This window comes from Bradyrhizobium sp. 14AA (assembly GCF_054185205.1).
Genome location: NZ_JAVAYM010000001.1, coordinates 172,858 through 230,528, shown reverse-complemented (window position 1 = coordinate 230,528; position 57,671 = coordinate 172,858). Strand labels below are relative to the sequence as shown.

The window sequence follows — 57,671 nt, the reverse complement described above, 5'->3', positions numbered from 1 at the left end:
GAAACTCGTAGGCACGCTGCGACACACTCAGGCGCGCCAGGGAATTCTGGGCCTGCTTGATCAACCGGCCGTCGAGTTCGACCAGCGGCGGCTGCCCGGTATCGAGGTCGAACATAGCCACGAGATTCTCATCGAGTAGCCGCCGTCCTTCCGCGTTGGTCGCACCGGGATAGAGGTCGTCCGCCCAGTCGCGCTGCATCCAGGAGCGGATCAGCTCGCGGTCCGGCGACTGCAGGCCGCCGAGCATCAAATAGACCTTCAACGCCTCGTAGACAAAGGCAGGCTCGTTGATGCGCGCATTGAGTTGCTCCTCAAGGCGATACAGCAGGCGCGGTCGGAACATGCGCTCGAGCGCCGTATGATAGGCCGCCTTCGAGGGCGACAGCAGCCGGGCGTGCTGACTGAGCCCGTAGCGGGCCGACAGGGCCACCGGCTCGTTGCGCGATCCATAGCCAGCCGGGACATTGCGCAGCCGGTAGAGCAGCGGCAGCACCTTGTCGAGATCATGATCAGCAATCAGTGTTTGCTTGATGAGCGGTGCTCCGGCGGCCGCATATTCGCTATCCGCCTGCAGGCTTCGCTCGATCAAATCCGAGTTGCGTTTGTAGCTCGTCAGCCACGCTGCGATCAGGCCGATCGAGACCAGGCCGATCAATGACAGCGCTGCGGTTTTCAGGATCAGTGCGCGGCGCACCGCCGCACGGTCGGTCGAGACCCAGTCGGCCTCGCCGATGACGACCTTGGAAATCAGATCGGCGAGGAAGTAGCTCTTGCCCGTGCCCGAATAAGATCCGGAACCGACCTCCTCCGCGCCGAACGTACGCGCCAGCGACCCGATCAATTGGTCGATCGGCGTGCCTTGCTGTGTACCCGAAGTGAAGTAGAACCCGCGCAGGTTCGCATTCACGTGATAGCGCGTTGGCTCGAATATCTGGTTGAGGAAATCGTGGATCTTGGGCTTTAGCCGCGCCATCTGCGCCGGGAAGCCGAACAGTTGCACGCGGTGCTGCGGCGTCGGCTCGTCCTGCAGACGGTCGAGCGTCTCCTCGCTCAGCCGCTCCAGCAGACGGTCGAACTCGACCGGGATCTGGCCCACCAGATTCTGGGTCTTGTCGGCGGTCTGGAACGTGGCGCCCCAGACCTGACGGCGTCCGGCCTCGCCGAGATAGGCGAAATATTCGGTGAAGCCGGCAACGAGATCGGCCTTGGTAAAGAGCGCGTAGACCGGGAAGCTGACCTTGAGCCTCTGATGCAGCTCGAGCAGGCGCATCCTGATGGCGTCGGCGTGAAGTGCGAGTTCCTGCTTCGGCAGCATCAGCACGTCTTCAATACTGATGGCGACGAGGACGCCGTTGATCGGCTGACGCGATCGGCTTTTCTTCAGGATGTCCAGGAACGCCAGCCAGCTGTCCTTGTCGGCCTTGCTATTGGAATCCTGGGTGGTGTAACGGCCAGCGGTATCGATCAGCACCGCTTCCTCGGTAAACCACCAGTCGCAGTAGCGGGTACCGCCGACCCCGGCGATTGCCGCCGGCGTCGCCCCGCGCGCGAGCGGAAACTTCAGCCCGGAATTGACCAGCGCAGTGGTCTTGCCGGCCCCGGGGGGACCGATGATGACGTACCAAGGCAAATCGTAGAGATAGCCCGACTTGTTGCCGCTGGCGGTCTTCAGCGTCGCGAGCGCATCCTTCATGCGCTCCTTGAGCACCGGCTCGTCGCTGACGGGCTGATCCGCACCCGCGATGCCGTCGGCAATCTCCTTGGCATTCTTGCGCCGCTTGAACAGATTGAGGCCAACGACGCCTGCCACGGCCGTGGTGAGCAGCAGAATAGCGATCTGGCGAACGATATGGTTCTCCAGCGGCCGCCAGTCACCGAACGCGATGAAGGGACCGGCGAAATAGATCACCGCCCCGAGCGAGCTGAGCCCAACTCCGTAGAGAACGATGCGGAGAATGTCCTTGGCAAGCATCTAACCGTACCTGTCGCAAACCATCTGAGCTGGCGGCGTCCGCCTATTCGCTGCGTTCGATAAAGATCTCAACGCGCCGATTCTTGGCGCGTCCCTCAGGTGTCGTATTGGTGGCGATTGCCGCATCGGCTCCCTTGCCTTCGACATCGAGGCGCGAGCCATCCGTCAGGCCAGGCTTCAGTGCGGCGGCAACCGCCTTGGCGCGCTCGACCGACAACTCGAAGTTCGAAGGGAAGCGCACCGTGCGGATCGGCGAGCTGTCGGTATGGCCGACGACCCGGATTCGTCCCGGCTCCTTGTCGAGGGTTGCGGCGACGCGGGCCGCAACCGGCTTGAAGCCGTCGAGGAGTGTGGCCTGGCCCGACGCGAACAATGCGAGGTCACAGACCCTGATCACAATGAAGCTCGCGGTCTGATCCGCCGTCATGGCACAGGCCGTATTCTCCTTCGCGAGCGCGTTGCGGATACGCTGCAACTGGGTGATGCGGTCCGGTGGCGGCGGTGGTGGCGGCGGTGGCGGTGGCGCAACCACCCGGCGCTTGAGCTCGATCGGGTCGCCCGGATGGAGCGCGAGAGCCACCTCGGCGGCATTCTCTGCCCGGCCGGCGAGGAACGTCCGCAGGACGAAATAGGACCCGGTCAGCAGCGCGGCAACGACGGCCGCGACCAGCCAGACGGGAACACGCAGGCGCTGCCGGCGGCCAGCCAGCGCCTGCCCGCGCCAGTTGGGCGACAGGTCGCTCATTGTCTTGGGCCGGACCCGGCGCAGCAATTCATAGAGGTTGCGCTGGATCACCTGCAGGTTCGCAAGTCCGCCCGCTGAGGTACGGTGAAGACCCTGGAATCCGAGCGCAAGGCAGGCGTGTTGAAGCTCGAGCACCGGATAGTTAACCAGCGGATCAACCTTCAGATGGTCAAGGATCTCGAAAAAACGGACGCCGCCGACCCGCTCGCCGAAGAAACGGCTGAGCATCGAGTATTGGGTCCAGACGTGGCGCTCCTCGGTCGGGATGTGCTGCACGATATCGTCGGCGGTGGCGCACAGGATATATTTCGCGGTGTTGGCCTGGTGCTCGGAAATGCCCGCTGAACGGATATCCTTCTCGAAGAATTTGATGGCGTCGGCGACCTGGTCCATCAGGCTCGCGAACGACGCACGCATGAGCGCCACCCGCAAGCGGCCGAGCAACTGCAGCAACGGGCCCGCAGCGCGCATCACCGGATTGGCATTTGGCGCAACAAGATCGTCGACACGCAACGGCGGCCCCGGCAGCATCGGTTGCTGCGCCTGGGCTTGCGCAGGTGTCGAGATCCATTCCTCAGTCGGATGGCTGACCGGCGCCGCAGCGTAGCTCGAGCCCTGCGGGACGGGGGAAAAGGATGACGGCGACGCTGGCGCGGGCGCGCCGGGAGAAGGCACCGGCGATGGCGAATAGCCGGGTCGTGGCGCAGGTCCCTCGCCCGGAGGAGGCTGAGAGGTCGGCGCCGGCGGCAACTTCCCGCCGGGGTTGGGACGGATGATCGTCCGTTCGCCCCGACCGAAAGGATTGACCGGCTTGTCCCTGTCGCTCATGGCCTGTCTTCCAGGATAGCCCAAAGGTACAGCTCAAGCTCCGGCCAGTCGCCGGAAAAATGCATCCCGATCGAGGCCGCCGAGCTGAACTCGGGCCATAGCGGCGACTTGCGGTCGAGATAGAAATAGACGTGATCCGTGATGGCCCGGATGTGCGGCGGCGGGGTCGGCAAGTGCACCAGTGTCAACCCCGGCAGGTTTGCATGCACGATCTCGTTCATCTTGGTGTTCGGCCCGACCTTGAACAGGTGCGGGAAATCGTTCTGGATCTCCACGAGCGGCCGCCGCGCGGCAACCTCCAGCACCAACGTCGCATTTCGGAACAGCGCCCGATCGCGGATCGGCGATACGAACGCGTTCTGCGCGCGCTCGATGATCTCCAGGCGGATCGCCCGTCGGCCCAGCCGCGCGCTCAAGAAATCCTGGATGTCGCTCACCAAGGGCGTGAAGATGTTTTCGAGATCGTCGTGATCGTACGCCGGGTAGTTGCGCGCGCGCCTTTCCGCCGTGGCAAATGTCGCAAGTTCACCCGCGAATCTCAGCAACTCCTCGTACAGCCGCTCGGGATGCACGCTGCCGGACCGCTGGAAATGGGTCAGCACTGGAATCGTACGATTCAGCACTTGCAGCACCAGATAGTCGACGCTCTGCAAGCCGCCACCGGACGACGGATCGACTGCATAACGCGCCAGTTCATCGAGCTTGGTCTCGACCCAGCCGATGATGCGATTGAGCCAGCCGTCGATGATCGGATGTGCGGCGCAGACCAGCATCGGCGGCACGAACTTGTCGTCGAACAGGATGTTCCTGTCGCGCACCTCCAGAATGCGCGCGATACCGAGGCCCATGTATCCGGGCTTGCTGGTCTTGCGCAATTCGAACGACAGCCTGGGATAAGCGATGTCGATCTCTTCCTCGATGCGCAGCGCCGAGGTCGAATCGATGAAGGTTTCCGAAGTACGAACATAACGACTGGCACTGTCGGTGCGGTCCTCATCGACCTCGCGCGTGTTTGGCGCCGCGACCGGCATCATCAGCCAGACGATCTGGCCTGCGGCCGAATCCGGCACTTCGATCGCTTCCGGAATCGGACTGTCCGCAGGAATATCGAACGGCGTTCCGTCCGGCATGACGCCGGATGCATTGCGCACCGCGAATTTGCTCTGTTCGGCAAGATCCTTGTCGATCTGGAGCTGGGCAAACCCCCAGGGGTATGGCGTTGTGTAGCGAACCCGTTTTTCCAGCAAATGTTCGATGTAGCGATCGCTCTGCTGCAGATGATGCGGTCGCAGAAACAGACCTTCTGACCAGAAAACCTTGCTGTACCAAGACATTCTTGCATCCACTTAACAATTTGTCGGCGACCGTGTGATCGCCGATAGTTCATTTTGACTCGGCCTTGTCGGCGCGGTCGTAGTAGTCCGAGAAATGCAACATAAAGGTATCGATGGGCGCGCTGTTGTCGCGGCCGAGATGCGCCTTCCAGCGCGTCAGGAATTCGTCCCAGAGTTTGCTCTTGTTGGTGCCGAGCCAGGAGCTTGCGCCGCGCTGAAGCTCGAGCTCGCGCGCCATCAGCGTCGGATCGATACCGGCGATCAGCTCATGGACAGCATGCTGCATCGCCATGTACGTCTTCAACTGATGTGATTTGAGGTCACTGAAACCCTGCGTGAAGGCGCGTTGCGCGTCGAGGTAACTTCGCGTCGGCGGTCCGAACAAGATGCGCATCGCCTCTTGCGAGGTCGGCGAGAATTTCAGCGGATTGTTCTCGATGGCCTGGACGGTGGTCTGGCTGGTGCTGCGGGTCAGCTGCTTGGCCTGTGTTCGCGCCTGCAGCAGCGCCATCAGATTATCCACGGTCATGCGCAAGATGATGCCAAGCTGTTCAGCAAGTTCGGCATCGGTCTTGTTGGCAAAGAAATGGTCCGGCAATCCGGCCGCGCGTGCCACCAGCCGCGCGAAGTCGGTGCCGCCCACTGGCTTGGCGGTGACGGGCCCTTCGCCTGTCGCCTGCACCGGGCGCGGCGGCTCAACGGGCGGCGGAGGTGGCCGGGCAGCCGCTGGTTCATCATCGGTCCACTCCGATGGGCGGCGCGGGGTCGGGATCGCGGGCGGTCGCTCGACATGCGATTTCGGCGCAGCGACTGGACCGGCTGCCCAGCTCATGTCGTCCCGTACCGACGGCTGGTACGGAGGCATCGGCGATGAACGTCGAACTGGATCCGCACCCGGCGCCGGAACGCTCGCCGCCCAATCCAGAAACTCCGGATTGACGGGCCGCGCAACCTCGCGTGGCTTCCTCAATTGTTGCGGATCGATCGGCGGCGGCACGTCACGATCAGCCGCCCAGAGTTCCCCATCGTCCGCGTGCTGTTGGACGAGGGGTGCGTGCGGCTGCACCTCATGGTTTGGGGTGGCGCGCCCACCAGCCTCATCCTCCAGCGAAACCGCGATGATGTAATGACCGATGGTGAGACGGTCGCCGTCGCGCAGGCGGTGCGGCCCCCGCATGCGCTGGTCGGCGCCATTGAGAAAGGTGCCGTTGGTCGAGACGTCGTGCAGCCAGTAGCCGCCGTCGCGAAAGTGAACCTCGCAATGCTTGCCCGAAATCATCCGCGCCGGATCCGGCAGCGTCCAGTCGAGATGACGGTCCCGGCCAATATCGACCGAACGCCTGCCGGTGACCGAAAATGATACAGGGCCGCCGTCGGGAAGGTTCGGTTCGTTCTCGATATTAAAGCGAAGCACCATCACATCGTCTCGTTAGCGTGAAGGGCGCGGTTCGCCGCGTGCCAACTGAATACCATCCTCCAGGCATGCCGTCATTATCCGGTCGCGGGAGTCACGGGGAAGCCGGCACAGGCCGATCAGCAGGGCTGCACGCACCGCCCGCGCGGTTTGATCGGGCTTGGCTTCGACCGGGGCAAATTCCGCGGGAACCACACTTCCGCCGGACCAGCCGGCCGCCAGCGCCAGCCATGTCGCCGGCTGCTCGGGATCGTTGGCATTGCCGACGGCCAGCGCCTTGTTCCGGGATTGCTCGTCCGGTTGCCGGACCCAAGTCTCCACGAAGTTCAGCGACCTGCTATCGTTGGCGTCGAAATGATCGAACATCCGTCGCAACGAGCGACATCCCCAGGCGACGGCCACGCGCCTGGGCAGCAGATAGGCGCAGAAAGATACGGCCTGGTGCCAGTTGCGCGCATCCGCGGCCTCCTGAAGGAAATCCAGCGAAGGCTTGTCGGGGTCGGCCTTGCCGACATCACAGCGCGCCAAGGGATAGACTTGAAGCAGATCCTGAACCGTGCCGAACCGAGCCTGGCCCATGACCGTCAACCGACAAGGGTTGGAGTGCCGTGGGCGGCAAGCGGACCACCGGCTGCAAGCGCCATGGCGGCTTGCGCAGTCATGGATATCGTCGGCGCGTTAATGACGATGCCCCCCGGGGTCAGGATGATCTGGCTGGGACCAACCTGCAGGGTGATGTTGGCATTGGCCGTGAGCGTGATGCTGATGCCGGCATCGACAGACTGATCCATGGCCAGCGTGATGTGTTGACCGCCCAGTTCGATATCGAGCTTGTCATTGCCGTTCTTGAGCGTGGTCTTGCGGGTGTCGCCACCGAATGCGGCTTCGCCGATGGTCCGTGTCTCGGTATCGCGAACCGTCACGTCGTGGTCCTTCTCGGCATGCACCGTGATCCTCTCGGATCCCTTCTTGTCCTCGAAGTTCCACTCGTTGAAGCCGCCGCCACCTTTGGTGGAGTCCGACTTCAACCCCGCAATCGTCTTCTTCGACGGCAGATCGTAGGGCAGCTTGTATTCGTCGTTGTACACCGTGCCGATCACCAGGGGCCGGTCCGGATCCCCTTCCAGGAATTCGACGACCACTTCCTGTCCGACGCGCGGAATGATCTGGCCGCCCCAGCGCTTGCCCGACCAAACCTGGGCTACGCGCAGCCGGCACGACCGCTTTTTCTTTCGATCCCAGAAAAAGCGGACATAAATTTCGCCAAGCGATTCGACGTCGATTTCCTCGCTCGAATTGTCGTCCTTGGTCACCACCTTGGCCGTCTGGATGCCGTTGATCCTTGGCTTCGGCGTCATCATCAGCGCTCGAAACGGCCGATCACTCGGCAGGAACTCGTAGCTGCCGAAATAGACGTGTTGCCCGGCGTCGCTGGGACCGCCGGTGCGATAGGATTCGATCGACAACGAATGGGTGGCTCGCGCCACAAGATATTCGACGTTCTGCGAGTCCTTGGAGTGCTTTTCGAGCTTCGTCAGGCCGCCGGGGAACAGGTTGGCGGCGTCGCCATTGCCGCGGCGCCGCCGATCCATCGCCTGCTCGGCCTGGAGTTGGATCTTCGCGTAGCGCTCGCCATCGGATTTTTCCTTGAACTTGCCGGGATAGTCGTAAAACTCCATCTCCGACCGGGTGTATTGCTCGGAGCCCTTGGCATCGCTGATCATCTGCGCGTTGGGCTTCTGATAATTGTAATCGTTGAGCTCGATTTTCCCGGTGCGAAACCGGCGCTCCGCGACCCATTCGTAGATATGCTGTTCACCGCGACGGTCGGCTCCCGTCAGCGGGATGTAGGGAATCGTGGCAAGACCGCTGATCGGGCTGTGCGACGATTTGGAGTCGGCCAGCACCAGCGTGTGCTTGCCGCCCTCATGCTTGAAGAAATAGTAGATGCCGTGCTGCTCCATCAGCCGACAAACAAAATTCAGGTCGGTCTCGCGGTACTGAACGCAATATTCGAGTTTCGGACAGGAGCCCTCTTCGGTCAGCTTGGATTCATAGTCGGTGAAACCGCGTTCATTGAAGACATCCTTGATGATATCGGGCGCCTTCTTGTCCTGAAAGATCCGGCAATCGGTGGTGCGGGACAACAGCCACAGCCAAGGCCTCAGGACGATGCGGTAGCTGAAATAGTCGTTCTTCACCCCGAGCCACTGGGCTTCCGTCAGAATGCCGCTGAACTCGCGCTCCTTTCCATGCAGCTTGATGGTCAGTGTGCACTGCTGGCCGATCGCACGGTCAAAGTCCAGATCGGCATCTTCGCTGAGACACTCGATGCGATATTCGAACAGTTCGCTGAGACCTTCCGAGCCCTCGAATCCGACAAAAACCAAAACGTCCTTGCCGAGAGGCGTCTTGAGTTCGCAGAGGCGGGTATCCTGGGTAAGCTGGCCCATGTGGGCGTTAAACTCCCTGGCTAACCACATGATCGGCTGCAAAGAGCAGATCAGGCGTCGTGCAAGAACCACAGAAAACCTGCCCGCCACTGGCAGTGCCGGCAAGTCCGCACCGGGCTGAGCCTCCTGACACGCCACAGCCGTCCAAAGAACCACCCCGGCCTTCAAGTAGTCGGCTCCAAGAGCTTGCCGGTTCACGCGAAAATGTCATGATCGCCGGGAATGAACCGAGACCGGCGGGCATCTGACCCATAAGGTAATCGGATCATGATCCCCCTTCGTGATCCGCCAGATGTCGCGGGCTCGGCAGAAGGGCCATGGCCGAGCAGAGGATGATCCTCGCATGCTTGATGTCGCCTCCCTGACGCAGCCTATAGCCGCCGACGATCCCTGTGGGCCGGACCTCGATGCCATCGGGGACGTCCAATATCTCAACTTCTTCGCAAGTGCGGAATCCCTGCTGCCGATGTCTTTCTTCGAAGTCGTCAACGCCAACGGAGAGCGCGGACGCTTCGATCCGAAGGCGGTCGATTTTGCCGGCCAGCTTGCGGCCGCGCAGCCCCTTCTGGCGCGCACCCGCGATCTGCGTCTGAACCTGCTGCTGGCCAAGTTTTCCATCCTCAACCGCGATCTCGACGGCTTTCTCAGCTGCCTGAAGGCGACCAACTTGCTGCTGCGCGAGCAGTGGGAAGCCGTGCATCCGAGGGGCGAGGACGGGGACTATGCGCTTCGCGCCGTCACGGTCGAGGCGATCGACGTGTTTCCGACCGTGATCAACCCGCTCCAATTCCTTCCCCTGATCGAGAACCGCAGGCACGGAAGCCTCAACTACCGTGCCTATCAGGTTGCCAAGGGCGAAATTCCAGCCGGTGATGCCGACATCGACGGCCCCGACCTCGCGACCATCGAGCGCATCGTCGGCGAGACGGACCTCGACACTCTGAAGGCCGCCAGCGCGCGATGCTCCGCGGTCGCCGCCGAACTTGCAGGCATCAAGGTGACTTGGCACGAAAAGTTGAACTCGGGGCAACCCATCAGCCTCGACAGGCTCTCCAGCCTGGTTAACGGCATGACCGCTTGGCTTGCCGGCCTTGTCACCGCGCGTGATCCGCACGCGATCGCGGCGCCTACGGAAGATGCCGCTCCCGTCGACGCACAAATGCCGCTGGACACGACTGGCGCGCTGGCCTCGTCGGCGCAGGCCTCCGCAGCGCTTGCCGCGGCGGCCGACTATTTTGCTCGAATGGAACCATCCAACCCCGCGCTGCTGCTGGTGCGTCAGGCGCAGGAGATGGTCGGCAAATCATTCATCGAGGTGATGCGGATGCTGGTGCCGTCCCACGTGGAAAGTGCTGCGATCAACATTGGGCGCGACAAGGTGTTCGATCTGCCGATCGAACGACTGGCGGAACTCGCCACCTCGCCCTCATCCACAACCGAGAGCGACGCTCAAGATATTGTTCTTTCTGTAGAAAATCGGGCGCAGGCTTTGGGCCTGCTGCTGAAGGTCGCGTCGTTTTTTCGAACCGCGGAACCGTCCAGCCCAATCCCGTTTTTGGTCGACCGCGCGCGCGATCTCGCGCAACGAGACTTCCTCAGCCTTTTGAATGACGTCCTGCCCGAGGGCGCGCTGAAGACAATCGACAAGTCGCATTGAACCCGCCTTTCGCTCGACAGGACTAACTGGACATAAGGAAGCTTTGCCGACCGTGAGCTGAGGCGCCTTGTCACCCTGCCTCGCGCAATCGGCTTCCAAAGCGATTTCGTAGAGAGGGAACCATGGCTACGGACAGCGGTCAAAAATTCATTCGGCGAAACCGCGCACCGCGCGTGCACATCACATACGAAGATCCCTACGACGCCGAACGGCTGATCGAACTGCCGTTCGTGATGGGCGTCCTCTCGGACCTTTCCGGCAACAATCCCGGCGTCGAGAAGACGAAGGTCGAGGAACGCAAGTTTCTCGAGTTCGACATGGATAATTTCGACAACCGAATGGCGGCGATCCAGCCCGGCATGACGGCGCGCGTCGCCAATCGCCTCAGCGACGGATCCGACGAAAAGATCTCGGTCAATCTGCGCTTCAACAAGATGGCCGACTTCACGCCGGTGGCCGTCGCCCGCCAGGTGCCGGCTACGGCCAAGCTGCTCGAGGCACGCGAACAACTCGCCAACCTGCTGCGCTACATGGATGGCAAGGTGGCCGCCGAGGATCAGCTGAAAAAACTTCTCGCCGATCCTCAACTGATGGCCGCACTGCGGGAGCGCGCGACGAGCCAGTCTGCCGAACCCGACACCGAGAACTAAGGGAAGGAATGGGGACCATGGCAAAAGAAGCTGCTCAAAAAGGGACCACCACTCAGGTCGGGACAGTCGAGGCCGACGAGTTTTCCGCTCTGCTGAAGCAAAGCTTCAAGCCGCGCACTGAACGTGCAGCGACCGAAGTCGAGAACGCGGTATCCACGCTCGTTCAAGAAGCGCTGAAGGACACGAGCGTCATCAAGTCGGACGTGCTCGACACCATCGAGGAGATGATCGCGCGGATCGACCAGAAGCTGACCGCGCAGATGAACGAGATCATTCACGCTCCCGAGTTCCAGGCGATCGAAAGTGCCTGGCGGGGTCTCCACTACCTTGTCTTCAATTCGGAGACCGACGCCAACCTCAAGATCCGGGTGATGAACGTCTCCAAGAGCGAGCTGTATCGCAATCTGCGGCTTTATCCCGATGCGCGCTGGGACCAGAGTCCGTTGTTCAAGCAGATCTACGAGTACGAATTCGGCCAGTTGGGCGGCGAGCCGTTCGGCTGCCTGATCGGCGACTACTACTTCAGCCACCTTCCCACCGACGTGCAGTTGCTGCGCGATCTCAGCAAGGTCGCGGGCGCCGCACACGCCCCCTTCTTCAGCGGCGCCGAGCCCACGCTGATGGGAATGGATTCGTGGACCGAGCTGTCCAACCCTCGCGACATCGGCAAGGTGTTCGACACACCGGAATATGCCGCATGGAAGGGACTGCGCGATCAGGACGACTCGCGCTATCTCGGCTTGTGCATGCCGCGCGCGCTGGGTCGTCTCCCCTACGGCGCGAAATCGGAGCCCGTGGAAGAGTTCGCCTTCGAGGAGGAGACGGACGGACACACCGGTGACAAATACGGCTGGATCAACGCCGCCTATGCGATGGCGGTCAACATCAACCGAGCCTTCAAGGAGTTCGGCTGGTGCACTCGCATCCGCGGCGTGCAGTCCGGCGGCGAGGTCATCAACCTGCCGACACACACATTCCCGACCGACGACGGTGGCGTCGACCTGAAATGCCCCACCGAGATCGCCATCAGTGATCGCCGTGAGCACGAACTGGCAAAGGCGGGCCTCATACCGCTGATCCATCGCAAGAACACCGACAAGGCCGCCTTCATCGGCGCCCAGTCGCTCTACAAGCCGAAGAAGTACTTCGGCGAAAAGGGCGTGGATGCAACCGCGTCCGACAACCTGTCGTCACGTCTGCCCTACATGTTCGCAGTGTCCCGCTTTGCGCACTATCTGAAGTGCATGGTTCGCGACAAGATCGGATCCATGAAGGAGAAGGATGAGCTGACGGTCTGGCTGCAGACTTGGATCAACGAGTACGTTGATGCCAACCCAGCCCTGTCGTCAGAAGCTCAGAAAGCGCGCAAGCCTCTGGCCGCTGCGAAGGTGGAGGTCATAGCAAACGAGGAGAACCCGGGATATTACAACGCGCGCTTCTTTCTTCGTCCACACTTTCAATTGGAGGCGATGGACGTCGGCCTCAGTCTGGTTTCACGCCTGCCGGGCCCCAGCTCCTGACGCGGCAACATCGCAACCGTAAACATGCAGAAATTTGAGAGGACCATGCTATGGCCGTCGACATTTTCCTGAAGCTCGATCCGATCAAGGGCGAGTCGCTGGACGACAAGCACAAGGACGAAATCGATATTTTGAGCTGGTCGTTTGGCGAGAGCCAGACCGGCACTTTCCACAGCGGCTCGGGCGGCGGCGCCGGCAAGGTCAGCGTCCAGGATCTCCACTTCACGCACTTCGTCGACAAGGCCACGCCCGAACTGTTCAAGGTCTGCGCGAACGGCAAGCATATCGACAGCGCGATCCTGACGGTCCGCAAGGCCGGCGAACACCCGCTGGAATATCTCAAGATCGAGATGAAGCAGGTTCTCGTCACCAGCGTATCGACGGGCGGATCGCACGGCGAAGATCGCCTTACCGAAAACGTGAGTCTGAACTTCGCTAAGGTCAAGATGACCTACAAGACCCAGACGGAGAAAGGCGGCGCCGGAGCTTCGCCGACGTTTGGCTGGGACGTTCCTGCGAACAAGGAATGGGCCTGATTATCGGTCCAACGCCTGGCGCCGGTTGCGAATAACGGAAACCGGCGCCAAACGGTGCGAATCCAATCGCACCTCTCGGCCGGGCCGGTTGCGAGCCCGACCGCCTGCTGAGACGACGTCACGTCGGACGCCAATGGGTGCCCCACGGAATTGCATGCGGCTCGGGCGTCATGGGAACCGAAAATGACCATTACACCAAAGCGGGATCGGCTCTCTCCCCCATTGATGCTGGCTTTTCGCGCGGCCTACGTAGCGCGCGATGCGCGCAAAAAGCTTAATCTGCGCAATGAGTTCGGCGAGCGGGTCATCGCCGGGCGGCGCAGCGCGGGCCGTTTTCCGATCTCGGAAACGTTGCTCAGGCGCGAGGTCTCTCATGACCTTGAAACGCTCCTCAACACCATTGCACTGGAATCCTCCTTGGACCTGAGCGGCCGGGATTACGTCCGAACATCAATCCTGAACTACGGATTCCCCGATATCGCCCACCGCTCGATCGACGAGGTCACGGACGACGAACTCACCGACGCGCTGCGCGCGACGCTGACGGCTTATGAACCAAGGCTCGATCGCAAGACGATCCGGGTCCGCCGCGACGGCTCGGTCGGCCCCGAGCAGCTCAAGCTGCGCTTCGTCGTTCACGCCGAGCTGAAGGCCGAGCCGCTCAACGTCCCCGTGGAATTCGTCGCCGACGTCGACCTCGACAGCGGCGATATCCAGATCAACCGACTTTAGCATGAACCGCGAATTCCTGGATTTCTACAATCGCGAGCTGTCACTGCTCTACGAGCAGGCAGGAGATTTCGCGGAAGAATATCCCGGCATCGCAGAGCGCCTCGGCGGCCTGATTAGGGATCGCTCAGATCCGATGATCACGGGGCTGCTGGAAGGTGCTGCGTTTCTCGCGGCCCGCGTTCAGCTCAAGCTCAAGCACGAATTCCCGGAATTCACCGCAAACCTGCTTGAGCAACTGGTTCCGAACTACCTTGCCCCCACCCCGTCGGCCATGCTGGTTACGGCACGGCCACCCTATGCCGACCCGGCGCTGCGCGACGGAAGGAAGATCGCACGCGGCGCCTATTTCGATGCCAGTTATCGTGAGAGAGAACGAAGTCTCGCCTGCCGATTTCGGCTCTGCCGCGAAATCGTACTCTGGCCGTTCGATGTCGCCGGCGCCGAATACTTCTCGACGGCGGGCGCGCTGCAGGCGCTCGGGATTCCGGTCGGCGGCGACGTCATCGCAGGGCTCAGGCTGTCGTTGACCCATCGTGCTGCGGCCCGGCTCGATGAGGAACTGTCGGACGCAGAGGCCCGAACGAAGCCGGAAACCTGGTTTGCCGGCTGCCGCATGAGCGAACTACCGATCTACCTGTCCGGCGCGGAATCCGACGCCATCGCGCTTTACGAGCAATTGATATCAAATTGCAGGGGCGTCTACTTCCGCCATCTCGACGAATTCGGTGATCCGGTGGTGACTCGGGCGCCCCATGACTGCGTGCAGCAAATCGGCTTCGACGAGAACGAAGCGCTCTTTCCCAACGACAACCGGGTCTTTCGCGGCTCGGAGTTGCTGCGGGAATATTTCATGTTTCCACGCAAGTTCCTCGGCATCAACCTGACGGGACTTCGCAGCGTGATGCCACGGCTGCGCAGCAAGTCGATCGACATCGTCTTCGCCTTCGACGAACACAGTTCACGGCTTGCCGCCGCGGTGCGTCCCGATACCTTCAGGCTCTATACGGCGCCGGCGATCAACCTGTTCGAGAAGACGAGCGATCGCATCCCCGTCAAGTCGAATACCCACGAATATCATGTGGTGCCTGATCGGAGTCGCTATCTCGAATACGAGCCGCAACAGGTACTCGAAGTCTACGCGCATTTTCCGGCAGAGAAGGACAAGCGGCCGGTGCGTCCGTTGTATTCGGCTGCCGTCAACCGGGCTAGCGGCTCGGTCGAGGGCCTTTATTTCACCGTCCGCCGGTTGCCCCGGCGCCGCACCGTGGAAGAGAAGACGTATGGCGCATCCTCCGACTACACCGGGACGGACATGTTCCTGTCACTGGTCGAGCCCGGTGAGCTGAGCGGCGAAGGTTCCGTCGCCGAACTCAGCGTCCGGGCGCTGTGCTCCAACCGGCATCTCACCGAGCACTTGCCGGTCGGTCAGGGCGGTGCCGATTTCCGCCTGCTGGACGATACCTCCCTTGACCTGATGTGTGTTGCGGGTCCCACTCGGCCGCGCGAGCCGGTAGTGGCCCAGTTGCGCAGCCGCAGCGAAATCGCCAACAGCGGAATTATCAGCTGGCGGCTGATCAACATGCTGAGCCTGAACTATCTTGGCCTCGTCGAGCGCGGTGGCGGCAAGAACGCCGGAGCGCTGCGCGAGATGCTGTCCTTGTTCGCCGACCAGTTCGACGACGCCACGGAACGCAAGATCCGCGGCGTGCGCAGCATAGAGAGCCGGCCCGTGGTGCGACGAGTGCGCGAGCGCTCCGGCAGCGGTGCAGCACGCGGCCTGGAGATCACCGTCACGCTCGACGAGAAAGCATTCGAAGGCAGCGGCGTGTTCTTGCTCGGTGCCGTGCTGGAGCGCTTCTTCGCCGACTATTCTGGCTTCAATACCTTCACACAGACGATCGTCTCGACGCCGGAGCGCGGCGAGATCATGCGGTGGCCGCCGCGCATGGGCACGCGGAGATCGCTATGACGCTGATCGAACAGATGAAGGCCGAGCCCTGGCGGTTCGATTTCTTCCATACGCTGCGCCAGCTTGAGCGCGCCAACCCGGATCGACCGCGGATCGGTGACAGTGCCGCGCGCCGCGAGGAGTATGTCGACCTCGGCCAGGCGCCTTATCTGGAGTTTCCCGCCTCCAACCTCTCGGCGGTCGACGACCAAGCTGGCCGGCTCAGGATCCTCGTCAAATTTCTCGGCCTTCTGGGGCCGCAAGGCGCGCTGCCGCTTGCCACCACTGATGAAAGCCTCAGCTGGTGGCTGATGCGGGATGACGCCTTTCCGCGTTTTCTCGACCTGCTCAACGGACGCTTCCTACAACTGTTCTTTCGCGCCTGGGCCGACGCGCGACCGATCGCGCAGCATGACCGGCCAGCGGAGGATCGTTTCATCGCCTATGTCGGCTCCTTCGCTGGCCTCGGCTCCGACGTTTTCGCCGATCGAGACACCGTACCGGACATGGCGAAGCTCAGCTTCGCCGGCCTGGTCGCCCCCAGGGCCAAGTGTGCGTCACGGTTGACGCGGTTCCTGCAGGGACTGTTCGACGTCAAGGTCGAGATCGACGAATTTGTCGGTACCTGGCTCTCGTTCGATCCAAATCACTGTAGCCGGCTCGGCGGGACCCATGCCAGGCTCGGTCGCGACGCCCTATTGGGCTCACGCGTGTTCAGCGTCGAGGACAAGATCAGGGTTCGAGTCTTCGTTAAGAATTTCACCCAGTACGAGCAGTTCCTGCCGACTGAAACGCGCAACTTGTCGGAGCCACTGGCTGATGCCGTGTTCTTCTACATCGGCGACGAGTTGGAATGGGAGGTGGAACTCGCGATTCCAGCGGGAGAGATCGTCCCAGTCAAGCTCGGACAGAGCGGACGACTTGGATGGACTACCTGGGTTTCGCCGAACTGGGCCTCCACGGAAGAATATCGCCGCGATGCCCGCTTTCAACTCGGCGAGCGCTTGAGGGCCCGGCGGAACGCCGAAGCCGATGCCGGAGCAATTTGAACCTATCTACTATGCCGTTCGCCTAACACTATGGGATTCGAAGCAATTTCCGCTTGGTGCCAGACATCGGCGGAGGAATTGAGCAGGAGGGGCTGCCGTGACCGACATCAGCATTGAAGCTGTAACGGGCAAGCTGAACCGGGCCGGCTATGATGCCTTCATACAGGCCCTGCGCCACGCCAAGAGCGCCGGTAATCGCAACGTCGAGCTTGCGCACTGGCTGTTTCATATCCTGCAGCAGGAACGCACGGACCTCAGCCTTTCGGTGGATCACTACAAGCTCGATCGGGCACGCTTGTTGTCGGACCTTGCCGGCGTCATCAATGGATTCCGCAAGAACGAAACCGACATGCCGGGTGTCGCCAATTCGGTCATCGATCTCCTGGATCGGGGCTGGCACTATGCGACGCTCTTCTTCGGCGAAACTCAGATCCGCACCGGCCATCTGCTGGTGGCAGGCCTGAAGTCGAACGATATCCGTCGTATCCTGAACAACCTCTCGCAGGAGTTCGCCAAGGTCAACGTCGACGCACTGGCCGCGGAGCGCCGCGCCATCTGGGCCGGCTCCGATGAGGAGACCATGCGGCCGATGGACGGCTCGGGACTGGTCGGCGCCGGCACGGAGGGCACGGGCCAGACCGGTCCCAAGGGAACGACACCGCTCGACCGGTTCTCCCAGGATCTCACCGCCAAGGCCAAATCGGGCCAGATGGATCCGATCCTCGGCCGGGATGACGAAATCCGACAATTGATCGACGTGCTGATGCGCCGGCGGCAGAACAATCCAATCCTCACCGGCGAGGCCGGCGTCGGCAAGACCGCCGTGGTCGAGGGCTTCGCCCAGCGTATCGCCGCGGGCGATGTACCGCCACCGCTACGCAATGTAAGGCTCTGCGCGCTTGACATCGGCCTGATGCAGGCCGGCGCTTCCATGAAGGGCGAGTTCGAACAGCGCTTGCGCTCGGTGATCGACGAGGTCCAGAGTTCGCCCACTCCCATCATCCTGTTCATCGACGAAGCCCACACGCTGATAGGCGCCGGCGGCGCGGCCGGCACGGGGGACGCGGCCAATCTCCTGAAACCTCCCCTAGCCCGTGGCACGCTGCGTACGATCGCCGCCACCACATGGGCAGAGTATCGCCAGTATATCGAGAAGGATCCCGCTCTCACGCGACGCTTCCAGTCGATCCAGATCGATGAACCTGATGTCGAGACCTGCTGTATCATGCTGCGCGGACTTCTCGGTCCAATGGAAAAGCACCACGGTGTTCGTATTTCAGATGCTGCAATCGTTGCAGCAGTCAACCTGTCGCACCGTTACATTCCATCACGACAGTTGCCGGACAAGGCGGTCAGCCTGCTTGACACCGCCTCGGCACGCGTGGCCATCAGCCAGAGCGCGACGCCAGCCCTGATCGAGGACACCCGCGTTGCGATTACCGCTCGAGAGACTGAAAGGTCGGCCCTCATCAGCGACGGCGATCTGGGGATCGAGGACAGCGAGCGCATTGTCGCGATCGACAGTGACATCGTAGTACTGAAGGAAAAGTTGACCAGCCTGGAAGCTGACTGGGCCTCGGAGCAGGAGCTCGTCAAGGACATCCGCAGCATTCGTGAGATCCTGTCCGAGCCCAAGGAAGGCCAGGATCCGGCTGCGAAGCGCGCGGAACTGCGCGGCAAGTTCGAGACGCTGGAGTGCATCAATCCGGAAAAACGGATGGTCTATGCCCATGTGGACCAGCAGTCGGTGGCCTCTGTCGTGTCTGACTGGACTGGCATCCCGGTCGGCCGGATGATGCGGGACGAGATCGAAACTGTGCTGAAGCTGCCGGAGATTCTCAACCGCCGCGTCGTCGGCCAGTCCCATGGGCTGACGATGATCGCCAAGCGAATTGAGACCAGCCGCGCCAAACTGGACAACCCGTCGAAGCCGATCGGCGTGTTCATGCTGGCTGGCCCGTCCGGGGTAGGCAAAACCGAAACCGCCCTGGCGCTCGCCGAGACCCTTTACGGCGGCGAGCAGAACATGATCACGATCAACATGTCGGAATTCCAGGAGGCGCATACCGTTTCGACATTGAAGGGTGCACCGCCCGGCTATGTCGGTTATGGCGAAGGCGGTCGCCTCACCGAGGCGGTTCGTCGTAAGCCCTACAGCGTCATCCTGCTCGACGAGGTGGAAAAGGCCCATCCCGACGTGCACGAGATATTCTTCCAGGTGTTCGACAAGGGAATCATGGAGGACGGCAATGGACGGCGGATCGACTTCAAGAACACCTTGATCATTCTGACCACCAACGTCGGCACTGATCTGATCATGGGCTTGTCGCGTGATCCAAAGTATCGCAGCGAGCCGGAAGAGCTCGCCAAGATGCTGAGACCGGAATTGCTGAAGGTATTTCCGGCAGCGCTTCTCGGACGCATCGTCTCGATTCCGTACTTCCCGCTCTCGGACGAGATGCTCGCCGGGATCGCCCGGTTGCAACTCGACCGGATCGGACGGCGCCTCCGCGACAATCACAACGCGGCCTTCAGCTACGACGATGCGGTCGTGGAGCACATTGTGTCGCGTTGCAACGATCCGGATTCCGGAGGGCGCATGATTGACAACATCATCACCAACACGCTGCTGCCGGAGCTGTCGCGCGAGTTCCTCAACAAAGCGCTTGCCAAGGAAGAAGTTAAGCAAGCACGGGTGTCGATCGAGAACGATAGGTTCGCATATTCGTGGAATTGAGGACGATGAACATCCAAAGTGAACATCGCCACCCGACCACCGGCCCCACACGATATGACGAGGTCTACTACCCCGGCCACGTCTACGGGCTTACTCATCCGAACCATCTCGCAACGATCGCTACCGTTTACGGCATGCGACCGGCGCCGGTCGAGCGCTGCCGGGTGCTGGAGCTCGGCTGCGGCGTTGGCGGCAACCTTTTGCCCATGGCCTTTCAATATCCGGACAGCGAATTCGTCGGTGTCGACCTCAGCGGCGTGACGATCGAGCGCGGCCAGCGAAACATCGCGACATTGGGCCTGAGCAACATCAAGCTCCTGCATTGCGACATCATGAATGTCGACGCAAGCTTCGGGCAGTTCGACTACATCATCGCACACGGCGTGTATTCATGGGTACCGCCTGCGGTGCGCGAGAAGATGATGACAATCTTCAAGCAGAACCTTGCCCCGCGCGGAATCTGCTACGTCAGCTATAACGCGCACCCGTTCTCGCATCTTCGGGACATGGTTCGCGACATGATGCGGTATCACACCCGTCGCCTCACCGGCATGAAGGAGAAGGTGGGACAGGCCCGGGCGATCCTGAAGTTCCTGAGCGAGGGCTCGAAGGCCAACTCGGTACACGGTGCGGTCATGCGCGACCAGTGCAACCGCGTTCTCAAGGCCCCCGATGAGCTGTTGTTTCACGACGATCTCGACGAAGGCGCCGAGGCTTTCTTGCTGCATGAGGTCGTCGAGGACGCAGGACGCCATGGTCTGCAATATTTGAGCGACGCTGATTTTTCACGACGCTATCTCGCCGGCTATTCCGAGGACGTCCGCGCGACGCTGCAACGCTTCCCGGAGAATGAATTCATGGCCCGCGACCAGTATCAGGACTTTATCGACGGTAACGGCTTTCGGCGTACGCTGCTCTGCCACGACAGCATTTCGCTCTCCCGCCAGGTCGACCTCGATTTCGTCACTCAGTTCCATTTGCTGAGCACCACCAGCCCGGTTCATTCCGATGCCTGCGTGAGCGACGATTCCGTGATGGAATTCGAGAACCATGACGGCAGCAGGGTCACCGTGACCAATCCGCTCTTGAAGGCTGCGCATTTATGTCTCGGCCGGGCCTGGCCCTGCGCATTGTCATTTGACGAGTTGCTCGATGGCGCCCGCACGCTTCTGGGCGGCCGGCAGGCGGATGATGACCAAAAGGTGCTGACGGAGGCGATGTTCATCCTGGCTTGCAGCGGCGAGGTCTCCTTCCTGCTATCGCGCCCCTTTCTTCTGAAAGAAGCTACCGACCGGCCGCAGGCGAGCCTGCTCGCGCGAAGACAGGCGCAAACAGGTCCGTTGGTCACCAACCTTCTCCACCAAACCGTGCAGTTGGAGGACGATCGGACCCGGGATTTCCTGCAGTTGCTCGATGGTGCTCGAACCATCGACCAGATCACTGCCGAGATGACCGAAAGATTTGGCCCGACAATCCGGGTAGACCGGAAGGATGGCGCCGGGGAGCCTGCCGATCAGTTGCTGCTGTCAGCGCGAGAGAGCGTTCAACGTTCGCTGGCGATGGTCGGCAAGCTGGGCTTATTGGTCGCCTGACGCGTTCAATGGCGTCGGCCTGCGGAAAAGAAGTAGCGGCGAAAAGACGAAAGCTCCTGCGGCTTTTTTTTTAACGGAGACAGTCCCGGCCGTTCAGCCATCGTGGGTGTATTGCTGGCCAAGAAGCCATCCGGTGACAATGCCTGCGGGACCGCTGGTATAGACCCCATCAAAGCCGACACCTGCGCGCAGCATTCGCCATTCACTTTCGCCGACCCAGGGAATTCCGGGATCCCCCTTCTGATATTGCGACAGCAGCGTTCGGGCGACCTCTGCGGCATTGGCGTAGATCGGCCCGTTGGCCCAACGAGGTCGCGGCAGACCTGTCATGCGGCAATAGAGCGCCGTGCAGACGTAGGCGGACGCCTCTTCAGCATTGGCGTCCAGGCCCGTGCGCAACAGATCGTAGGCCGCATGCAGGGCTTCGTGGACAATGTAGGCCTCGTCCATCCGCCCCGTCGCCGACACGACCTCCAGTGTGTTCGCCGCGACTGCCGTGCCGTCCGCTCGCGTTCGCGCGACATCGTTATATTGCGCTGCAACGCCCGCCGCGAGATCGGTCGGAACCCTGACGGTGACCTGCCCCAACCGGATCGCGCGTGCGACGTGATGGAAGGTTTGCGGCGCAATTGTTACGTGGCTGCCGCGGATAGGAAACCGGAAGCGAATGCGCGCGACCGCCGGTCCGTTGAGCACGTCTAGTACCCTGCTTCGCAGTGACATCGGATCGTCCTCGCTCCTGGCACTGCCCCACGTATGGTGGTCGGCACTTCCAGTTGGAAGGTTCAAAAGGCCTATGCGCCGGCATGACAGAAACTTTAGCGTCACCGGAAATGACCTAAGCGCGGCCGACAGCCTCATTGACCGAGTTGGCATTGAACCGGGACCCGTTCGGGCTAGACCAATCGAAGACTAGTCTCGACTCGGAGGGCGGCTCCGTGACGACCACCAACCCGACGACGACCGACACTTACCGGAAGATCGCGGCACGGCTGACCATGTTTCGGCCGCAGATCGACCTGGCGAACTACTTCGCGGGACCCAATCCGGATGTGCGCCTTTACGACGAAAAGCCCCACATCCGACACCAACTCGAGAAGTACGGTGTCGCTGCCGCGACGAACACGCTCGACGGCGTCACCTTCCTGCCCAACGATTGGGAGGGCCTGATCAAGAAGCTGCGCATAGCCAAGACGACGGACGGTTTCGACGCCTTCGCCGAAGGGAAGAGCCCGGAGAAGCCGTCGCATTGGGCCCTCGATCTGTCGATGGCCGCGACGATCGGCAAGGGGTTTCGAGAGATCTGGCGCCCGCAGCTGTCCGACAGGCCGCTCTCAACGCGGGACCTCCCGGGCCGGCACGGCTTCGGGCTTGGACGCGATCGCGGGCAGTGGAGCGACGCCTACAGTTCGCAATTCGGCAAGGACCCGAAGCCGCAAGACATCACCTCGCTGCATTTCGCGGTCGCTCCCGATCGAGTGAACGTTCACATCGACGAAACGGGCTTCGTGTTCGAAGGTGCAGACGGCGCGCTCACGGTCGGGCCGAATTTTGTGCATCACGCCGGTAATGAACTGCTCTGGAAGACCATCCTGCCACTGCCGCGTTGGGCGGCCGAACACATCGACCTGATCCTGCCGAATAGCGCGAATGACTTTTCGCGCGTGGGCATTTCGGTCGACATGTACCAGCGTAAGGACTTGCGCGTCACGGTCACCGGCTCCTGCGGAATTTTCGGCGGGTTCGAGTGCTCAGGAACGGTGAGTATTAGTGGAACGCACGATCTGCTCGGTTCGAAGCCGAAGGGCGCGCGCTGAAGTGGATTGCATTTCCGGAATTTTCGGACAGCCGGCGACGCGCCGAAGGGGCGCGCCCTGACCTGCTCGGAAGACTTTTTCATCTTTCCTGTGGTGAGACTTTTCTTGATCTGCCGGTGCACATGTCGTGCACACGCGGCCGTCTAACCAATTGAAATCTTTTAACCCTCGCTCCAATCCATCATGGGCGCGCAAGAAAATTTCCACCTTAAGTCATTCATTTAATTGATCTATTTTGTCTCCGCACAACCCTACAACGGATTGGACCGACTAGGAAATCCAGCGCGAACGAGCCTTATATAATCTGCCTTTCTCTAGAACCATATTACTTGGGCGGAGGTCAAAACGCCAAATCTCTATTCTCCAGTGCACACGTGGTGCACACGAAAACCCCAGTGCACACGTGCGACGACACTCCCCCAGTGCCGCAGAAAAATTGACGCATTGCCGCAGGAGCCATTCTTCTTTCCATTCACATTGCAACGCGAGCGACGCGGGTTCAACCGAAATTAGGAATCCGTTTTGGCAACGAAGTCAGCGTTGATCCAATGCTTCGAGGGATAAATCACATGCGCCGCAACATGAGCGAAGTTGCGGAAGCGCCTCAATAGAACGTGAGAGACATGATGAAATTGGATCACACAGCCGATCGATCGAGAGCGTGTCGGATAACATGCGCGTGGGGGAGCACTGTACTATTGCGATCGATTCCGCGTGCGGTCGGCCTGGATACGTCTGAAAAGCGTTGAGTTATACTCATTCGCGAAATGAGTATAACTCCGCGCGTGCGTCGATGAATCTGGGCCAAGACCGCGGTTGCACTCTGGCTCCTGACAAAGGCAAAGGTCACACGTACGAATCGTGTCGGGCGCGCCAGTTTTTCCTTCTTTTGCCGGACGATATGCGGGCTCGGGGTGAAGGTCCACCTCCGACTCATTCGAGCGAGTAAGCGGAAAATCCCAGCGCCCTCAGCGAATCTCGTTCACATAATGATGATGCGCAGTCGTGGCCCGGTGCTCGCTCAGAAGCGCGAGCGCACCGGCTTGATCGTACGCCTCCTCGCGGATCACCAGAACCGCGCTCGGAGAAGCTAGGCCAAGCAGGCGCCGATCTTCTTTGTCGGCGAGCTCCGCCAGGAGCTTCTCTCGCACCGCAGCGATACGAATGCCGTAGGCATCGAGCAAATGGAGATAGAGCAGCGCGGGCACGCTCGCCGCTTTGCGCGGAAACTCGGGCACGCGGCGCGCAACAAGCCGTATCCGCGAATGCATCACCGGCACGCGGCCGACGCGTCGCACGCGATGGAGACAGAGCAGCGGCTCGCCGACAGCTTCCGTGAACAGCACGGCCTCCTCCGCACTGGCAGGCCGCAGCAGCAGGGACAGAACTTCGGGAACGGAACGCTGGAGGCTTCCGTTCTCGCCGTGCAGCCGGAAATATTGGAAGAAAAAGCGCAGACTGTGTTGCGGCGCGCGGCCCGTCACCACCGTCCCGGTCTTGCGCCGGCGCACCAGCATGCCGTCGGCGGTCAGGTCCGCCAATGCGCGGCGGATGGTACCGACCGCAACGCCATATCGTGCGGCGAGCGCAACTTCGCCGGGCAGTACTGTGCCGGGAGACATTTCGCCAACCAGGATTGCCTCCGCAATCTGCCGCTTGACGTGCTCGTATAACGGAACTGGCAGGCTCGATGGGTCGCTCACCGCCGCCTTTGCCTGTTTACCGGTCACACCTGCCTCATTCTTTGGAATTGACAGCCATCGGCTCCACCTATTTCTATATAGAATATAGAAATGAGCCGCCGCAAATGGTTTCTCCACCACCAAGTCCAGGACGAGCGAGCCCGACACTCACCGACGGCTTCGCCGAAATCGAGCGCACCGCCGAACATGCGGTCGACGATCTTGCGCGGATGGTGGCGGTCGACACGACCTTCCCGCCAGGTGCGGGATACGAGGTCTTTGCGGGATTGATGCAGAGCGCCGTCTCAGCGCTCGGCCTCGACTCGCAGCGCGTCGATGTGCCCGAGCATTTGTGGCATGTGGCCGGCGGCCCAGCGCATGGGCGCAGAACCAATCTCATCGCGCGCCGCCACACCGGCAAGCCGGTCCTCGGGCTCTATTTCCATGTCGACACCGTGCCGGCAGCACCCGGCTGGACCACCAACCCATTCCAGCTGACCCGCGACGGCGATCGCCTGATCGGCCTTGGCGCCGCCGACATGAAGGGCACCATCGCTGCCGTGCTGCTGGCGCTGCGCGCGGCCGACACGATCGGCCTTCCGCTCGGTTACGACCCGATGCTGCTGCTCTGCACCGATGAGGAAGGCGGACTTTACCCGGGCGTCCGCTATCTCGCCGAGCAGGGCTTGCTCGAAGGCCACATTCTCAATTTCAACGGCGCAGCCGCACCGCGCGTCTGGGCCGGATGCTTCGGCCTCTTCACGCTTCTCCTGCGTATCCACGGCAAGACGGCTCACGCCAGCGCAGCCCGGAGCGCCGGCACGAGCGCCAACGCCATCGAGGCAGCGCTGCCGATCCTCAATGCGCTTGCGGTGCTGAAGCCCAAAATCGCCGCGCGGACGTCCGCCCTACCCGCGCCGCCGCATGCGACGCATCCGCTCGCGGCGCAGCTCGATATTTCCGCCGCCCATGGCGGCCAATGCGGTGGCCAGATTCCTTCCCTGTTCGAAATCCTCGTCTGCCGACGCTATGCGCCGGAGGACGATTTTCAGGCGGCGCGCGCCGAGATCGAGAGTGCCATCGCCGCGGCTGCGCCTGGAGCCGACGTCGAGGTGCTTCTCACCGGTCATCTGATGCCGACCTCCGACCCAACGGGCCCGCACTGGCCGCGCTGGCAGGAGGCTATGTCAGCCGGGTTCGGCTACGCGCCGGACGAGTTCGCCAAATGGGGCGCAACGAGTTGTTCCGATTTCGGCTGGGTGCAGCAGACCGGCATGCAGGAAATTCTGCTGACCGGGCTAGGCCGGCCCGATAACCAGGTTCACGCACCCGGCGAATTCACCACACGCACCGACATCGTCGCACTGGCGAAAGCGGTCCTTGCCTATCTGTCCGCCGAATTCCGTCCAGACCTGTCTCCCGAGACAGCCGTCGTCCACTGATTTTAGGGAGCACGCCCACATGCTGTCCATCACGCGTCGTCACTTCCTCGCCGGAACCGCGATCGGCCTCGCCATCTTGCCGAGGATCGCCCTCGCCGAAGCCCCTAAGCGCGGCGGTGTCCTGCGGATGTCGATCGACCAGGCAGCATCGGTCATCCATCCGATGCAGGCGCGCGTCAATCCGGAATACCTCGTCACCGAACTGCTCTACTCCAACCTCACCCGGCTGAAGCCGGACATGACCGTCGAGCCGGACCTCGCTTTGTCATGGGAGCCGAACGCGGCACTGACCGAATGGACCTTCAAGCTGCGTCCGGGCGTGACGTTTCACGACGGCTCGCCACTGACTGCCGACGATGTCGTCGCCACCATCAACGCCATCCTCGATCCGAAGACCGCCTCCCCCGGTCGCACCAATGTCGGTCCGATCAAGGAGGTCGCCGCAGTCGATCCCTTGAGCGTCAAGTTCACGCTCTCCGGCGCCTATGCCGATCTGCCGGTTGCGCTCACCTACCTCAACGCACGCATCGTCCCCGCCAAGGTCGTCACCGGCGACCTCGCCAGTCTCTCGACCACCGCCAACGGCACCGGCCCCTTCAAGCTGACTTCCTATGAACCCGACCGCCGGATCATCGTCGAGCGCAACCCCGCCTACTACGACCCGATGCGCCCCTATCTCGACCGCATCGAGCTGCTGGTCTATCCGGATCGCACCGCCGAAGCCTCTGCGATGATCTCCGGCGAGATCGACCTGCTGCTCACGACGACGCCAGGCGAATATGAGCGCCTCGTGAAGACAAATGGCGTCGAGGCGCTGCGCACGCCGTCCGGCCAGTTCCTCAATGTCAATCTTGGCTGCGACCAGAAACCGTTCAACGACGTGCGCGTTCGCCAGGCGTTGGCCCTGGCCGTCGATCGCGAGGCGACCGTCGGCTTCGTTGCGGGCGGCTACGGCACGCCGGGAAACGACACGCCACTCAGCTCCGCCTATCACTTCTACAAGAACATTCCTCTGAAGAAGCCCGATATCGCCAAGGCGAAGCAGCTGCTGGCCGAGGCAGGTTACCCCAACGGCATCGACCTGACGCTGATCGCCTCCGACAGGCCGGCAACCCGCACCCAGCTCGGCGTTGCCGTCCGCGAAATGGCGGCAGCCGCCGGCTTCCGCATCAACGTGCAGACCATGCCGCACGCCACCTATCTCGACCAGGTCTGGAAGAAGGGCAATTTCTACGTCGGCTTCTACAACATGCAACCGACGGCGGACGCCATCTTCAACCTGCTCTACACGTCGAACGCGGCCTGGAACGAGACGCGCTGGAACAACAGTGAATTCGACGCCGTCATCAATGCCGCACGCGTCGAGAACGACGAGACCAAGCGCACCGCGCTTTACGCCAAGGCGCAGGACCTGATGAACGCCGAAGTCCCGACGGTGATTTCGGCGTTCTTCGACCTGCTCGCGGCACAACGCTCCTACGTCGACGGCTACGTCCTCCATCCGCGCGGATCGGTGTTCCGCCTCGACATGGTCTCGCTCGGTGCCGGCGCGCCGAAGCGCGCCTGAGGCCGGGGTCATCCGGTGTCGCTCGCCTGGTTTGCACGCCGCCTTGTGCTGATGGGCTACACAATCATCGTGGTCTCGTTGCTGGTGTTCGCCATCACGCAGATCCTGCCGGCGGATGCGGCCCAGTCGCTGCTCGGGGAAAACGCAACGCCCGAGGTGCTGGCTGCACTCCGTGCCAAGCTCGGGCTCGGTGATCCCGCCTGGCTGCAATATGCGCACTGGGCCGGCCACGTTTTCACCGGCGATTTCGGCGTCTCGATGCGCACGAGCCAGCCGGTCGGTCCGGAAATGCTGGCTGCGCTGTCGCGCTCACTGTTGCTTGCGGCTTCATCCATCCTGGTCACGCTCGTCATCGCCGTGCCCCTCGGCGTCATCGCCGCATTGCGCCAGGGCAGGCCCGCCGACACCGGCGTCAGCCTGATCGCCTATCTCGGCGTCTCGCTGCCGGAATTCGTCACCGCGACGCTCCTTGCCCTCCTGCTGGCCGATACGCTGCATTGGCTGCCGGCGACCGGTTACGTCTCGCCGATCGAGGATTTCTGCGGCGGCATCCGTCATCTGGCGCTGCCGGTCCTCACCGTCTCGGTGATCCTGATCGCCCACGTCATGCGCATGATGCGCTCCGAGACGCTCGACGTGCTGAAATCCGACTATATCCGCGCCGCGCGGCTGAAGGGGCTGCCTGAACGGACCGTGCTGTTTCGCCATTGCCTGCGCAACGCGCTGCTTCCGGTGGTGACCATCATCGCGCTCGATGTCGGCTACCTGCTCGGCGGCATCATCGTGATCGAGGAGATCTTCGCCATTCCCGGCATCGGTCGAGCCCTGATGGTCGCCATCACCACGCGCGACCTGCCGTCGATCCAGGCCGGCGCACTGATCATGGCGACGACCTATGCCCTCACCAACACGCTGGCCGACATGGCCTATGCGCTTCTCGACCGGCGGATCCGCTATGATTGAGCCGTTCGTCCGCCTGATGCGGAAGCCCCAGGGCTTTCTCGGGATCGTGCTGCTGGCGCTGGTCGCGCTGGCCTGCCTGTTCGGGCCGGCATTGGCGCCTTATGCGCCGGAGAAGATCGATTTTCTCGGCAGGTTCCGCGCGCCCGGCTGGCAGAACTGGCTTGGCGCGGATCAATTCGGCCGCGACATCCTGAGCCGCCTGGTGATCGGAGCGCGGTCGACCGTGCCGATGGCACTCCTCGCAACCGTCGTCGGCAGCGCGGCCGGTGCGATCGTCGGCGTTGGCTCTGCCTATCTCGGTGGACGCGCCGACGAAACGATCATGCGCACCAATGATGCTGTGATGGCGATCCCGGGCCTTCTGATGGCCCTGCTCCTGGTTTCCACCCTCGGCAACGGCACGGGCAACGCAGTCGTTGCGATCGCGATTGCCTTTGCCCCCGGCATGGCGCGGGTCACGCGCTCGGTCGCGCTCAACATACGCAATCAGGACTACGTGAAAGCCGCAATCGCGCGCGGCGAAGGCGCGCTGTGGATCATCTTCCGCGAGATGCTGCCCAACGTCATGGCGCCGATCGTGATTGAATCCACCATCCGCGTATCCTTCGCCGTGATGCTGTTCGCGACGCTGAGCTTCCTCGGCGTCGGCGCCCAGCCCCCGGCATCCGAATGGGGGCTCATGGTGGCGGATGCACGCCAATACATGCACCAGGCGCCGTGGGGGCTGATCGCGCCATCGGCTGCGATCGCACTCACCGCCATTGCCTTCAACCTCGTCGGCGACGGCCTTCGCGACGCCCTCAATCCGAAGGACGAGCGATGACCCCGGCGCTTTCGATCCGGAACTACACGCTCGATTACATCACGTCCGCCGGACCGGTGCGTGTGCTGGACGACATCTCGCTCGAGATCGCGCCGGGCGAGGTGCTCGGGCTCGTCGGCGAATCCGGATCCGGCAAGAGCTCGCTTGCCTGGGCGCTGATGCGCCATTTGCCGGCCAATGCCCGGGAGGCCACGGGCTCCTTACGGCTCGGCGATGTCGACCTTCGACGTCTCGGCCCGCGCGAGCTCACCGCGATCCGGGGACGCCGCATCGGCATGGTGTTTCAGGACCCCTCGACCGCACTCAACCCGACGCTGACCATCGGCACGCAGATCACCGAGGCGCTGATCCGGCATCGTGGCCTCAAGCCGCGCGATGCCGCGGCACTCGCCATCGACCTGCTCGGTCATGTCGATCTCAACAATCCGGCCGCGATCATGCGCCGCTATCCGCATGAAATTTCCGGCGGAGAAAAACAGCGTGTCGTCATTGCTACGGCGTTCGGCTGCCGGCCTGACGTGATCCTGTTCGACGAGCCGACCACGGCACTCGACGTCATCACTGGCGCACGCATCCTCGAACTGTTCGCACGGCTGCGGCAGGAGACGGGCGTCGCCGCGCTCTATATCTCCCATGATCTCGCGCTCGTGACGCGGGTCGCCGACCGGGTCGTAGTCCTGAAGCGCGGCCGCCTGGTCGAACAGGCAGCAGCCGCCGAGATTTTCCGCGCGCCGCGTCACGCCGAGACGCGCGCCCTCGTGGACGCCGTTCCGAGGCCCGAACGCCGTCTCGTCCAGGACAGGCCGCGCGACGATGTCCTGCTTACGGCCTCGGACATCGAAGTTCACTATGGCAGCACCGGGCTGTTCCGCGTTGCTTCCCCGCCGGCGACAAAGAAGATCGGACTGGATATCCGCGCCGGCGAGATCCTTGGTCTCGTCGGTGAATCCGGTTCGGGCAAGTCGTCGATGGCGCGCGCGCTCACCGGGCTTGCCCGCTTCTCGGGCAAAATCTCCTTCGACAATCAGGTGATCCAGGCCGCGCATGACATGAACGCCGCCTATCGCCGCGACGTGCAGATCGTGTTCCAGCATCCGGATTCCTCGCTCAATCCGCGTCACAGGATCGACAAGATCCTGTCGCGCCCCCTCAAGCTCTATGGCGGCAATATTGCCGACATTCCGCGCCTGCTCGATCAGGTCCGCCTGCCGGCATCCTACGCCGACCGCTGGCCGCACCAGCTTTCGGGCGGCGAGAAGCAGCGAATTGCCATCGCACGAGCCTTCGCGGCGCGGCCGAGGCTCGTGATCTGCGACGAGATCACGGCGCCGCTCGACGTGTCCGTCCAGGCCCAGATCATCGAACTGCTGCTCGCACTGCGCGAGCAGACCGGTACCGCCTTCCTCTTCATCACCCACGATCTCAACCTGATCCGCCAGATCGCTCACCGTATTGCGGTGATGCGCCGGGGTGAGATGGTCGACCTGCTCCCCATCGAAGATTTCGATGCGGATCACATTCATCCCTACACCCGCGAACTGATGGCCGCCTCCCCGGTACCGGTCGGGTGACGACAAGGATTGGCTTCGATGGATCACAATGCACTTCTCGCCCGGATCGACATTCCGGCCGCCCTCGATCTCTTGTCCCGCATGGTCCAGCACAAGAGCTACTCGAAGTCGGATGGAGAGAGGCAGCTCGCCGCGTTCATGGCCGCCCGCATGCGCGAGATCGGCCTCGAGACCGAACTCGCCTCCTTCGGCGATGACGGGCGCGTCAACGCTGTCGGGCGCTGGAAAGGCGCCGGCGGCGGCAAGAGCCTGCTGTTCAACGGCCACCTCGACACCAACCCCGTGACCGAGGGCTGGACTGTGGACCCCTGGGCCGGCAAGGTCGACGACGCCTTCATCTACGGCATCGGCGTCTCCAACATGAAGGCCGGCGACGCCGCCTATTTCTGCGCCGTCAAGACGTTGATCGATGCCGGCGTCAAGCTCAAAGGCGACGTCAGCCTGACCTATGTGGTTGGTGAGCTGCAAGGCGGCGTCGGCACCTACTCGCTGGTCGAGCAAGGATTGCGCGCGGACTATTTCATCAATTCGGAGCCGACCGATCTGAAGGCGATGACCATGCACGCGGCCGCCTTCATGTTCATCATCGAATTGACCGGCAACACCCGTCACCTGTCGAAGCGCGAAGAGGCGGTCGATGCGATCACCGCCGCATGCGACCTCATTCCGCGCCTCAATGCGATGAAATTCTCCGGCGCACTCTCGCCGGACCATGAAGGCATCAATCGCGTCCATGTCGGCGTCGTCCACGGCGCGCTCGGCCGCGAATTGCACGAGTGGCGCGCGCCCCAGGTCGCCGACTATGTGCGGATCAAGGGCTCAGGCCGCTATGCGCCGGGCCAGACCGAGGCCGGAGCGCTGGCCGACATGCGCCGCGAGCTTGACGCGCTCGAGACCCGTTTCCCTGGCCTCAAGGCCGAGATCATGTCGGAGGATCGCGCCGGCGTGCCCACCATGCCGCCGTTCGAGGTGGCGCGCACGAGCCCGATCGTGGCTGCCATCAACCGCGCTTATCGCGCGGTGCGCGGCGAAGACCAGCCGACTGGGCCGGTCACGCCGAGCTGCTTCTACGGCACCGACGCCGGCCATCTGCACTATTTCGCCGGCATGGAGGGCATCGTCTGCGGCCCCGGCGGCCGCTACAACACGATGCCCGATGAACGCGTCGACATCGTCGATTTCGTCGACATGATTCGCATCTACATGCTCGCCATTCTGGAGATTTGCGGCTAGCCGGTGGTGAATTCCGATGTTGTTTCCGAAAGACGAATATGAAGCGCGCGTGGCGCGCGTGCGCGAAGAGATGGCTGCGCGCGAACTCGATCTCCTGATCATCGACCAGAGCGAGTTCCTCGCCTATCTCACCGGCTTCCTGATCTCGGAGAATATGTACCGGGCCTGCCTGCTGCCGCGCGATGGCGAGCCGATCATGATTCTTCGCGCCGTCGATCTCGGCCCGTTCAGCGAAAGCTCGTGGCTGTCGCGCTCCATCGCCTTCGCCGATTGGGAAGACCCGATCCAGGTGCTCGCCGACACCATCCGCAGCCTCGGCTACGCGAAGGGCCGCGTCGGACTCGACGAAGACTCCTATTGCATGCCGCTTTCTCGCTTCAAGCGACTGTCGGCGCAACTGCCGGACGCGCGCTTTGTCGACTTTGCCGGCGTGATGGCCCTGCTCCGCGCCAGGAAGAGCGCAAGGGAAATCGCCGTGCTGCGGCGCGCCGCTGGGATCGGCGATCTCGGCATTGCAGCGGCGCTCAAAGCCTCCGGAGAGGGCAAGTCAGCCCGCGACGCGGCGGCGGCCGTCTATCAAGTGTTCATGCAGGAAGGTGCAGACGCTGCACGTGCGGGTATCATTACGGCGGGAGTCGGAAACGCGTTCCTGCATGGCGGGCTGACCAAGCAGCCTCTGGCACGGGGCGACATCCTGCATGTGGAGCTCCTGCCCTATATCGACGGCTACAGCGCCCGCCTGATGCGCTCGGCCGTGATCGGAGAGATCGAGACTCACCGATCGCAAATCGCCCGGCGCTTGATCGAGATCCAGGACCGGCAGTTCGAGGCCATGAAACCGGGGGCCAGCGCCGCCGATGTCGATGCACTGGCAAGACATGCCATGCTCGCCGGCGGGCTGCGGCCCGACTATCCCAACATCACTGGCTATGCGCTCGGCTGCTATCCACTCCACACGCCGCGCACCAGTGATTTCTCGCGCGTCTTCCTGCCCTCGGCGGATTGGAAGCTTGAGGAAGGCATGGTGTTTCACATGTACGTTTCCGCCGACGGGCTCGCGCTGAGCGAGACTGTGCTGGTCACGGAAGACGGGCACGAGTGCCTGACTCGATCGCCGCGGCAGGTGTTTCAGGTCTGAAAACCTTACTCGCCTTGTCCAATCTGGACACGGCTGATCTAACACCTCAATGGATGGTGAATAGCCGGCCCAAATTGAACCACGGTGCCATCCAGGGCCGCATCGGAGAGTTTTATGGTTGAGAACGCTCATTCGACAGTTCGGTCGCTCGACCCCCGTGCCAGGTGGTCCGAGCTTTCCCAGGCGGAACGCGACGCCGCCTATGACAACAACGGGGCCGTCAAGAACAGCGCGGCCCTGATCGCCGAGCGCAATGAAGCTTCGGGCCGGCTGCGCGGCACGCTGACATCCCGTCTCGACCTGCCTTACGGCGAGCGCGCGAACAACAAGATCGACCTCTACCCGGCCGCGAGGCCCGATGCGCCCTGCCTGGTGTTCCTGCATGGCGGCTATTGGCAGCGCAATTCGCGCGAATTGTTCGCCATGCTGGTCGAAGGCATTGCCGCGCACGGCTGGTCGGTCGCCATTCCCGGCTATTCGCTCGCGCCCGAAGTATCCCTGACCGACATCGTCTCCGAAATCCCGCGTGTACTCGACTGGCTCGCCGCGCACGGCCCGTCCTGCGGCATCGCCGGGCCGGTCGTGCTGTCGGGCTGGTCCGCAGGCGCCCACCTCGTGGCGATGGCACTGGACCATCCGCGCGTCCATGCGGGGCTGGCGATCTCAGGCGTCTATGATCTCGCTCCGATCCGCGATACCGGGCTGAACAATGCGCTGAAGCTGACGGACGAAGAAATTGCCGCCCTCTCGCCGCTTCGCCTGTCCGTGACGCGGAAGCGGCTCGACATCGCTTATGGCGGCAACGAGTTGCCGGCCCTCGTGTGCGATTCAATCGATCTCCACGAGAAGCGCGCGGCCGCGAAAGCACCGGGCAGGCTCATCCCGGTCGCAGGCGCGGACCATTTCACCATTCTCGAGGCGCTCCGTCGCCCTGATGGCAGTCTGGTCGACGCTGCCCGCGCGCTGCTGGACTAAAAAATGCGAAAACAACCCCATGCACAGTAGAACACCCTTGTTTTCAAAAGACAATTCGCGCCGCGCATCCCTTTGACACGTCGGGCAAAACAGGAGCATGATGGCATCATCGCGGGGATCGTCGCTCCCCTGCCTCGATCCACACCTGCTCTTCCCTGACCTGTACCGGATAGAGCCGCAACGGCGGACTTGGCCAACCTGCAGATATCTGACCGTCGCGCAAATCGAACGAAGCCGCATGGCGTGGGCAGAACAGCCGTCCCGACATCACCTGCCCGAGACCGAGATCCGCCTGTTCGTGTGGGCAGGCGCGCTCGCAGGCGGTGACATCGCCATCGTTCCAGACGACGAGCACATCAATTTCGTCCACGCGTACGCGGATGATCGTCTCTGCCTTCAGCCGGTCGAGATCGCAGACCGCAGTCCATCCCTGCTCCGGACGGGTGGCTTCGTCATCCACCGAGATAGGCCTTCCGCACATGCTCGTTCTCGATCAGCTCCGAACCGGCGCCCGACAGCACGATGCGGCCGTTCTCGAGCAGATAGGCATGGTCGCACATCTCGAGCGCGGCGAAGGCGTTTTGCTCGACCAGCAGCACCGTGGTGCCGGCATCGCGAATGCCGCGGATGATCGCAAAGGTACGTTCGACGATGTTGGGGGCGAGCCCGAGCGAGGGCTCGTCGAACATGATCAGTCGTGGCCGCGACATCAGGGCGCGCCCGATCGCCAGCATCTGCTGTTCCCCGCCGGACAGTGTGCCCGCCGCCTGCCGGCGCCGCTCGGCGAGCCGCGGGAATTCCGTGTAGATACGATCGCGATCGGCCGCGAGCTCGCTCGAACCACGACGGAGGTAGGCCCCCATGTCGAGATTTTCCTCGACGCTCATGTGCGGAAACACCCGCCGCCCTTCGGGGCAATGCGCGATCCCGCTCGCCAGCACCCGCGGCGGCCTGGCGCCGGTGATGTCGATGCCCTCGAACCGCATCTGCCCGGAGCGCGGCGGCACGAGGCCGGAGATCGCGCGCAGCGTCGTGCTCTTGCCGGCGCCGTTGGCGCCGATCAGCGCGACCAATTGTCCGGCTTTCACGTCCAGCGAGATGCCGCGCAGCGCGGTTACGCCGCCATAGGTGCAGACCATGTCGCGGATCTCAAGCACGCCCCGCTCCATGTCCGAGATAGGCCTCGATCACCGCGGGATCGTTGCGGATCACGTCGGGCGTTCCTTCGGCGATGATGCGGCCATAATTGAGCACCACGATGCGGTCCGAGACCGTCATCACCATCGGCATGTCATGCTCGACCAGCAGGATCGTGATGCCGCGGTCACGAACGCCGCGGATCAGCTCGACGAAACGATGCGTCTCCGAGGCGTTCATGCCCGAGACCGGCTCATCGAGCAGCAGCATCGAGGGCTCTGCCGCGAGCGCCAGCGCGACCCCGACGAGACGCTGCTCGCCATAGGAAAGCGAGCCGGCCGCATCGTGCGCGCGACGTTCGAGACCGACCCATTCGATCAGCTCGCTCGCCCGCTGCCGCAGCTTGCGCTCCGAGGCACGCACGCCGGGCAGGCCGAGAATGGCGTCGAGCAGCCGGACCCTGCCCTGGCGATGCAGCCCGATCAGGAGATTGTCGTAGACGGTGTCGTTCGGGAAAACGCTGGTGCGCTGAAAGGTACGGATCAAGCCGAGATCGGCGATCTGATGCGGCTTGAGGCCGGTGAGCGTGGTGCCCTGATAGGTGACGCGGCCTGCGCTCGGCTCAAGAAAGCCCGTCATGACGTTGAATGCGGTGGTCTTGCCGGCGCCGTTCGGCCCGATCAGGCTGACGATCTCGCCCTCGCCGACGGTAAAACTCATGTCGGAGATCGCAACCAGCCCGCCGAAACGGACGGCGACCTGGTCGATCGTCATGGCAACGGTGCGCGCCGTCATCACGCCGGCTCCTTGGCGCCGGTTTCAGTGAGCGCGACCGGCGCCAGCGCCGTCGTCCCGCCCCGCCGCCTGGCAAATCGCTGCACGAGCGAGGGCACGATGCCGCGCGGCAATACGAACAGGATGGCCATGAGCACGCCGCCATAGGCGATCCACTGCGCCTCCGGCGCCATGACGGGACGCAGCGCGACCGGCAGCAGCCCGAAGATCAGGCCGCCGACGACGGGCCCGGCCAGCGATCCCTTGCCGCCGCTGATGACCATGATCACCATGGTCACGGTGTTGATGAAGGCAAACACTTCGGGATCGATGATCCGGATATAGTGCGCATAGAGGCTGCCGGCTGCGCCGGCGATCGCAGCCGAGATCACCGCCGCGAGCGTCAGCGTCTTCGTGACATCGATGCCGACCGAGACCGCGAGCGTCTCATTCTCCATCAGCCCACGCATCGCGCGGCCGAAATGGGAATGAACGAGGCGTGCGATCAAGAGATAGGCGATGAGCGCCACCACCAGCACCAGATAGTAGTTCTGGAATTTCGTGCGCAGCGTCATCTCACCGAAACCGGGCAACGGCAGCGCAAGGGAGGGAATGTTGGTCAGCGCCAGCGGGCCCTGCGTCAGCTCGACCCAGTTCAGCGCGACCAGCCGGACCACTTCGGCGAAGGAGATCGTGACGATGACGAAATAGGCGCCGCGGACGCGGAACGAGAGCAGGCCGACGAAATAGCCGCACAATCCGGCGATGATGATTGCCAGCGCGAATCCGACGATCGGTGGCCAGGGTTCGTGAACCAGGCGCCAGCCTCCGGGCAGGCCGATGTCGAAGCCGAGCGACGTCAGCGCGCTGACATAGGCGCCGATGCCGAAGAAGGCGATGTGGCCGAGGCTGAGCTGGCCGGTGAAGCCAAGCAGCAGATTGAGGCTCATCGCGCCGATGACGAAGATGCCGGTCGTGATCAGAGCATTCAGCAGATAGGGATCGCGCAGCCAGAGCGGCACCGAGGCAAGCGCTGCGACCGCGAAGATGGTGACGACGATCTTCATCCGACGCGCTCCGCGCGCGCGAACAGGCCGGTCGGCTTGAAGATGAGGACCGCGATGATGATCAGGAAACCCATGGCGTCGCGGTAGCCGGACGAGACGTAGCCGGCGCCGAGCTCTTCGGCCAAGGCCAGGATGAAGCCGCCGACCACCGCGCCCGTGATGTTGCCGAGACCGCCGAGGATGACGATGGCGAAGGCCTTGACGGCGGCCAGATCCCCCATCTGCGGGAAGATCACGTAGACCGGTCCGAGCAGAGCCCCCGCGGCGGCGGCAAGGCTGGAGCCGATCGCAAAGGTCGAGGTGTAGATCATGTCGACATTGACGCCCATCAGCGAGGCCGTGTCCTCGTCCTGGAACGTCGCCCGCATCGCGCGGCCGAGGCTCGTCCTGTTGATTAGGAGGTACGTGACCAGGATCAACAGAGCCGCGGCGGCAAGCACGAAGAGGCGCAGCCAGGACACGGACACCGGCCCGAGCACCAGCGGCGCCTCGGGAAACGGAGTTGTTACAGATTTGGCGACCCCGCCCCAGATCCACAGCGTACCCGACTGCATCGCGATCCAGGCGCCGATCATCACCAGCATGGTGGTGTCGATGTCGGAGCCGCGCAGCGGCCGCAACAAGGTCAGCTCGATGGCCGCACCCAGCAGCCACCCCGCCAGCACGGCGACTGGCAGCGCAAGAAAGAAGTTCAGCCCGAGCTGCTGCACCACGATGAACATGACGTAGGCGCCGAACGTGTAGAGCACGCCGTGCGTGAAGTTCACGACGTTCATGATGCCGAAGATCAAGGTCAGCCCGATGCCCAGCAGCGCATAGGTGCCGCCGAGCACGAGCATGTTGACCAGATGCTGGAGAAACTCGCTCAAGACGGATCCCGATTAACCCGCAATGTGGCGAGAGCGGCGGTGGGCCGCCCTCGCCTCTTATCAAGCGATGCTAAAGCGTCTTCATCTCGATCTTGCCGTCGCTGATCTCGATGAGATAGACGTTCGGCTGGCTCTGCCCGCTCTCCTTGCCCTCGGGGCCGGACTTGCGGAACACGATGTCGCCGTTGAGCCCCTTCACCTTGATGTCCCAGAACGCGGCCTTGATCGCCGCCGGTTCGGCCTTGCCGGCCTTCTCGATCGCGGCCGCCGCGGTGCGGATGCCGTCATAACCGCGGAAGCTTTCGGTGCAGCCGGCGAACTCGAAGCCGCGCTTCTTCCACTCCGAGATGAAATAGTTGGTCGCTTCCGGGTTCGGTGTCTTGTCGGGGAACCACGGCAGGAACGTCGTCAGATGCATGGTGCCGTTGGCGGCGGCGCCAGCCTGGGCGATGATCTGGTCCGGATTCTGCGAACCGCCGGTGGTGATGATGCGCTTCTTCAGGCCCAGTGCGGCGGCCTGCTTGAAGATCAGCGTCAGCTGGTCGACCGCAGTGGTGACAATGACCGTCTCGGACTCCGAGCTCTTGATCTTGGAGAGCTGCGCGCTCATGTCCTGCGCGCCCTGGTCCATGGTCTCGACCAGGCCGACGCTGATCCCTTTCTCCTTCATCATCTTGCTGAAGTCCTCGGCGGTGCCGCGGCCCCAGTCATTGTTGATGACGAGGAAGTCGACCTTCTTGAGCGCGAGCTTGTCGACGATGTTCTTGAACGCCGCCGCCTCGACCGCCGAGGGCGGCGAGATACGGAAGATGAAGGGATTGCCGGTCGTCGTGATCTTTCCGGAGGACGAGGTCTCCACCACCATCGGCGTCTCATACTCCATCAGCTTCGGCATCACCGCGAGCGTCAGGCTCGAGCCCCAGGCGCCCATCAGCACCGGAACCTTGTCGCTGGTGATGAGCTTTTCGGCGACGGCGGCAGCTTCCGTCGGGTTGCTCTTGTTGTCCTCGATCACCAGCTCGATCTTCTTGCCGAGGATGCCGCCCTTGGCGTTGATCTCGTCGGCGGCAATCTTGGCGCCGTTGACGACGTAGGTGCCGGAGGCCGCGAAGGCGCCGGTGAGCGGCTCGTTGACGCCGATCTTGATGGTCTGCGCCCCTGCTGTGCCGCCTAACAAGGCCGTCGCCAGCGCGATGGCCGGAACCAGTCCGAGTGCTCGTGTCATGTTGTCTCTCCAAATCCAACGCTGTTGATCTTTATGGCAGTCCAAGCTTCGTCACTCTGCGGCGCGACCGCGCCGGTCATTCCGCTCCACCGTTCCTGCTGAAGAGGCGGCCAAAGATGCGCGCGAGGCTGGCGCGCAAGACGTCGAAGACGATCGAGAGACCCCTGAGCTCCGCCGCGGTCGCCTCTCGCAGCGGCGCGCCCGACATCTTCCGGTCGAGATTGCTGGCGAAGTCGGCAACCAGCCGTTTGGCGAGATCCCGCACCAGGCCGGCACGACCGACCTGGGCCAGCATCCCCGTGAGCGTGTAGCCGATCGACAGCTCGACGGAGGTCGCCGTGCCGCCATCCAGCGGCAGCAGGCGATAACGGATTTCGCCTTGCGTCGCGGAGTGGCTGCGCCGGTCGGTGCCAATGCCGACGATGCGGCCTGAGAGCGTCAGGGGATCGCGCTCGACGCGCGCGGCTCCCTCGAAGGTCGCCGCGATCGGCCCGAGTCTGACGCGGATCGCACCTTCGACGCGATCCGGGGTCGGCGGTGCCGTCAGCGAGACGCCGGGAAGGCAAGCTGCAACGCCGGCGATATCATCGAACATCGCAAACACCTGTGACGGCGCATGCGGCAGCGTGAAGCACTGGTCGAGGACGGTCGCCGGGGCGAAGTCCGGGATACTGTCCGGTGCGACACTCTCGGATGCCGGGACGAACTCCTGCCGCGCAAGCCGCGTCGGCCGCTCGTTCGACCCAGGCGCGGCCCGCCCTGATCCGACCGGGCCAAGATCAGTGCGGCCGCCACCTGTCTTCGGCGCGATGTTGCGCGCACGTCGTGCCTCGATCACGGACTGCACGGCCCGCACGATGCCGACATAGCCGGTGCAGCGGCAGAGATTGCCGCTCAGGCCCACCCGGATTTGCCGCTCGTCGGCATCGGGCAGGCGCAACACCAGGTCGCGCGCGGAGACCAACATTCCCGGCGTGCAATAGCCGCATTGCAGCGCATGCTCCCGGGTGAAGGCGGTGCGCAACTCGGCCGTGACCTCGTCGTCGTCGAGGCCTTCGATGGTGGTGATGTCTGCGCCTTCGCAGGCCACCGCATAGGTGATGCAGGAGCGCGCAGGCACGCCGTCGAGCAGCACGGTGCAGGCACCGCAGACGCCGTGCTCGCAGCCGAGATGGGTGCCGGTCAGATCGAGCCTGTCGCGGACGAAATCGGCAAGGCTGGTGCGTGGCTCGGCCGAGACCTCGACCGCGCGGCGGTTGACGTTGAGAGCGATCGTGGTCATGCGGCGGCCTCATGGACGGCACGCTTCAACACGCTGACATGGATATGGCGCTGCGCCGCATCGTCGATGCCGGCCTTGGCCAGCAGCGCGTCGGCAACGCGGGGGTCGAAGCGCTGCTTGTAGTCGGTGGCAATCCGTCCGCCGAACAGCTCGGCCGCATCGGTCACGACGATCGGCGCCGCGTCGATCGCGCCGATCACGACCCGGGCGATGGCGGCAGCCGGGTCGATCAGGACCGCGCCGATGGCGTGGGCAAACTCGCCGGTCTTGCGGCAGCTCTTGGCATAGCCCCAATGCGTCGAGGCGGCTCGAGCCGGTACATGGACGGCCTCGACGATCTCGCCCGTGTGCAACGCCGATTCAAAGGCGCCGACGACGAAGGCCTCGACGGCCATCGTGCGTGCGCCGGCGAGGCTGCGCAGCGTCACCCGCGCCCCCAACGCCGCGAGCGCCGAAATCCAGTCCGCCGCGGGATCGGCGTGGCTGAGCGAGCCGCCGATGGTGCCGCGGTTGCGTACGGCGCGATAGGCGATGTTGGCCGCGACAGCGCGCATGGCGCCGCGCGTCACGTCGGCCGTGCGGCCGTCCTCGATATCGGCGTGGGTGACTAGGGCGCCGAGCACCAGCTCAGCGCCGGAAATCTCCGCGCGCTTGAGCTCGGCAAGACCGGAGATGTCGACGATCAGTTCGGGCTGCACCAGCCGCAGATTGAGCATCGGTCCGAGCGACTGGCCGCCCGCAATGATCTTCGCCGATCCCCTGCTCGCGGCGAGCATCGACAGTGCTGCGTTGAGGTCGCGCGGGCGCTCGTAGCCGAAAGGCGCCGGCTTCATGCCCCGCTCCTTTCGACCGCGCGGGCGGCCAGCACGGCTTCGACGACGCGATACGGCGTGATCGGCGACTGCATCAGCTCGACACCGAGCGGGCGCAGCGCATCGTTGACGGCATTGGCGATCGCAGCGGGCGGCGCAATCGCACCGCCCTCGCCGATGCCCTTTACGCCGAACTGCGTATAGGGCGACGGCGTCTCCATGTGATCGAGGCGCGCGGCGGGAACCTCGGTCGGGCCCGGCAGCAGATAGTCGGCGAGCGTCGTCGCCAGCGGCTGGCCGGAGGCATCGAACGGCATTTCCTCGTAGAGCGCGGTGCCGATGCCTTGCGCGAGGCCGCCATAGATCTGGCCGTCAACGACGAGCGGATTGACCAGCACGCCGCCGTCCTCGACGATCACGTAATCGAGGATCTCGACCTCGCCGAGATCAGGATCGACGGCGACGACAGCCGCATGCGCGGCATAGCTGAAGGTACCGCTGTCGCGCACGGGCTTGTAGCCTTGCGTCACTTCCAGCCCGCCGGGATCGACATCGGCCGGCAGGTCCTGCGGGCGGCGATACCAGGTGTGGGCGATCGCCTTAAGGCTGACGCTGCCATTGACGCCACGGACCTCGCCATTCTGCAACACCACCGAGGCCGGATCGTGCTGCAACAGCTTTGCGCCGATGCGCCGCGCACGCTCGCCGAGCTCGCGGCAGGCGGTGGCAACCGCACCGCCGGCCATCACCATCGAGCGCGAGCCCCAGGTGCCGGTCGAATAGGGCGTCATCGCGGTGTCGCCGAGGATGATGCGGATCTTTGCGACGTCGATGCCGAGCATCTCATGCGCGACCTGGGCGAGCGTCGTTTCCATGCCCTGCCCGTGCGAATGCACGCCGACGCGCAGCTCGAGGCCGCCATCCGGCGTCAGCCGTGCGGAGGCCTGCTCGTGGCCCGGCACCATCGGAATGCCCCAGCCGGAATAGACCGACGTGCCGTGCGCGGCCTGCTCGCAATAGATGGAGACGCCGACGCCGACCCGGCGGCCGTCGGCCTCGCCCTGGCCCTGCCTGGCACGAATGGCCTCAATGTCGACCGCAGCGAGCGCACGGCGCATCGCTTCCGGATAGTCACCGCTGTCAAAATGCTTTTTGGTGATGTTGTCGAACGGCATCTGCTCCGGCTGCACCAGATTGCGCAGCCGCACCTCGCCAGGCTCCAGGCCAGCCTCGACCGCCACGAGATCGAGCATCAATTCCAGCGCAAAGCACACGCCGGTGCGCGCCACGCCGCGATACGGCAGAATCGGACATTTGTTGGTGGCGACCGAGAAGGTGCGGCAGCGATAGGCCGGCATCTTGTAGGGGCCGGGCAGGATGCTCGCGACCTGTGCGGCCTCCAGGCACGCCGAGAACGGATAGGACGAGTAAGCGCCGGAATCCACGGTCGCCTCGCAATCGATGCCGCGCAACGTCCCGTCGCTGTCAGCATAGACCGTGATCCTGTAATGGTGCTCGCGGCAATTGGAGCTGGCCACGAGGTGTTCGCGGCGATCCTCCGTCCAGCGCACGGGATGGCCACGGCTCATCGTCAGCCAGGACAGGCAGACTTCTTCAGGCAGCAGAATACCCTTGTGGCCGAAGCCACCGCCGACATCGGGCGAGATGACGCGGATCTGGCCTTCCTCCATGCCGAGACATTCGGCAAGGCCGCTGCGCGTGATGTGCGGCATCTGGGCCGCCGAATGCAGCGTGAGCTGATCGAGCCGGCGGTCGAAATTCGCGACCACGCCGCGGCCCTCCAGTGGCGACATGCATTGCCGCGCCGTCGAGATCTCGCGCGTCACCTTGATCGGCGCGTCGAGCGCGGCGGAAATGTCGACCTCGTAATTGGTCTCGAGGAAGACATTGTCGCCCCAATGCTCGTGCACCAGCGCCGAGCCCGGCTCGCGCGCCTTCAGCATGTCGTAGATCGCGGGAAGCTCCTCCAGATCGAGTGTCACCGATGCCGCAATGTCCTCCGCTTCGGCGCGCGTCGGCGCGACGCACATCGCGACGAGCTCGCCGACCTGGCGCACCTTGCCGGTGGCGAGCACCGGCTGCTCGGATATCTTGAAGCCCGGCAGTCCTGATACCGCGCGGATCGGCTTGATGCCGACGAGGTCGGCTGCCGTGAACACGCGACCGCGATAGCGCTCGGGCACGTGGACGCCGCGGATCTTCGCATGCGCCAGCGGACTGCGCACGAAGGCGACGTCCTGAAGACCCGCGAGCCTGATGTCGGCGACGTACTGGCCGCGGCCGCGCATCAGGCGGTCGTCCTCCTTCCGCGGCAGCCTTGCGCCCACGCCCTGCCCGGACTTGCCGGAAGGAAACTCCCGCTCGTTGCGCACGCCGGCGTTCTCCTTCACTGCCTGGCCTTACGCCGCGACGGCCTGCGGCAGGATCGGCGCGACCGCGTCGAAACGCGTGCCGGCGCGCAGGCAGAACGCAGGCTGAAGCAGACGTTCGGCGATCACCTCGTTCTTCTCGTTGTCCTTGAGGACGAAACGGCCGTTCTGCTCCGTGAGCACGGAGACGTCGGCGTCCATGCCGACCTTGAGCGCGCCGATCTCGGCGCTGCGGCCGAGCATCTTGGCGGGATTGGCGGTGACCATCGGCACCACCTGCTCCAGCGACAAGCCGAGCGCCATCATTGAGCTCATCGCCTGCACCAGGCTGAACTTGGCCTGCCCGGCGAACGGGTGGTTCTCGTCGTCCTCGTGCTCGTCGGGCGTTCCGGCCGGCGCGGGCACATGGGTGTTGTAGCCGTGGATGTCGGCGCCCAAGGTGGTCGGGATGATGCCGGCAGCGATCGCTTTCTTGGCGAGCCGGTAGGAGAAGTGACTGCCGTGACCGACATCGACCTTCAGCCCGCGATCGAGCGCCGCCTGGATCACCGGATGCACCTCACCCTCGCGATTGACGAAGCCGCCGGGATGGCGCGTGAAGGGATGGGCGAGAATGTCGCCTTCGCGCAAGAGCGGGATCACGCGCGTAAGGATGGTGTCGGCATCCTCGCCATTGGCGCCGCTCTCGGGCAGGCCCCAGAGCTGGCCGAAATGCACATAGACCGGCAGGTCGGCGCGCTTGCCGATCTCCGCCGCCATTTCGATGACGCGGATGCCCCAGCGCGCGAAACCGCCGATCTCGGCATGGGCCTTGATGCCGCGCACGAGATCGAGATTGGCCGTCGCCGACTTCACCGTCGCATCGATGTCGACACCGTCGGGGCTGTAGAGCTTCGGGTAGAAATGCCCTTCGAGTCCGCCGACGAGATAGGCCGACAGAAAGGCATAGACGCGCGAGGCCGCGGCCTCCGCGATGAAATGGCGAAAGCCGGGCAGCGTCATGCAGGACGGGCCACCCTGGTCGATCACCGTGGTCACGCCCGATTGCACGCCGACCATGTCGGCGTTCATGCCGAAGCGGCCGGAGACATATTGATAGACATGCGCATGGGTATCGATCAGTCCGGGCAGGACCAGCTTGCCGCTGACATCGACGACCTCCTTGGCGCTGGTCGGCAGAATGTCGGACGCGACCGCCGCGATCTTGCCTCCGCGGATGGCGACGTCCCTGATGCCGTCCACGCCGGAGGCCGGACAGATCACGCGACCACCTCGCAGCAGAAGGTCGAAGTGGGCAGTAATGGAGCTGGCAGTGACAGGCATGGCGCCCTCCTCGATCTCGCGCAGGCGGTTGCCCGCCTTCGGATTACGAAGCATGCTTCGCATTTCGATACGAAGTATGCTTCGTATTTTGACAAAAGCAAGCATCATGCCATTATCAGGTGCTGGCGGGCGCACTCGAATCGGGCTAAGCGCGGCAGGGTTTTGGCTTGGGAGAGTGTGCATTGCGGCAGGCAAGGAAACGTCGCAGCGGGAGCAAGCACCGCCCTTGGCCCCTGTCCCAACGTCCCGGATATCTGATCCGCCGGCTGCACCAGATTCACGTCGCGTTGTTTCAGGAGGCCTGCGGCGCGTTCGAGGTCACGCCGCTGCAATACAGCCTGCTCTCGGCGCTTGCGGCGCGCGAAACCGCCGATCAGACCACTTTGGCGGCCGATATCGCCCTCGATCGAACCACAACGACCGGCGCATTGAAGCGGCTCGCGGCACGAAACCTGGTCGAGCGCGCCGTCAACAAGGACGATCGCCGTGCGCGCTTGTGCCGATTGACCCCGGCGGGCGCAGCCTTGCTGGTCAAGATCGAGGGCGCGGCGCGACGCGCGCACCGCGCAACGCTGGGCGATTTGAGCGAACGGGAACAGGCGCTCTTCATCGAGATGATGCAGCGCATCGTGGCCGGCGACCCCAGTCGCGACAGTTCCGCTGCCCTATTCGATTAGAAGCGGCTGCCGCACTTTTGAGTTGGGCTGCTCAATTTATCATCGTACCGCTGCTCGGCCGTGCAACGTCCTCCGCCTTTCGCCGGCACGCTTAAGCCGCGAAGTGATCTCACACGAGTGTCGCAGCGATCAGACGCGTGAGCTCAGCCCGCACTTGAAAACGCAGTAGCAATCCGGTGCGTGCACACTGCATCCGGCAGCGGCGCAAGCCCTGCTCCGGCCGCACCAGAACCAATGGCACGATTTATGCTGCGACGATGCGAAGCGTGCTTCGTATTGGGGGATGTCATGACGGATTCCGAACTTCGCGCTGATATTCACAGCATCGAGCCAATTCCCGATGCGGACCGGGACTCGACGGGGCCGCAGCAGATGTGGATCTGGGCCGGCGCCAACATCGCGCCGGTCAACTGGGCGCTCGGCGCGCTCGGCATCATTCTCAAGCTCGGCCTGATGGAGACGATTGCGGTCATCGTGCTCGGCAACATCGTCGGCTGCGCGATCTTCGCCACCTTCACGGTGATGGGGCACAAGACCGGGGTCAACCAGATGGTGCTGAGCCGGTCCGCGTTCGGCGTCCGCGGCGCCTACCTGCCCAGCATCCTGATGTTCGTGATGACGCTGGGCTGGATCGGCGTGAACACCTACTTCCCGGTGAAGGTCTCGATCGGCATCCTCGGCCAGTTCGGCATCCCGGACACCTGGCTGATCGAGATCGTCATCATCACCTTGGTGATGGCGGCGCAGGTCCTGATCGGGGTCTACGGCTTCTACGCGATCAGCACCTTCGAGAAATATACGGTGCCGCCGACCATCGCCATCATGGTGCTGATGAGCATTTTGGCGTGGACCCGTCCCGGCGTCGTCAATTGGAGCCTTGCGACCTCGCTGCCGCCGGGCGCGCATTTGGCGATGCTGACGCTGCTGATGACCGCGATCGGCGTCGGCTGGGGCATTTCCTGGGTCACCTGGGCCTCCGACTATTCGCGCTTCGTGCCCAAAAGCGTGCCTTCGAAGTCCGTGTTCTGGTACAGCTATATCGGCATGTTCGTGCCGACGGTCTGGCTCGGCATTCTCGGCGCAACCATCGCCTCGACGACGCTGGACACCGATCCCGCCAAGATGGTGAGCGCGGTGTTCGGCGGACCGGTCAGCATCCTGGTCCTGCTGATGGTGCTGCACGGCCCGATCGCGACCAACATCCTCAACGTCTACTCGGCGACGCTGGCCGCGCTCAGCGCAGGGCTCAAATTCCCGCGCCTCTGGCTCACCGTCATCGTCGGCGTCGCCGGCTATCTGGTCACGCTGTACTTCATCTTCGCGCCGTCCTTTGCGAAAGCATTCGACAATTGGATGATCAGCCTGCTGTTATGGATGAGCCCGTGGGCCGGCGTGGTGCTCGCGGACTTCTTCATCAAGCGAAAGGGCAAGATCGATGTCGCCGAGCTCTATCGCTCGCCGGAGACCAGCGCCTATGGCGACATCAACTGGGCCGGCATGATCGCGTTCTTCGCGGGCCTCGTTTCCGGTTGGCTGGTCGAGGACGGCCTGGTCGGCGCGCTTCAGGGACCGATCTCGATCAATCTGCTCGGCGGCGCCGATCTGAGCTGGCTGTTCGGGATCGGGGTCTCAGGTTTGGTCTATCTTGCGCTGGGCAAGCTCGTGACGTCGCCTTCCTCGATCGTTGCGAGCAGCGCAGGCAGGTAGCCAGAGGTCATGGACTTCGTTCTGCGATCTGTACCCGGAAACGTCCAGTGGGGGCTTTGGGATGGACGATTGACACCGGCGCTCCGGATTGCATCCGGAGACCGCGTCACCATCGAGACCCTCTCGGGCGAGCCGGACGATCTGCCCGATCCGTCGCTCGGCTATGACACCGTCCCCGGACATGCGGAGGTGCTGGCAGGCACGTTTCGCGGTCCGGGGCCGCATCTCCTCACCGGTCCCATCCACATCGAGGGCGCCGAGCCCGGTGACGTCCTTGAAGTCCGCGTCCTCGACATCGAGCTGCGCTGCAATTGGGGCTGGAACCTCCAGGTTCCGACGCTCGGCACGCTGCCGGAGGACTTTCCCGAGTTTCGCCGCATCCACATTCCGCTGGACCGGGCCCGCAACGTCGCAGGTCTGCCTTGGGGGCAGGAGCTGCCGCTCGCCCCCTTCTTCGGCAATTTCGGCGTCGCTCCGCCGCCGGCATGGGGACGGCTGTCCTCAAAGGAGCCGCGGGCGTTCGGCGGCAACATGGACAACAAGGAGCTCGGCGCCGGCAGCACGGTTTATTTTCCGGTCTTCGTGCCGGGGGCCCTGTTCTCCGCCGGCGACGGCCACGCGCTTCAGGGCGACGGCGAAGTCTGCCTGACAGCGATCGAGGCCGCGCTCACCGGCACCTTCGAATTCCACGTCCGCCGCGATCTCCATCTCGCCTCGCCGCGCGCGGAAACGGCGTCCGACTGGATCACGATGGGATTCGATGAAGACCTCGATGATGCAGCCAAGGCTGCGCTGCGCGACATGATCGCGCTGATCCGCGAGCACAGCGGCCTCAGCGCGCAGGATTCCTATACACTCTGCTCGATTGCCGCGGACCTGCGCGTCACGCAGATGGTCGACGGCAACAAGGGCATCCACTGCGTGCTGGCAAAATCCCGCATGCCCTGATCAGAACTGGACACCGCGCGTTAACGCACCGTCGACGACGAGGTTCGTCCCGGTGATGAAGCTTGCCGCACGGCTCGCGAGAAACACCGCCGCGTTGGCCATTTCCTGCGGAGTGCCCATCCGCCCGGTGGGGTTGAGTGCGAGCGCCGTCTTGTAGAGCTCGGGGTTGTTGTCCTTGATCATGTTCCAGACCCCGTCCTCGAAATAGGTGTTGCCCGGTGAGACCGTGTTGGCCCGGATGCCCTTCCCCGCCAGTTGATTGGCGAGCACTTGCGTGTAGTGGATGATCGCCGCCTTGAAGGTGCTGTAGGGACCGGCGGCGAAATCGACCTCGCGCCCGGAGACGCTGGAGATGGTGACGATGGCAGCGGCCTCGCTCTTCTCCAGATACGGCATGGCCGCGTTCACCAGGCGGACGGTGCCCATCATGTCGGTTGAAAATTCCTTCTCCCAGCTTTCGTCGTCCTGCCCGATGGCGAGCGCGCTGACATTGGCGACGACGACGTCGATACCGCCGAGCTTGTGCGCCATGTCACCGACCCAGGCCTTGAGCGCTGCGCCGTCGGAAACATCGACCGCGCCACCAAATGCCGCGACGCCCCTGGCCTTGAGCGCGGCGACTGCGCTCTCGACTTCCGCGGGGTTGCGGGAGCAGATGCCGACGTTGGCGCCTTCGGCCGCGAAGGTTTCGGCGATCGCCCGGCCGATGCCCTTGGTGCTTCCGGTGACGAGAACTTTGGCGCCCTTGAGTCCGAGATCCATGGTCGGTTTCCTTTTCTTTGTTGAGCTCCGTCGATCCTGTTCGCCGCCGCGTCAGTAGTTGCTTGCGGCGGCCTTGACCAGAGCGCGATAGCTGTGCGGCATGCGCATCGAGACCAGGTCCTTTCGCCGCGCAACGTTGGTCGGATAGACGCTGTCGAGATTGCTGGTGTCGACCAGCGCCGTAGCAAGGCCCGCGCCGCCAAAAACGATCGCCTCCCGGCGCGGGAATTCGAACGTATCAGGCCCGAACACACCGCTCAGGCCGGGATAGCCGCGTTCGGGATCGACGACATTGGCGAAGGCAAGGAATACGTTGTTCTCACCGGCGCGCACGCGAAAATGATGCCAGTGGTGCGGATCAGGCCCCGTCGGAATCGGACTTGGCTGCATCACCTCGGTGCCCGCGTGCGACGAGCTGAAGCCCTCCTTGATGGCCGCGGGGCAGACGATGAGGTCGCACCCGCGCAGTGCCAGCACCCGCCCCGCTTCCGGAAATGACGCGTCGTGGCCGATCAGAAGCCCGACGCGGCCGACCGGCGTATCGACGACGGTCCACCCATCGCCGGCGGTCGCCCAGCTTCTCTCGTCAGCCAAAAGATGCGTCTTGCGATAGACCGATATCTGCCCGTCGGGCGCGACCAGGCACGCGCTGTTGTAGAGCATCTCCCCGGCGCGCTCGGCCAGCCCGCAGACGAGATAGAGGCCGAGCCCGCCTGCGATCCTGCGCAACGTGTCCGTGGCCGGTCCCGGTATCGGTTGCGCCGATGCCGCGGGATCGGCCAGGCCCGTCACCGCCAGCTCCGGGAACACGACGAGCTCCGCACCCTCCGCCTTGGCCGCGCGCGCCTGCACCGCGATCTGCTTCAGATTTTGTACGACGTCATCACTTGGCGCAAATTGCGCGACGCTGACGCGCGACGTCTTGCCGGCCGGCCAGGGCTCGTGGCCATAGAGACCAAAGAAATCGCGCGGGTTCCAGCTGAACGTGTCGGTCAAGAGCTCCGGATAGAGCTCAGGCCGGCGCTGCACGAAGACCGCCTCCCCGAGCACGCGGCGCGCACGTGCGGCATCGAGATCGATCTCCGACAGTAGTACGCCGTCGCCGTTGTCGAGCACGGCAATCACCTGCCCGTCCGGCGCGATCACGCAGCTTCCGCCGCTGAACTGCACGGTGCGCTCGAGCCCCCATCGATTGCTCTCGATCACGTAGCAGCCGTTCTCGAAGGCACGGCTCATCCAGTAAGGTGCCGGCGTGCGCTCCGCCAGCCAGTTCGAGATGTGGCAGATGACGTCCGCGCCGCCGAGCGCCATTAGCCGCGCGGTTTCCACGAAGTGGATGTCCATGCAGATGAGCAGCGCAATCCGACCGATCGGCGTCTCGAACACCTGGTTGTGCAGATCGCCGGCCGCGGCCCATTTCGGCTCGGAGATGTAGGGATGCGTCTTGCGGTGGCGGCCGACGATGCCGTCGGGCCCGATCAGAACGGCGGTGTTGAAGTAGATGTCGTCCTCGTCGGCTTCGGGCATACCGACCACGATGTAGCAGTCATGCTTGCGCGCCAGCGCCGCAAAGCGGTCGGTGGTCGGTCCCGGAACCTTCTCGACAAAGGGCCGAACCTCGGCACGGTCGAACCAGCAATAGCCGGTCGTCCCCATTTCCGGCGTGACGATCAGCTTCGCACCGGCCGCCGCCGCCTGCTCACAGAGCTCGAGCAGGCGCGCGATGTTGCGCGCCTTTTCGAACATGGTCGGCTCGAACTGGACGGCGGCGACCTTGTGCTTGCTGGACATGATCCGGGCGACCTCAGACGAGATAGGACTTCTTGATGGAAGCCCCGAGCGTGTATTTGGGATCGACCATGTTGCCGAGCCTGACGCGGCCGGCCTGGGTCAGCAGCATGTAGGCGTCGATCTCGTCGAAGCCGTAATCAGCCGCCATCCAGCGGCAGAGCTCGCGATAGGCGATGCGGGCTGCATCTTCCATCGGCCGGGCCGAGCCCACGGTCATGATGAAATCACGGGTCTCGAGCCGCGGCCAGGCGATGGTCCAGTTCTTGATGAGATCGACCTGCACCGTGGTTACGGTCGGATGCTCGATGGCGACGCCGCAGAGTTCGCCGTCGCCCTGCGCCGCATGGCAGTCGCCGAGATAGAGCAGCGCCCCCTTGGTGTTCACGGGCAGGTAGATGATGGCGCCGACGCCGACGTCCGGCAGGTCCATGTTGCCGCCGTAGTAATCCGGGACCAGCGAGGAGATCGCCTCGATCTCCGGCGAGGTGCCGATGGTGCCGATGAACGGCTCATAGGGCAGCGTGATCTTGTCGTTCCACTTGGTCCCGGTCTTGGCGTCGATCTCGAGCTTCTTGACCCGCTCGGGCAGCGCCGGGTTGAGCAGCGCAGTCTGACCGGTCGAAACCAGGCCGCCGAAATCCGGCATGACCACGGTAGTGCCGCACGGCTGCGGCCCACGCGGCACGATGCTCTCGATATAGACCGCGAGCGTGTCACCCTTCTCGGCGCCGTTGACGTGGATCGGACCGTTCTGCGGATTCAGGAACGGAAAATTGAGGATCTTCGACGGGCTGTCGGTCTCCTTCTTGATGGCGCCCTCGAACGCGTCATGGGTTTCGGCCGAGACGACCGCGCCGGGATCGACGGTCAGCACCGGCTTTACATAGGGGCCGTAGACATAATGGTACTTGCCCTGCTCGCTCTCCGTGATGGTGTAGGGGGTGCCGCGCTCGCCCTTGGCGACGCCCCTGCGTGCCATGATCGACTCTTTCTGCCAGGACATTTTCTTTTCTCCTTCTGCCGTAGGCCAGGCTTTCAAACCGCGAGATGGCGGCGCATCTCCGCCTCGTCGTCGAGCGCCGCGCGATCGAGACTTGCGACGATGCGTCCCTTGTCCATGACGTAGCAGCGCTGCGCCATGGCGCGGATCATGTCGAGATTCTGCTCGACCAGAATGATGGTCACGCCGGTCCTGCGATTGAGCTCGACCATGTTGCGCGCGATGTCCTGCACGATATTGGGCTGGATGCCCTCCGAAGGCTCGTCGAGCAGGATCAAATTGGGATCGGCGATCAGGACGCGTCCGATCGCAAGCTGCTGCTGCTGACCTCCGGACATGGTGCCGGCGCGCTGATGCCAGCGCTCTTCGAGGATCGGGAACGCCTCGACGATCCTGCGCCGCCCCGCCTCGGGAATGCCGCCACCCTTGATCGCCGCGCCCACTGCGACATTCTCGCCGACGGTCAGACGCGGAAACACGTCACGCCCCTGCGGCACGTAGCCCATGCCGAGGCGCGCGCGTTTGTGCGCGGGCAAGGATTCCACCGCCTCGCCGCGATAGACGATCGAGCCGCTCATCGCCGGCACGAGCCCGATCAGGCTCTTCATCAGCGTCGACTTACCGACGCCGTTGCGCCCGATGACGGCGACGATCTCGCCTTCCCGCACCTCGATCTCGAGGCCCTGGAGCACCGGCTTGCCGCCATAGCCGGCGCGCAGGCCCAGCGTGGCGAGGATCACTTCCTTGCGCGGCATATCAAGCATGGGCCTGCCCCAGATAGATCGCTGCCACGCGCTCGTCGGCGACGATCTCGTCGATCGAGCCCTGCGCAAAGACCTGGCCGAGATGCAGCACGGTGACGCGCTGGGCGACCTGGCGCACGAACGCCATGTCGTGCTCGATCGCCAGCACGGTCATGCCGCCGGCATTGAGCCGCTGCACCATCTCGCCCGTCATGTGGGTTTCCTCCGGCGACATGCCCGCCGTCGGCTCATCCAGCAGCAGAAGGCGCGGCTTCAGGCTGATCGCCATGCCGATCTCCAGCCATTGTTTCTGGCCGTGGCTGAGATTGCCCGCGGTCTGCGCCTGTTCGGATTCGAGGCCGAGAAAGCCGAGCAGCCGGACGATTTCGGCTTCGAGCTCCGTACCGCGATGCCGGCTCTGGAGTGCAATCTCGAGGTTTTGGCGGACGGACAGGCCCTTGAAGACGCCCGGCACCTGGAACTTGACCGACAGGCCGCGGTGAATGCGCGCAAAGGATTTCATCGCGGTGATGTTTTCTCCTGCGAAGAGAATGTCACCGCTACCCGGGTGATGCTCACCCAGGATCAGGCGGAACAGCGTGCTCTTGCCTGCACCGTTCGGGCCGATCAGGCAATGGATCTCGCCGGGCTCGAGCGTGAGGTTCACGGCGTTGGTGACGTGCAGCCCGCCAAAATGCTTGTTCAGCTCGCGCAGCTCGAGCAGCGACATCAGCCGGCCCTCCGCGTGAAGCGGGCCGCGAGGCGGCCGAGCCAGTTCATCACCCCGAGCACGAGCCCGTTCGGCGCGATCAGGACCGTGAGCACCAGCAGCACGCCCATGAACACGAGCGCGTACTGGCTGCCATAGATCGTCAGCGCCTGGAACGCGGCGAGCACCACCAGAGTGCCGATCAGGGTCGAGGTCAGGTCGCTGCGGCCGCCGACCGCGACCCAGATCAGCGGCAGCGCCGCCGCCGTCATGCCCATGCTCGACGGCGTGATGTACTGCCCCCACACCGTGTAGAGCACGCCGGACAGGCCCGCGAGCGCGGCGCCGATGACGAAGGTGATGAGCTGGTACTTGCGGATGTCGTAGCCGAGCATCTCCGCGCGCTCCGGGTTCTCGCGGATCGCGACGATGACGTTGCCGAACGACGAGTTCATCAGGATGCGCAAGGCCAGATAGACAAGGACCAGAAGGCCGAGCACGAAGTAGTAGAGCCCGACATCGGCGAACAGCACGATCGGCTCGCCCGGCCACGGGATGGTCAAGGGCGGCATCGCGCTCATGCCGTTGAAGCCGTTGAGCCGCGCAGCTCCGATGTGCCACTCCGGCCCCGCGGTCTGCGCCATGAAGCGCTCCAGCATCAGGGTCACGGCGAGCGTGACGATGCCGAGGAAGACGCCGGCGATGCGGCCGAAGAACATGAAGTAGCCGAGCAGGACCGCGAACAGCGCGGCGATCGCCACCGCCGCGATCAGCGCCACCAGCGTGAAGCCGCAGGCCGAGCCGAAATTGATGGTGAGGACACCGTAGCCATAGCCCGCGATCCCGAAGAACGCGGTCTGCCCGAAGGAGAGCGAGCCGCCATAGCCCCAGATCAGGCAGAGGCTGAGCGCAATGAAGACCCAGACGAAGAAATAGACGGTGTTGCCGACCGTGTAGCCGTCGCTGAACAACGGATAAGCGAGTGCGAGCGCGAGCACGAGCGCAAACAGGCTCCAGAAGGCCGGACCACGGCCGACGGTCTGCGGGCCCTCGAGACGGCGATACAAGGAGAGGAAACCGGTCACGACGCCATCACTCCGTCAGGTGCGCTCGCGCAGCACGAAGCCGGAGATGCCTTTCGGCAGAACCCGGACCACGATGATGACGGCGACCAACAAGCCGATCTGGCCGAACAGCTGCCCCTGCCACGACGTCATCACCGATTTCACCACCGCAAGCACGGTCCCGGCCGGCGCTGTGCCGAGGAAGACGTCGGCGCCGCCGATCACCACGGTGACGAAGGCCTCCATGATGAAGGTCGCGCCCATGGTCGGCACCAGCGTCATGGTCGGCGCATAGAGCCCGCCGGCCAGGCCCGCGAGCCCTGCCCCGCAGGCGAAGGTGAGGCTGTAGATCAGGCGCGTATCCACGCCGAGCGCCGCAGCCATATACGGCACCTGGATGGTGGCGCGCGCCAGCACGCCGAAGCGCGTCCAGTTGAACAGCGCATAGAGCGCGGCAAGCACGCCTAGCGCGGCGCAGAACAGCACAATGCGGTAGATCGAATAGGAGTAGTCACCAACCTGGAAGCTGCCGAACGGCGTGCCGACACCTGCCATCGTGGAGCCCACCATGATCAGCGTGCCCTGCGTGGCGATCAGGCTGAGCCCCCAGGTGGCGACGATGGTGTCGAGCGGCCTGTCGTAGAGATGGCGGATGACTGCGAGCTCCACCAATACACCGACCAGCGCCGACACGATGGTGCCCGCCAGAATGCCCAGCGGCAACGGCAGACCGGCATGCACGGTCGCCGCGGTGACATAGGCGCCGCACATGATGAACTCGCCATGGGCGAGATTGATCACGCCCATCATCCCGAAAATCACTGCAAGCCCGCAGGCCGAGAGCACCAGGAACGCAAAGGCGTCGCCGAATTGATAAAGCGCCGAGAAGACGTGGGTCGCGATGTCCATGAACCAACCCGATATGTGGGAAGACGCTGCGAAGTGTCAGTAATCACTCCGGCCCATCGGCAACGCCGGGGCCGCGCCGGGAGGGCCGGAGCGATCCGCCGCCGGTCAGGGTTTCGGCGGAGGATTCGATGGCGTGTACTGGGCCATCGGATCTTTCTTGGTGAGATCGCAGCCGGCTTCACCCAGCCAGTACGGCTTGATGTCCTCCCAGGTCTTCGGGAAGGAGATCGCGTGATCGGCGCCGACCTTGGCGAGATAGATCGTGTGCGACATGTGCTGACTCTTCGGATCGATGCAGACCTTGCCTTCCGGCGCATCCATGCAGACGTCGCCCATCGCGATCACCTTGCGGATGTCCTCGCGCTTGGTCGACTTCGCCCGCTCCACCATCTGCTTATAGAGATAGACGGCGAGATAGGAGTTTTCCGCCTCCTGGTTCACATAGGGTTCACTCGGGAACTTGGCCTTGAACTTGGCGTAGAACTCCTTGCTCTTCGGCGAGTCGATCTCCTCGATGTAGTTGGTGGTAACGTACATGTCCTTCAGGCTCGGCGGCTTGAAGCGCTTGTGCTCGTAGCCCTGGCCGACGTTGACCGAGGATGCCATCGGCAGGTTGACGTTGGCGGAGGCCGCCTGCTCGTAATAGGAGGCCTGTGCCGTGCCGACCAGCAGCGTGACCACGAAGTCGGGCTTGGCCTTCTGGATGTTCTGGATGCTCTGCGAGAATTGCGACACGCCGAGCGGGATGAACTCCTCGCCGGCCATCTTGCCGCCGTTCTCCTTGACGATCTTGCGGACCCATTCCGCCGAGATCTGGCCGAAATTGTAGTCGGCGGCGAGCGTGTAGACGTTCTTGCCGTACTTCTCCATCATGTAGGGAATGAGGGTGGAGAACTGCTGCTCCGGCACCGCACCGGTCACGATCATGTGGCCGTCGCAGACGCCGCCCTCATACTGATTGTTGTAGAAGGCGAAGCCGTTGAATTGGTCGACGATCGGCCGATAGGCCTCGCGCGAAGCCGAAGAGAAGCCCGCGAACACGACGTCGACCTTGTCGCGCTGGAGCACGCGCCGCATGAACTCCTGGTAACGGGTGTTGTCGGACTGCGTGTCGTAAGGCACGAGCTCGAGCGGCCGGCCCATGATGCCACCGGCCTTGTTGATCTCGTCGGCGGCGAGCTGGATCGCATGAACCTTGCCGATGGTGGCGGCGGCGAAATCGCCAGACTGATCCTCCAGCACGCCGAGCTTGATCGGGTTTTCCGCTGCGAGCGCCAGCTGTGATCCGAAGACAAGCGTCCCCGTGAGGGCTGCGGCGCGCAGCCCCCGCAATACAGACTTGTTCATTTTGCTTCTCCTAGATGACTTGCTTGTTGCCGCCTTGCAGCATGATGCCGGTTGTGCGGCCGGACGTGTCGGGCGGCTTCGCCCGCCTGCTCAGAAACTCCTCGCAATAGAGTTCCATGTTCTGCCGTGCGCGCATGCTTTCGCGTCGGAGCTGGGAATAGGCCCCCTCCTCGTCGAGACCGTCCTGCTGCATCAGCAGGATCACGGCCCGGATCACCGCGCGGCGGCCGCGGCGGCGCTCCTCGAGGCCCTGGAGGCGCTCGTACATTTCGGCGCGGAGCAGGAACTGGTTGATGCCCATGAAAAGGGACGTGTAGACCGCGCCGCCATGCACCGGCTTGCGCAGAAACGACGTCGCGCCGAGATTGACGAGAGCCTTGAGCCGGCTCGGTGCCTCGACGCCGACGAGGCCGATCACCGGCACCGGAGGCAGCCGCGAGGCCGGGTTGACCTCGATCGCAACCGCGCCTTCGAGGTCGCCGTCGACGAACAGGATGTCGCGCTCGGCCTGGAGGCCGGCGACATCGATCTGCGCGCGGCCGTCGATGATCTCCGGATATTCCGTGGAGACGCCGAGCTTGGCCAGCGTCGTTTCGAGCGCGCTCTCCCATCCGCCCCGCCGGGTGACGACGATGGCACGGCCGCCCTTGAAATTCTGCAGCAGTCGAGAGCTCATGATTGCACCACTTTCAAAAGCGGAGAGCGCATTGCGCTGGCAAAGCGCGGCGACGACTGGACGAGATAGGGATCGGGCGCG

The 57,671-nt window shown here is 63.6% G+C and carries 49 protein-coding genes (2 of these 49 only partly in view); 21 read left to right on the top strand and 28 right to left on the bottom strand.

Annotated features, from left to right (window positions below; translation table 11 throughout):
- The 6 genes in view from tssM to RAD15_RS00910 are tightly spaced (at most 49 nt apart) and all read right to left on the bottom strand, a layout consistent with a single transcriptional unit that may run on beyond the window.
- Positions 1–1,972: the 5' portion of a type VI secretion system membrane subunit TssM gene (gene tssM / locus RAD15_RS00935; protein WP_458173470.1), read on the bottom strand. 1,577 nt of this gene lie to the left of the window's left edge; 1,972 of the gene's 3,549 nt are visible here — the first part of the coding sequence; the start codon lies at positions 1,970–1,972; the stop codon falls past the left edge of the window.
- A gap of 43 nt (positions 1,973–2,015) precedes the next feature.
- On the bottom strand, positions 2,016–3,545 hold the full coding sequence (gene tssL, locus RAD15_RS00930) for a type VI secretion system protein TssL, long form (RefSeq protein ID WP_458173468.1): 1,530 nt from the start codon (positions 3,543–3,545) through the stop codon (positions 2,016–2,018).
- Complete coding sequence (tssK, locus tag RAD15_RS00925) at positions 3,542–4,879, bottom strand: type VI secretion system baseplate subunit TssK (RefSeq protein ID WP_458173466.1); 1,338 nt, start codon at positions 4,877–4,879, stop codon at positions 3,542–3,544. The genes tssL and tssK overlap by 4 nt, the downstream gene beginning before the upstream one ends.
- A 49-nt stretch (positions 4,880–4,928) precedes the next feature.
- Positions 4,929–6,296, bottom strand: a complete 1,368-nt coding sequence (gene tagH, locus RAD15_RS00920; RefSeq protein ID WP_458173464.1) for a type VI secretion system-associated FHA domain protein TagH — start codon at positions 6,294–6,296, stop codon at positions 4,929–4,931.
- 12 nt (positions 6,297–6,308) lie between these two features.
- On the bottom strand, positions 6,309–6,872 hold the full coding sequence (locus RAD15_RS00915; protein WP_458173463.1) for a DUF6931 family protein: 564 nt from the start codon (positions 6,870–6,872) through the stop codon (positions 6,309–6,311).
- Positions 6,873–6,877: 5 nt separating this feature from the next.
- On the bottom strand, positions 6,878–8,746 hold the full coding sequence (locus RAD15_RS00910; RefSeq protein ID WP_458174963.1) for a type VI secretion system Vgr family protein: 1,869 nt from the start codon (positions 8,744–8,746) through the stop codon (positions 6,878–6,880).
- Between the two features lie 292 nt (positions 8,747–9,038).
- On the opposite strand from RAD15_RS00910, the gene RAD15_RS00905 reads away from it, so the two are divergent.
- The 9 genes from RAD15_RS00905 to RAD15_RS00865 all read left to right on the top strand — a co-directional run bounded on the left by RAD15_RS00905 (position 9,039) and on the right by RAD15_RS00865 (position 21,167).
- Entirely contained in the window at positions 9,039–10,403 is a 1,365-nt protein-coding gene (locus RAD15_RS00905) for a type VI secretion system protein TssA (protein ID WP_458173461.1), read from the top strand.
- 122 nt (positions 10,404–10,525) lie between these two features.
- Entirely contained in the window at positions 10,526–11,053 is a 528-nt protein-coding gene (gene tssB / locus RAD15_RS00900; RefSeq protein WP_458173459.1) for a type VI secretion system contractile sheath small subunit, read from the top strand.
- Positions 11,054–11,070: 17 nt separating this feature from the next.
- On the top strand, positions 11,071–12,573 hold the full coding sequence (tssC, locus tag RAD15_RS00895; protein ID WP_458173457.1) for a type VI secretion system contractile sheath large subunit: 1,503 nt from the start codon (positions 11,071–11,073) through the stop codon (positions 12,571–12,573).
- Positions 12,574–12,623: 50 nt separating this feature from the next.
- Positions 12,624–13,109: an Hcp family type VI secretion system effector gene (locus RAD15_RS00890; protein WP_458173455.1), complete on the top strand. Its 486-nt coding sequence runs from the start codon at positions 12,624–12,626 to the stop codon at positions 13,107–13,109.
- Between the two features lie 183 nt (positions 13,110–13,292).
- The gene (gene tssE / locus RAD15_RS00885; RefSeq protein ID WP_458174961.1) at positions 13,293–13,841 is read left to right on the top strand and encodes a type VI secretion system baseplate subunit TssE; all 549 of its coding nucleotides are present in this window, start codon (positions 13,293–13,295) and stop codon (positions 13,839–13,841) included.
- Position 13,842: 1 nt separating this feature from the next.
- Positions 13,843–15,810 carry a type VI secretion system baseplate subunit TssF gene (gene tssF / locus RAD15_RS00880; protein ID WP_458173453.1) on the top strand — a complete coding sequence of 656 codons (1,968 nt, stop codon included), beginning with the start codon at positions 13,843–13,845 and terminating at the stop codon, positions 15,808–15,810.
- A complete protein-coding gene (gene tssG, locus RAD15_RS00875; protein WP_458173451.1) occupies positions 15,774–16,838 on the top strand; it encodes a type VI secretion system baseplate subunit TssG in 1,065 nt (354 codons plus the stop codon). Before tssF ends, tssG begins: the two co-directional genes overlap by 37 nt.
- Before the next feature lie 97 nt (positions 16,839–16,935).
- Positions 16,936–19,575, top strand: a complete 2,640-nt coding sequence (tssH, locus tag RAD15_RS00870) for a type VI secretion system ATPase TssH (protein ID WP_458173449.1) — start codon at positions 16,936–16,938, stop codon at positions 19,573–19,575.
- A gap of 5 nt (positions 19,576–19,580) precedes the next feature.
- Positions 19,581–21,167 carry a methyltransferase regulatory domain-containing protein gene (locus tag RAD15_RS00865; RefSeq protein ID WP_458173447.1) on the top strand — a complete coding sequence of 529 codons (1,587 nt, stop codon included), beginning with the start codon at positions 19,581–19,583 and terminating at the stop codon, positions 21,165–21,167.
- Between the two features lie 93 nt (positions 21,168–21,260).
- Here RAD15_RS00865 and RAD15_RS00860 read toward each other — a convergent pair whose 3' ends face one another.
- Positions 21,261–21,890: a hypothetical protein gene (locus RAD15_RS00860; RefSeq protein ID WP_458173445.1), complete on the bottom strand. Its 630-nt coding sequence runs from the start codon at positions 21,888–21,890 to the stop codon at positions 21,261–21,263.
- A gap of 215 nt (positions 21,891–22,105) precedes the next feature.
- Here RAD15_RS00860 and RAD15_RS00855 point away from each other — a divergent pair, with 215 nt between their 5' ends.
- Complete coding sequence (locus tag RAD15_RS00855; protein WP_458173443.1) at positions 22,106–22,984, top strand: hypothetical protein; 879 nt, start codon at positions 22,106–22,108, stop codon at positions 22,982–22,984.
- Positions 22,985–23,952: 968 nt separating this feature from the next.
- Here RAD15_RS00855 and RAD15_RS00850 read toward each other — a convergent pair.
- The gene (locus RAD15_RS00850) at positions 23,953–24,714 is read right to left on the bottom strand and encodes a GntR family transcriptional regulator (RefSeq protein WP_458174959.1); all 762 of its coding nucleotides are present in this window, start codon (positions 24,712–24,714) and stop codon (positions 23,953–23,955) included.
- Between the two features lie 77 nt (positions 24,715–24,791).
- On the opposite strand from RAD15_RS00850, the gene RAD15_RS00845 reads away from it, so the two are divergent.
- From RAD15_RS00845 to RAD15_RS00810, 8 genes are all read left to right on the top strand, one after another.
- Positions 24,792–26,108 carry a M20 family metallopeptidase gene (locus RAD15_RS00845; protein ID WP_458173441.1) on the top strand — a complete coding sequence of 439 codons (1,317 nt, stop codon included), beginning with the start codon at positions 24,792–24,794 and terminating at the stop codon, positions 26,106–26,108.
- A 19-nt stretch (positions 26,109–26,127) separates the two neighbouring features.
- Positions 26,128–27,675 carry an ABC transporter substrate-binding protein gene (locus RAD15_RS00840; protein WP_458173439.1) on the top strand — a complete coding sequence of 516 codons (1,548 nt, stop codon included), beginning with the start codon at positions 26,128–26,130 and terminating at the stop codon, positions 27,673–27,675.
- A 15-nt stretch (positions 27,676–27,690) separates the two neighbouring features.
- Complete coding sequence (locus tag RAD15_RS00835; protein WP_458173437.1) at positions 27,691–28,638, top strand: ABC transporter permease; 948 nt, start codon at positions 27,691–27,693, stop codon at positions 28,636–28,638.
- Positions 28,631–29,461 carry an ABC transporter permease gene (locus RAD15_RS00830; protein ID WP_458173435.1) on the top strand — a complete coding sequence of 277 codons (831 nt, stop codon included), beginning with the start codon at positions 28,631–28,633 and terminating at the stop codon, positions 29,459–29,461. The genes RAD15_RS00835 and RAD15_RS00830 overlap by 8 nt, the downstream gene beginning before the upstream one ends.
- Positions 29,458–31,032, top strand: a complete 1,575-nt coding sequence (gene nikE / locus RAD15_RS00825) for a nickel ABC transporter ATP-binding protein NikE (protein ID WP_458173433.1) — start codon at positions 29,458–29,460, stop codon at positions 31,030–31,032. Before RAD15_RS00830 ends, nikE begins: the two co-directional genes overlap by 4 nt.
- An 18-nt stretch (positions 31,033–31,050) precedes the next feature.
- Entirely contained in the window at positions 31,051–32,265 is a 1,215-nt protein-coding gene (locus tag RAD15_RS00820; protein ID WP_458173431.1) for a M20 family metallopeptidase, read from the top strand.
- Between the two features lie 16 nt (positions 32,266–32,281).
- Positions 32,282–33,403: a M24 family metallopeptidase gene (locus RAD15_RS00815; protein ID WP_458173429.1), complete on the top strand. Its 1,122-nt coding sequence runs from the start codon at positions 32,282–32,284 to the stop codon at positions 33,401–33,403.
- Between the two features lie 114 nt (positions 33,404–33,517).
- Positions 33,518–34,378, top strand: coding sequence for an alpha/beta hydrolase (locus tag RAD15_RS00810; protein WP_458173427.1), 861 nt, complete (start codon positions 33,518–33,520; stop codon positions 34,376–34,378).
- A 106-nt stretch (positions 34,379–34,484) separates the two neighbouring features.
- On the opposite strand, the gene RAD15_RS00805 is transcribed toward RAD15_RS00810, so the two are convergent.
- The 10 genes from RAD15_RS00805 to RAD15_RS00760 form a co-directional block, all read right to left on the bottom strand.
- Positions 34,485–34,838, bottom strand: a complete 354-nt coding sequence (locus RAD15_RS00805) for a Rieske (2Fe-2S) protein (RefSeq protein WP_458173425.1) — start codon at positions 34,836–34,838, stop codon at positions 34,485–34,487.
- On the bottom strand, positions 34,831–35,535 hold the full coding sequence (locus tag RAD15_RS00800) for an ABC transporter ATP-binding protein (RefSeq protein ID WP_458173424.1): 705 nt from the start codon (positions 35,533–35,535) through the stop codon (positions 34,831–34,833). Before RAD15_RS00800 ends, RAD15_RS00805 begins: the two co-directional genes overlap by 8 nt.
- Positions 35,528–36,310, bottom strand: coding sequence for an ABC transporter ATP-binding protein (locus tag RAD15_RS00795; protein WP_458173422.1), 783 nt, complete (start codon positions 36,308–36,310; stop codon positions 35,528–35,530). Before RAD15_RS00795 ends, RAD15_RS00800 begins: the two co-directional genes overlap by 8 nt.
- Positions 36,310–37,356 (bottom strand): branched-chain amino acid ABC transporter permease, encoded by a 1,047-nt coding sequence (locus RAD15_RS00790; RefSeq protein WP_458173420.1) that lies wholly within the window; start codon positions 37,354–37,356, stop codon positions 36,310–36,312. Before RAD15_RS00790 ends, RAD15_RS00795 begins: the two co-directional genes overlap by 1 nt.
- Positions 37,353–38,225, bottom strand: coding sequence for a branched-chain amino acid ABC transporter permease (locus RAD15_RS00785; RefSeq protein ID WP_458173418.1), 873 nt, complete (start codon positions 38,223–38,225; stop codon positions 37,353–37,355). Before RAD15_RS00785 ends, RAD15_RS00790 begins: the two co-directional genes overlap by 4 nt.
- 70 nt (positions 38,226–38,295) lie before the next feature.
- Complete coding sequence (locus tag RAD15_RS00780; RefSeq protein WP_458173416.1) at positions 38,296–39,450, bottom strand: ABC transporter substrate-binding protein; 1,155 nt, start codon at positions 39,448–39,450, stop codon at positions 38,296–38,298.
- 76 nt (positions 39,451–39,526) lie between these two features.
- The gene (locus RAD15_RS00775) at positions 39,527–40,732 is read right to left on the bottom strand and encodes a xanthine dehydrogenase family Fe-S subunit (RefSeq protein ID WP_458173414.1); all 1,206 of its coding nucleotides are present in this window, start codon (positions 40,730–40,732) and stop codon (positions 39,527–39,529) included.
- Entirely contained in the window at positions 40,729–41,565 is an 837-nt protein-coding gene (locus RAD15_RS00770) for an FAD binding domain-containing protein (RefSeq protein WP_458173412.1), read from the bottom strand. The genes RAD15_RS00775 and RAD15_RS00770 overlap by 4 nt, the downstream gene beginning before the upstream one ends.
- Complete coding sequence (locus RAD15_RS00765) at positions 41,562–43,955, bottom strand: xanthine dehydrogenase family protein molybdopterin-binding subunit (RefSeq protein ID WP_458173410.1); 2,394 nt, start codon at positions 43,953–43,955, stop codon at positions 41,562–41,564. The genes RAD15_RS00770 and RAD15_RS00765 overlap by 4 nt, the downstream gene beginning before the upstream one ends.
- A 9-nt stretch (positions 43,956–43,964) precedes the next feature.
- Positions 43,965–45,257 (bottom strand): amidohydrolase/deacetylase family metallohydrolase, encoded by a 1,293-nt coding sequence (locus tag RAD15_RS00760; protein ID WP_458174957.1) that lies wholly within the window; start codon positions 45,255–45,257, stop codon positions 43,965–43,967.
- Positions 45,258–45,439: 182 nt separating this feature from the next.
- Here RAD15_RS00760 and RAD15_RS00755 point away from each other — a divergent pair, with 182 nt between their 5' ends.
- The 3 genes from RAD15_RS00755 (at position 45,440) to RAD15_RS00745 (ending at position 48,589) form a co-directional block, all read left to right on the top strand.
- On the top strand, positions 45,440–45,934 hold the full coding sequence (locus RAD15_RS00755) for a MarR family winged helix-turn-helix transcriptional regulator (RefSeq protein ID WP_458173408.1): 495 nt from the start codon (positions 45,440–45,442) through the stop codon (positions 45,932–45,934).
- Positions 45,935–46,222: 288 nt separating this feature from the next.
- Positions 46,223–47,641, top strand: coding sequence for a cytosine permease (locus RAD15_RS00750; protein ID WP_458173406.1), 1,419 nt, complete (start codon positions 46,223–46,225; stop codon positions 47,639–47,641).
- A gap of 9 nt (positions 47,642–47,650) precedes the next feature.
- Entirely contained in the window at positions 47,651–48,589 is a 939-nt protein-coding gene (locus RAD15_RS00745) for an acetamidase/formamidase family protein (protein WP_458173404.1), read from the top strand.
- On the opposite strand, the gene RAD15_RS00740 is transcribed toward RAD15_RS00745, so the two are convergent.
- The 10 genes from RAD15_RS00740 to RAD15_RS00695 form a co-directional block, all read right to left on the bottom strand.
- Complete coding sequence (locus tag RAD15_RS00740) at positions 48,590–49,351, bottom strand: SDR family NAD(P)-dependent oxidoreductase (protein WP_458173402.1); 762 nt, start codon at positions 49,349–49,351, stop codon at positions 48,590–48,592. It abuts the gene before it with no gap.
- A 51-nt stretch (positions 49,352–49,402) separates the two neighbouring features.
- Positions 49,403–51,142 (bottom strand): nitrilase-related carbon-nitrogen hydrolase, encoded by a 1,740-nt coding sequence (locus RAD15_RS00735; RefSeq protein ID WP_458173400.1) that lies wholly within the window; start codon positions 51,140–51,142, stop codon positions 49,403–49,405.
- A gap of 13 nt (positions 51,143–51,155) precedes the next feature.
- Positions 51,156–52,145: an acetamidase/formamidase family protein gene (locus RAD15_RS00730; protein ID WP_458173398.1), complete on the bottom strand. Its 990-nt coding sequence runs from the start codon at positions 52,143–52,145 to the stop codon at positions 51,156–51,158.
- Between the two features lie 32 nt (positions 52,146–52,177).
- A complete protein-coding gene (locus tag RAD15_RS00725; protein ID WP_458174955.1) occupies positions 52,178–52,897 on the bottom strand; it encodes an ABC transporter ATP-binding protein in 720 nt (239 codons plus the stop codon).
- 1 nt (position 52,898) lies between these two features.
- On the bottom strand, positions 52,899–53,615 hold the full coding sequence (locus RAD15_RS00720) for an ATP-binding cassette domain-containing protein (protein ID WP_458173396.1): 717 nt from the start codon (positions 53,613–53,615) through the stop codon (positions 52,899–52,901).
- The gene (locus RAD15_RS00715; RefSeq protein WP_458173395.1) at positions 53,615–54,679 is read right to left on the bottom strand and encodes a branched-chain amino acid ABC transporter permease; all 1,065 of its coding nucleotides are present in this window, start codon (positions 54,677–54,679) and stop codon (positions 53,615–53,617) included. The genes RAD15_RS00720 and RAD15_RS00715 overlap by 1 nt, the downstream gene beginning before the upstream one ends.
- A gap of 15 nt (positions 54,680–54,694) precedes the next feature.
- On the bottom strand, positions 54,695–55,567 hold the full coding sequence (locus tag RAD15_RS00710) for an ABC transporter permease subunit (protein WP_458173393.1): 873 nt from the start codon (positions 55,565–55,567) through the stop codon (positions 54,695–54,697).
- Between the two features lie 105 nt (positions 55,568–55,672).
- Entirely contained in the window at positions 55,673–56,914 is a 1,242-nt protein-coding gene (locus RAD15_RS00705) for an urea ABC transporter substrate-binding protein (protein ID WP_458173392.1), read from the bottom strand.
- A 10-nt stretch (positions 56,915–56,924) separates the two neighbouring features.
- Positions 56,925–57,590 (bottom strand): ANTAR domain-containing response regulator, encoded by a 666-nt coding sequence (locus RAD15_RS00700; RefSeq protein ID WP_458173390.1) that lies wholly within the window; start codon positions 57,588–57,590, stop codon positions 56,925–56,927.
- Positions 57,587–57,671: the end of a transporter substrate-binding domain-containing protein gene (locus RAD15_RS00695; RefSeq protein ID WP_458173388.1), read on the bottom strand. The gene runs 1,076 nt beyond the window's last position; the window shows 85 of its 1,161 coding nt (coding positions 1,077–1,161); its start codon lies off the right edge, out of view; its stop codon occupies positions 57,587–57,589. Before RAD15_RS00695 ends, RAD15_RS00700 begins: the two co-directional genes overlap by 4 nt.

What these genes read in the sequence shown, in the direction of transcription:
- tssL (WP_458173468.1), bottom strand. Translation starts at nt 3,545, where the DNA reads ATGAGCGACAGGGACAAGCCGGTCAATCCTTTCGGTCGGGGCGAACGG.
- tssK (WP_458173466.1), bottom strand. Translation starts at nt 4,879, where the DNA reads ATGTCTTGGTACAGCAAGGTTTTCTGGTCAGAAGGTCTGTTTCTGCGA.
- tagH (WP_458173464.1), bottom strand. Translation starts at nt 6,296, where the DNA reads ATGGTGCTTCGCTTTAATATCGAGAACGAACCGAACCTTCCCGACGGC.
- RAD15_RS00915 (WP_458173463.1), bottom strand. Translation starts at nt 6,872, where the DNA reads ATGGGCCAGGCTCGGTTCGGCACGGTTCAGGATCTGCTTCAAGTCTAT.
- RAD15_RS00910 (WP_458174963.1), bottom strand. Translation starts at nt 8,746, where the DNA reads ATGGGCCAGCTTACCCAGGATACCCGCCTCTGCGAACTCAAGACGCCT.
- RAD15_RS00905 (WP_458173461.1), top strand. Translation starts at nt 9,039, where the DNA reads ATGTCGCGGGCTCGGCAGAAGGGCCATGGCCGAGCAGAGGATGATCCT.
- tssB (WP_458173459.1), top strand. Translation starts at nt 10,526, where the DNA reads ATGGCTACGGACAGCGGTCAAAAATTCATTCGGCGAAACCGCGCACCG.
- tssC (WP_458173457.1), top strand. Translation starts at nt 11,071, where the DNA reads ATGGCAAAAGAAGCTGCTCAAAAAGGGACCACCACTCAGGTCGGGACA.
- RAD15_RS00890 (WP_458173455.1), top strand. Translation starts at nt 12,624, where the DNA reads ATGGCCGTCGACATTTTCCTGAAGCTCGATCCGATCAAGGGCGAGTCG.
- tssE (WP_458174961.1), top strand. Translation starts at nt 13,293, where the DNA reads ATGACCATTACACCAAAGCGGGATCGGCTCTCTCCCCCATTGATGCTG.
- tssF (WP_458173453.1), top strand. Translation starts at nt 13,843, where the DNA reads ATGAACCGCGAATTCCTGGATTTCTACAATCGCGAGCTGTCACTGCTC.
- RAD15_RS00865 (WP_458173447.1), top strand. Translation starts at nt 19,581, where the DNA reads ATGAACATCCAAAGTGAACATCGCCACCCGACCACCGGCCCCACACGA.
- RAD15_RS00860 (WP_458173445.1), bottom strand. Translation starts at nt 21,890, where the DNA reads ATGTCACTGCGAAGCAGGGTACTAGACGTGCTCAACGGACCGGCGGTC.
- RAD15_RS00845 (WP_458173441.1), top strand. Translation starts at nt 24,792, where the DNA reads ATGGTTTCTCCACCACCAAGTCCAGGACGAGCGAGCCCGACACTCACC.
- RAD15_RS00840 (WP_458173439.1), top strand. Translation starts at nt 26,128, where the DNA reads ATGCTGTCCATCACGCGTCGTCACTTCCTCGCCGGAACCGCGATCGGC.
- RAD15_RS00830 (WP_458173435.1), top strand. Translation starts at nt 28,631, where the DNA reads ATGATTGAGCCGTTCGTCCGCCTGATGCGGAAGCCCCAGGGCTTTCTC.
- nikE (WP_458173433.1), top strand. Translation starts at nt 29,458, where the DNA reads ATGACCCCGGCGCTTTCGATCCGGAACTACACGCTCGATTACATCACG.
- RAD15_RS00820 (WP_458173431.1), top strand. Translation starts at nt 31,051, where the DNA reads ATGGATCACAATGCACTTCTCGCCCGGATCGACATTCCGGCCGCCCTC.
- RAD15_RS00815 (WP_458173429.1), top strand. Translation starts at nt 32,282, where the DNA reads ATGTTGTTTCCGAAAGACGAATATGAAGCGCGCGTGGCGCGCGTGCGC.
- RAD15_RS00810 (WP_458173427.1), top strand. Translation starts at nt 33,518, where the DNA reads ATGGTTGAGAACGCTCATTCGACAGTTCGGTCGCTCGACCCCCGTGCC.
- RAD15_RS00795 (WP_458173422.1), bottom strand. Translation starts at nt 36,310, where the DNA reads ATGACGGCGCGCACCGTTGCCATGACGATCGACCAGGTCGCCGTCCGT.
- RAD15_RS00790 (WP_458173420.1), bottom strand. Translation starts at nt 37,356, where the DNA reads ATGAAGATCGTCGTCACCATCTTCGCGGTCGCAGCGCTTGCCTCGGTG.
- RAD15_RS00780 (WP_458173416.1), bottom strand. Translation starts at nt 39,450, where the DNA reads ATGACACGAGCACTCGGACTGGTTCCGGCCATCGCGCTGGCGACGGCC.
- RAD15_RS00775 (WP_458173414.1), bottom strand. Translation starts at nt 40,732, where the DNA reads ATGACCACGATCGCTCTCAACGTCAACCGCCGCGCGGTCGAGGTCTCG.
- RAD15_RS00770 (WP_458173412.1), bottom strand. Translation starts at nt 41,565, where the DNA reads ATGAAGCCGGCGCCTTTCGGCTACGAGCGCCCGCGCGACCTCAACGCA.
- RAD15_RS00760 (WP_458174957.1), bottom strand. Translation starts at nt 45,257, where the DNA reads ATGCCTGTCACTGCCAGCTCCATTACTGCCCACTTCGACCTTCTGCTG.
- RAD15_RS00750 (WP_458173406.1), top strand. Translation starts at nt 46,223, where the DNA reads ATGACGGATTCCGAACTTCGCGCTGATATTCACAGCATCGAGCCAATT.
- RAD15_RS00745 (WP_458173404.1), top strand. Translation starts at nt 47,651, where the DNA reads ATGGACTTCGTTCTGCGATCTGTACCCGGAAACGTCCAGTGGGGGCTT.
- RAD15_RS00740 (WP_458173402.1), bottom strand. Translation starts at nt 49,351, where the DNA reads ATGGATCTCGGACTCAAGGGCGCCAAAGTTCTCGTCACCGGAAGCACC.
- RAD15_RS00735 (WP_458173400.1), bottom strand. Translation starts at nt 51,142, where the DNA reads ATGTCCAGCAAGCACAAGGTCGCCGCCGTCCAGTTCGAGCCGACCATG.
- RAD15_RS00730 (WP_458173398.1), bottom strand. Translation starts at nt 52,145, where the DNA reads ATGTCCTGGCAGAAAGAGTCGATCATGGCACGCAGGGGCGTCGCCAAG.
- RAD15_RS00725 (WP_458174955.1), bottom strand. Translation starts at nt 52,897, where the DNA reads ATGCCGCGCAAGGAAGTGATCCTCGCCACGCTGGGCCTGCGCGCCGGC.
- RAD15_RS00720 (WP_458173396.1), bottom strand. Translation starts at nt 53,615, where the DNA reads ATGTCGCTGCTCGAGCTGCGCGAGCTGAACAAGCATTTTGGCGGGCTG.
- RAD15_RS00710 (WP_458173393.1), bottom strand. Translation starts at nt 55,567, where the DNA reads ATGGACATCGCGACCCACGTCTTCTCGGCGCTTTATCAATTCGGCGAC.
- RAD15_RS00705 (WP_458173392.1), bottom strand. Translation starts at nt 56,914, where the DNA reads ATGAACAAGTCTGTATTGCGGGGGCTGCGCGCCGCAGCCCTCACGGGG.
- RAD15_RS00700 (WP_458173390.1), bottom strand. Translation starts at nt 57,590, where the DNA reads ATGAGCTCTCGACTGCTGCAGAATTTCAAGGGCGGCCGTGCCATCGTC.